Raw genomic sequence first — 57,671 nt, 5'->3', positions numbered from 1 at the left:
ACTGAGCGCCAGTTGCACCGTCAATTGTTCTGTGGTCACAAGCTAATGATAACATCATTGTATTTCCAACTACGATTTGACCGTTTTTAACTACTGGTTTCTCAACAATTGCACCTACAGAAAGGATAGCAGAGTTTGGCTGGTTGATAATTGAATTGAATTCAGTAATACCAAACATTCCAAGGTTAGATACTGTAAAAGTACTTCCTTCCATTTCTTGTGGTCCAAGTTTTTTGTTTTTAGCTCTTCCTGCAAGATCTCTTACTGAAGCACCAATTTGAGATAAACTCATAGCGTCAGTAAATCGTAATACAGGAACTACTAATCCGTCTTCAACAGCTACAGCTACACCAATATTTACGTGGTGGTTGATGATGATTGCATCTTCTTTCCACTGAGAGTTGATTTTTGGGTGTTTTTTCAATGCTAAAGCACAAGCTTTAATTACCATATCGTTGAAAGATACTTTTGTATCAGGAACAGTATTGATTGTAGCTCTTGCGCCCATTGCTTCGTCCATGCTTACTTCGATCACTAAGTTATAGTGAGGAGCTGTAAATAAAGATTCTGCAAGACGTTTTGCAATAATTTTACGCATTTGAGAGTTTTTAATCTCTTCTGTGTAAACTTCACCAGCAGGTACAAATACTTTTGGTGCGGCAGGAGCAGATGCTTCTTGTTTAGCAGCTGGTGCTGAAGCAGCAGGTTGTGCTTGTGTAGATGGAGTGAAGTTTTCGATATCGCTTTTTACGATACGTCCATTTTCTCCAGATCCTTTAACTTGGCTTAATTGAATTCCTTTGTCAGAAGCAATTTTCTTAGCTAAAGGTGAAGCTAAAATTCTTCCTCCGTTTGAAGTTTCAGCAACAGTTTCAGTTGCTTGAGCAGCAGCAGGAGCAGCTTTTGTTTCTTCTGCAGCAGGAGCACTTGCAGTTGTAGCGCCTCCAGCAGTATAATTGTCGGCAATTCCAGAAATATCAGTTCCAGCAGGTCCAATGATCGCTAGTAAGCTGTCAACAGGAGCAGTGTTTCCTTCTTGAATTCCGATGTATAATAATGTTCCAGCATTGAAAGACTCAAACTCCATAGTAGCTTTGTCTGTTTCAATTTCTGCTAAAATATCACCTTCAGCTACAGTGTCGCCAACTTTTTTCAACCAAGTTGCTACTGTACCTTCGGTCATAGTGTCGCTCAAACGAGGCATAGTTACAACAATAACACCTTTTGGTAATTCAGTTGCAGCTTTTGCAGGAGCAGTTTCAGTTTTTGCTTCAGCAGCAGGAGCATCCGCTTTAGGAGCTTCGGCAGCAGGAGCGTCACCACCAGCTAAAAGAGCAGAAATATCTTCTCCTTCGTTACCAATGATTGCTAATAATGAATCAACAGGAGCAGTTTCTCCAGCTTGAATTCCAATATGTAAAAGAGTTCCTTCGTTAAAAGATTCGAACTCCATTGTTGCTTTGTCTGTTTCAATTTCAGCAAGAATATCTCCTTCGCTGATTTTGTCGCCTACTTTTTTAAGCCAAGTTGCTACCGTTCCTTCCGTCATAGTATCGCTCAAACGAGGCATAGTTACTTTAATCGCCATGATGTTATAGTTTATGAGGTGTAAATGGATAGTCTTCTTGTGCGTATACTACGTCGTATAATTGTTGTAAATCTGGATATGGAGATTCTTCAGCAAATTTCTGACATTCTTCAACCAAGTCTTTAACTCTTTGGTCAATTACTTCAATTTCTTCTTCGGTAGCATATTTTTGATCCAAGATTACATCAAGAACTTGTGTAATTGGGTCGATTTTTTTGTACTCTTCAACCTCTTCTTTAGAACGGTATAATTGTGCATCAGACATAGAGTGTCCTCTGTAACGGTACGTTTTCATTTCAAGGAAAGTTGGTCCGTCTCCACGACGAGCTCTGTCAATTGCTTCAGTCATTGCTTCAGCAACTTTTACAGGATTCATTCCGTCAACAGGTCCGCATGGCATTTCGTAACCTAAACCAAGTTTCCAGATGTCAGTATGGTTTGCAGTTCTTTCAACAGAAGTTCCCATTGCATAACCGTTGTTTTCAACGATAAATACAACTGGTAATTTCCATAGCATAGCCATGTTGAAAGCTTCGTGTAATGAACCTTGTCTAGCAGCTCCGTCACCAAAATAAGTCATGGTAACACCGCCAGTGTTGAAATATTTATCAGCGAAAGCTAAACCAGCTCCCACAGGAATTTGTCCACCTACGATTCCGTGCCCTCCGTAAAAACGGTGCTCTTTAGAGAAAATGTGCATAGAACCTCCCATGCCTTTAGAGGTACCTGTTGCTTTTCCTAAAAGTTCTGCCATTACGTTTCTAGGATCAACTCCCATACCAATTGGCTGAACGTGGTTTCTGTATGCAGTAATCATTTTGTCTTTAGTCAAGTCCATAGCGTGCAATGCACCTGCTAATACAGCTTCTTGACCATTATATAGGTGTAAAAAACCTCTAACTTTTTGTTGAATGTATAATGCTGCAAGTTTGTCTTCAAACTTTCTCCAAAGCAGCATGTCTTCGTACCACTTTAAATATACTTCTTTTGTAACTTCTTTCATCTGAATTCTTTCTTTTGCTAAAGTTTGTTTGTGTTATCAATTGTTGCCTATAACGCAAAATAGTTTCCTCCCACAAATTTGCGCCCGAAAGGTCGGGATGCAAAAATAAGACATTCCTATTAAGAAGTAAAATTTAAAAGGCACTTTTTGGCTTTTTTTTACAAGAACTTTTTATCAAACATAAAAGGGAGTAAATTTTTTAGGGATGCTGATTTATAAACTTCGCCAATTTCGCCCATAAAATAGATTTCAATAGGGGTATCTTGTTTGATTTCGTATTCTGCAATTGACTGACGGCATGATCCACAAGGCGGAATCGGTGCTTTGGTTTGATTGGTGTCTGAAGCTGCTGTAATAGCTATTTTTAAAATTTTGGCTTCTGGATATATACTTCCTGCGTGAAAAATAGCAACTCTTTCGGCACATAATCCTGATGGATAGGCAGCATTTTCTTGATTTGAGCCTAAAACTATTTTTCCATTGTCTAAAAGTAAAGCGGCTCCAACTCTAAATTGAGAATAGGGAGCATATGCTTTTTTACGAATTTCTACGGCCTGTGTCATTAAATCCTGAATTTCTTCTGAAACTTCTTTTATAGATTCATAAACTGTAAATGATGATGTAATGCTTATTTCTTTCATTTCTTTTTATGGGAAAAAAAATCCAAATTTCTAAGTTTTTAGAAATTTGGATTTGTGATTGTTTTTTATTTGATCTTTTTAATATACTTCGTATTTGTCTCCAAAGTTAAAGGTTAAAGAAAAGCGAAGTGTATTTTCTAAAGGATTTTTAACATTTGATGATGAGAATAAATAAGACACGTCAACTTTCATGATGTTGTATTTAAATCCGGCTCCTAAAGAAAAGAACTGTTTTGCTCCTTTCATTGGGCTTTCGTGGTAATAACCTAAACGCATAGCAAAGGCATCTTGATACATATATTCTGCAGCAACGCTGTAGGTTATTTCTTTTATCTCTTCACTGAAGCCTCCCGGTGCATCTCCAAATGATTTGAATATTCCTGATACCCAGCCTGTATCTTTGTAGTTTTTATAGTTTATAGAATTTGCTTCTTCTTGTGAGATATCTTCAGGATCTGTAAAATCGCCGTCGCCATTTGTGTCCACAGGTGTTCCTAGTCCAGGAGGTGTAGGGACTAAAAGTTTTGTCAACTCTACAGAAACTGCTAATTTGTTATAATCATCAAAAATAAAATCAAATCCACCACCGACTCTTAAATTTGCAGGTAAAAAGTTTGAGCTTAAATCGTCGTTGTCATAGCTTATTTTTTGACCTAAATTTTGAACATTGAAACCTGCTCTCCATCTTCCGTTAAAATCACGGTATGCAATTTCTTCTGATTGATAAAAACCAGCTACGTCTACAGCAAATGATCTAGCGGCAGAAGCATCGACTTCTCCAGACGGAATTTTTAGGTTTGAGCTAATAAAACGTGCCGCAACAGCCATCGAGAATTTTTCGCTTAATTTTAATGAGTAAGAACCGTCAAATGCAAGTTCATTTGGGCTTACTTCTCTGGTAGGTTCACTTGGATCTCCAGTTTCTCTTAGTTCAATTCCTCCAAAACCAAAATATCTAAGGCTTCCTGCAAAAGCACTTCGTTCGTTTATTTTGTTGTAATAAGTTAATTGTCCAAGTGAAATGTCATTGGCTAGATCTGTTAAATAAGGTGTGTAGCTGATTGATAAACCTTGTGCATCTTCTGAAAAAGCATATTTAGCGGGATTCCATTGTTGAGAAAAAACATCTGAAGAAGTAGCAACACCTTGATCGGCAAGACCGGCAGCTCTCGCGTCTGCAGCGACTAATAAAAAGGGTACTCCTGTTGTAATGGGACGTTCAATATTTTGGGCTTTTGCGAATGAAATAATTAATAAAGAAATTAATAAAAACGATATTTTTTTCATTTGTGGGGATAAAGGTATTTATGTTACAAATATATATATTATTATAGAATTACAAGTTTTTCGTATTTTTCTGCTTTTTTATTTGTTAAATTAGATCGAACAGTAAGTTTATAAATGTAAACTCCTTTTCCAATTCGATCGCCAAAATCATCTTTGCCATCCCATGATATTTCCCTAGATAAAAAGCCTTCTGTAGTAATAATTTGGTTTTTTGTCCAAACTACTTTTCCTGTTATTGTCATTACCTGAACCTGAACATCCAACGGCTCATAAGGTCTGTTGTGAGAAAACCAGAATTGAGTATAAGTTGAAAATGGATTAGGATAATTAAGAACGTGTGTTAATGTTAATGCATCGTCGCCAACAACTATAAACTGTATTTCGCTTGTTACAGGATTGTTGTAAACATCCCAGGCGGTGAAACTAATTGTGTGCAGACCTGGAGCTAAATTTCGCAAAGGAAAACGTAGATTTCCGTTTGTATAGTCGTCTAATTTTGTTTGGTAGTAGTCATTCAAAATATATTGATTGCTTACATCTCCATCCAAAATGGCAATTATATCGTGACCAATTCCGCCGGCAGTGTTGATGCCGTTTTCGTCTTCTAGGAACGCTAAAAGAAAGGGTGAATCGTTTGTAATTCCGCCAGATACAAAAGTCTCATCGTTCATATATAACTTAACTTTTGGACTTATATTGTCTTGTGGTGCATTTTCGTTTATACCGCCAATTTTAATGATAGATGTACTGCCGGTTTGGTTTTCGAGTGCTTGATTTTTCTTTGAATAAAAACTAATTCGACCATAGTCAACAGGTATTCTAATGTCTCTTGGTACAACAAAACTAAATTCAAATTGACCGTTAGTTACAGATGCATTTCCTCTAAAAATGGTTTCTCCTAGAGTTTTGAATGAAATTGCAGGGCTGTATCCGTCATTGTTTAATGTTGAAGCTGTAATCATTTTGTCAAAAATGGCAGTTGAAAGTTCTCCATTGTAATTGCTTAAAATAATATTGTTTTCGTCTGTTACTTCACCTGTGATTTTGATTTTTGATAATGATTTAAAATCAGGAATTGGCTGTGAAATCGCAATATCATTTACTTTGGTTAAATTAATTTTAGGTTTTGGGATAGCGAGCATTAATGCAGGATCGCCTATGTATACGATAACATTGCTAGAGGCGCTTGGGTTTTCGTTTTTCGAAATTCGCAGTGATTCAGCAATGCTGTTGTACTGATTGGAGTCATAGGAAAGAAGGTTTTTGCTTAAATTGTCGTTGAAATTTTCGGCATTAAACTGACCTATCGCTCGAGTGGTTGTGAGCATTGAGATGGCTCCGCCTTTTGGGTTCCAAAAAGTATACTCGCCAGCGGTTGGTCTTGTTGGGTCGTCAAATCTTGAAAACTCACAGGTTATTGTAATAAAAAGCGGGTATTTGTATTGATTGTTTAGGTTTTGTCCGTCGGACTTTTCCCAGATTCGTTCACTTGCTAAGCCGTCTTCTCCTCCGTGCCCTAAATAATTAAAAACTAAAGCTCCTTTTTCGAAAGCATTAAAAAAATCAGTTCTAGCTTTTGGATAGCGCGATCCGCCGGCAGAAGCTTCTTGTGTATAAGAATCTAAAATGATTTTGTCGATATTGAAAAAAGGTTTTTCTGCAGCAATTACATCTGCTAAATTGTTTTGGCGAGTTTGTAAAGAAGCATCAGAACTTTGGTCGGAATCATCGCTTATTAAAACGAAGTTGTTTCTCCAGTTTCCGTAAGATTTTGTGTTGTGATATTCAAGTACCTTGTTGACCATTTCTTGTGCTTGAACATTGTCTGAGACTAACATTCGACCAATGGCAATGTCAATTCCTCCAAAAGGATAGCCAACAATTCCTTCGTTGGAATCCATTAAGCCATAAAAATCATCAGAGGCAAATGATGCTTCGCCAGTTGTATTACTTATTGGAGATTGATAAATAGGTACAATATTGGTGTTGTTTGGAATTCTGTTTTTGTAATCATAAGAAGCATCACCAAATAGGTTTACGTATTTTATTCTTTTTTCGGGAGATGATGCGTTGTCGTAGATGTATTTAATGCAGTTTCTAATCGCTGCAATGTCTTGTTTGCCTGATGAAAATTCCTGATAGATATTTTCAAGCGCAATAACTTTTACATTTAGGTTTGAATTAGTGCGATGAAAAACGGCTAATTTTTCTGCTTGTGAGGTTAATGATTTTGGGGTTATAATTACGTAATCAATATCTTGGAAGCCATTTTGATTGTTTTTAAAAAGTGTTCCTTTTAAGTTTTGATTTGCAATTTTAGACTGATTTTCTTTTAAAGGAGTGTAGTAATCTGCAGCATCAAGTGCAATATATTTTCTAACTTCTCCAAGGTTTGCTTTGAAGCTGAAAACAGCTTGATTTGGGTTTTCAAATTTCGATATATTATATAGGTCTGTAATATCCCAAATTTGAGAAATTGTCGAAGCGTTTCCAATAGTATAATTTACAATTCCGGTTGTTGATCCGGCAGCGTTATATTGAAACTTGAATTGTTTGTTTGTGCCAAGAAGTTTTCTTTTTGCAGTTAAATTGATGTAGTCAAGAAAGCCTTTTGAGCCCGGTACACCATTGTTATTATAGGTGAGTTTTATTTTTATGTTTTCTGTACCAGGAAATGTTGTGTTTGCAGGTAGCTTTTGTGTTAGATACTTGATTTCGGAACTTGTAGAAAGGCTGTTGAAGTTTATAGTTCCAATGTTTTGACCATTTGAAGAAATAGTAAAGGAAGTAGGGGTAAAGGCTGCCGAGGCTGCATTTAGTTCAATTTTTACTGGCGATGATGTGTCAATGTTTGGAAAGTTAAAAGAAAACTCTTGTTCCTGATTGATGTCAAATGCTTCTCCTAGCCATTGCCTTCCTAAATGAACAAGATTAGTTTGGTCTGCTTCATGAAACTGATAGTCATCAAACGTGTTGAGTTCTAAAGTGCTGATTCCTGATGGTTGACTTGCATTTGGAATTCTTTTGCCTTCTCCTCCGGAACTGGTGATATAATAGTATGATTTTGTATCGTATAAATTTAAATTTGTTTGGCTTTCAGTACTCCAGTTCTCAGTGCCTTCTGCATAGAAAAGAATGTAATCTTCATTGTTGAAAATACCGTCATTTTCTCCAATAACTTGGATTGCATTTTCGGTTAGATCTTCGGGGTAATAAATGTTGTTTGATAAAGGGAGCATTTGTCCGCCATTACCATAAATTTTTATTCTTTTTGGATCTTCTTTTCCGACATCAAAACCTAAGCTTTGCAAAAAAGATTTTGAAATTTTGTAGACTCCTGATTTTTCAACATAAAAATGATACCAATCGCCCGAAGCTAATACGGAATTTGTGATGGAATTTGATTTTTGAAAAGCTGTTGAATTGCTGTTTTTTGAAGCAGTATTTGTGATGAAATAAGAAAATGATCGCAGACGTTTGAAATTATTTCCTTCCTTTATAATAGGGTATAGAAACAGAAAGTTTTGTTTTGTGTCTCTAGCACTTGTGCTTTTTAACGATTCGTTAAGTTTATCTGGGATGTTTTCAGGGTTTAAGTCGCCTAAATCGGTTCTTGAAATTGGTTGGTAAATGGTATTTGTAATTTGTACAGAAGAATTATTTGAAATGTTTGACTGATTTAGGTTGAGCAGGAGTGTTAAGTTTTTTTAGTAATGTCGTAACGAAAAGTATTTCCTGAAAAGTAAGGAATTATGGTTTTAAAGTCGCCGTAATTCATCTCCTTTTTGGTTTGCCAATCAAGTGTCAAGCTCCCGTTTAACTGAGAGAATGAGAGAATTGGAAGCAACAGGAAGTATACTATTAGAAACTGTTTCATTATCTGAAAAAGCAAAATTTAATTAAAATAAAATTAGTAGGTAAAAATATAGTATTTCATGTTACAGTAAATAATAAAAAGTATATTTTTGCGTTCGTAACTATAGGTTATTTTCTGGTAAAAAACAGCTAAATAAAATTATTAGAACGGATGTTGCTAATTAAATGTTAATTATTATATTGCAGCACCTAAATTTATCACCTAAGAATGAGTATGAAAGTAAACAAAATTGTAGTCTTGCAATTAATGATGTCAATGGTATTGATGTTGGGCACGGCTAGTTGTAGCAAAAAATCGAGTTCCACTCACGCTTCGAGAGCAACTGGCTGGGATGTAGATAGTCAGAATGGAACTGCTGCTAGAAATGCAGGAAAAAAACAACAGGCAGGACCTGGTTTAGTTTTTGTTGAAGGAGGTACATTTACTATGGGTAAAGTACAAGATGATGTTATGCACGATTGGAATAACACACCTACTCAGCAACACGTTCAGTCTTTCTATATGGATGAAACTGAAGTTACAAATGGTATGTACTTAGAGTACCTTGAGTGGTTGAAAAAAGTTTTCCCTCCAACAGAAGAAAATTACAAGAATATTTACGAAGGAGCTTCACCTGATACTTTAGTATGGAGAAATCGTTTGGGGTATAACGAAACGATGACAAATAACTATTTAAGACACCCATCTTATGCAAACTACCCAGTAGTTGGTGTAAACTGGATTCAAGCTGTTGAATTTAGTAAATGGAGAACTGACCGTGTAAACGAAGCTGTTTTAGAGAAAAATGGTTACCTTCAAAAAGGAGCTAAAACTAGTGATGTTACTGCTGAAAATGCATTTAATACAGAAGGATATTTAATGTCTCCTAGTACTTCACGTGGTGGAAGCGAAGAAATTGTTATCAAGAAAAATCCAAACGGAAAGCGACCAAAAGCTGGAAAAGACGGCGTAGTTCCTGAAGAGAAAAATGTATACGCACAACGTTCTTCTGGAATCATTTTACCAGAGTACAGACTTCCTACTGAAGCTGAGTGGGAATATGCTGCAGCTGCAGATGTTGGACAAAGAGAATATAACATTTACAAAGGACAAAAGAAATATCCTTGGTCTGGTGATTACACTCGTTCAGCGAAACGTAAAAATAGAGGTGATCAGTTAGCTAACTTTAAACAAGGAAACGGTGATTACGGTGGAATTGCAGGTTGGTCTGATGACGGTGCAGATATTACAAACTCTGTAAAAAGTTATGCTCCAAACGATTTCGGTTTATATGATATGGCAGGAAACGTTGCAGAATGGGTTGCCGATGTTTACAGACCAATTATCGATAATGAAGCAAATGATTTTAACTACTATAGAGGAAATCAATATGCTAAAAATAAAATTGGAAAAGATGGTAAAGTTGAAATCGTTACAACTGCTACTATTAAATATGATACATTAAGTAATGGAAAAGTAATTGCAAGAAATCTTCCAGGAGAAATCGCTCAGGTTCCAGTTGACGAGCAAGAAACATATTTAAGACAAAACTTCAGTACAAGTAATAATATCAATTACAGAGATGGTGATAAACAATCTTCAAGATATTTTGACTTTGGAGATTCTGAATCAGGATCAAAAGCTGATCAAGCAATGTATAATTCTCCTAAACATAACGTAACAACGGACAGTTTAGGTAAAATGATTAGAAAATATGATAACTCTAGTAAACGTACGACTTTAATTGATGATAAAGTTAGAGTTTACAAAGGAGGTTCTTGGAGAGATAGAGCATATTGGTTAGATCCAGCTCAAAGAAGATATTTCCCTCAAGATATGGCAACAGATTACATCGGATTTAGATGTGCTATGTCAAGAGTAGGTGCAAAATCAGAAAGAAAAAAATCACCTAGAAACTAAGTTTTAGAAATTTCAACATAAAAAATTCCAAATTCCAAAAGCTGAATATTTCAGTATGGAATTTGGATTTTTTTTATTGTTTTTTTTCTATTTTTATGGTCTATTAAATAAAAAATTAAATGAATATTCAGGACATTCATAATTTGTTTTTACAATGTAAATCAGTTTCAATTGATACAAGGAAAATTGAAAAAGAATCAATGTTTTTTGCCATTAAAGGAGAGAATTTTGATGCCAATACTTTTACTCAAAAAGCACTCGATTTAGGAGCGTTATTTGTTATTATTGACAACGAATCTTATTTGATAGATGAGCGGACTATCCTTGTAAAAAACAGCTTAGAAACATTGCAGGAACTTGCAAAATATCATAGAACCTATTTAAAATTGCCAATTATAGCTCTTACTGGAAGTAATGGAAAAACCACTACAAAAGAGCTGATAAATGTTGTATTGTCTAAAAAGTTCAAAACAAAAGCAACAATTGGTAATTTAAATAATCATATTGGAGTTCCGCTGACACTTTTGTCTTTTACAAGAGAAACTGAAATTGGAATTATTGAAATGGGAGCCAATCATAAAAAAGAAATTGAGTTTTTATGTGAGATCGCGCAGCCAGATTATGGTTATATTACAAATTTTGGTAAAGCGCATTTAGAAGGTTTTGGCGGCGTCGAAGGAGTTATACAAGGAAAAAGCGAGATGTATCAATATTTGGCAAAAAATGACAAACTTGTTTTTGTAAATCTTGAAGATCCTATTCAAATCGAAAAATCACAAGGAATAAAAGCATTCACTTTTGGAGTGAATAAAGAGAATGCAGATTTGAAGATTAAAAATATTACGGCGAATCCTTTTGTGATTGTTACTTATGAACATTTTGTTGTTGAGTCTCATTTAATAGGTCTTTACAATGCAAATAATATAAATGCAGCTGTAACTATTGGTAAATATTTTGAGGTTGATGACAAGGCAGTGAAAGAAGCTATTGAGAATTATATTCCTGAGAACAACAGATCGCAGTTGTTGAAAAAAGGTTCAAATGAGATTATTTTAGATGCCTACAATGCAAATCCAAGCAGTATGGCAGTGGCGATTGCAAACTTTGTACAATTAGAAAACAAAGGTAAAATAATGATTCTTGGCGATATGTTTGAGCTTGGCGATGAAAGTCAAAAAGAACATAAAATAATAGTAGATTCTTTGACAGGAGAAAACGAATGTTTAAGTTATTTGATTGGAAAATCATTTTACGAACATAAAATTTTGAGTGACACAATCAAATTTTTCGAATCATTTGATTCGTTTGCAGATTATCTAAAAACAATTCAATTCAATAATAATACGATTCTAATAAAAGGCTCAAGAGGAATGGCTCTTGAACGCACATTAGAATATATCTCATAATAAAAAGCCATTCGTTATTTCGAATGGCTTTTTCAATTTAAATACTCATTAAAAAACCTATTAGGTTTTCTTTTTTATTCAGTCCCAGTTTTTTTCTTAAACGGTATCGGGCTAATTCTACACCTCCAGTCGAAATATTCATAATTTCTGCTATTTCTTTTGTAGACATATTCATTAATAAATAGGTTGATAAATCCAGCTCTCGAGGCGAAATTGTGGGGTATTTTTCCTTTAGACGCTTTAAAAACTCAAAATGAACATTCTTAATGTGTTTTTCTAAATCCTTCCAGCTTTTATCCGTGTTTACTTCTTTTACAATGCTCTTATTAAGTTTGCTGACTTGAAATTTAGTAGAATCATCCAAAGCTTCCACATCTATTTCTTTTAATTTATGAATGATTCCGTTAAGAATTTTGTTTTTCTTTACCACCTGCAAAGAGTTGTTAACTAGTTCTTTATCTTTTGCCAGAATTTTAATTTGCAGTTTGTCATTTTTTAACTTCTCGATTTCTTTTTCCAAGTCATATTGCTCTTGTCTGATCCTTGATTCTTTTTCAAGATAAAGACGTCGCTGTTCGATAGTTTCATAATACTTGTTTTTTCTTATTTTCATTTTAATTCTATCCGAAATAAAATAAATCGCTATAATTAGGACTATAAAATACAGCATAAAAGCTAGAAAATGCCTGTACCAAGGAGGAGAAATGGTAAAAGTAACAGCCGATGGATCAGATTGAATTCCGTAACTGTTTCGAACCTTAACCCTCATTGTGTAATCTCCTTCTCGTAAGTTTGTATACTCTTTAAATGATATCACAGACCAATTGCTCCATTTGTCATCAAAAGGTTCTAATTGATACGAAAATTGAACGTTTTCGAGATTCTCGTAAGTAGGCGATGAAAAGGTAAAACGCACATTATTTGAAACGTAAGGTATACGAATATTTTCGATTCTAGTTTGATTGTTTCCAATTACAATAGTATCACCCGGAAATGAAAAACTTCGGATGAAAGCTTTAGGTTTAGTATTGTGAGCACTTTGCAGGCTGAAGTCATAATGAGCCAATCCATCTGTTAATCCAATAAAAATATTTTTAGAGTCGATCGTATTTACTGATAAATGGTTGCTCACTAAATTGCCAGTTAAGTTTGAAAAAGGAACAATACTGTTTTTGTAATGATTACGGTCTTTCATTAAAACCCCAAGCGACTCATCAAATGTATACCATAAATTTGACTGAGAATCTTCGCTTAAAGCATTTATCACAGGAATATTTTTAAAGAGTGCTGTTATGTTTTTATCTTCATAAAATAAGTCTTGTTCGCTTGAGTATTTATAAAAATGATTATTAGTTTGAAAATAAATTTTTCCTCCAATTTTTTGAAGACTTCCAATGTTTTTAAACCTAGGAGTTAATTGATCAATTTTTTTAATGCTGGCGAATTTTGTTAAGTCTTCACTTAAAGCCATTCTATAAATAGATTCGTCTTTTTTAAGCCAGAAATACAATTGATCAAGTTCAAAACTATTTGATGATTTGTCAAATCCAGAAACTTGATTTTTGAATATTAATCCGCTCGCTGTTTTTTGAAAAATGGCAAAACCATCATAATTGGAGCCAATAAAGAATCCAGGGTGACTAGGTATTTTTTTAAAACCAAAATAACCTCTAGAATCAATTATACGAGTTACTTTATCACCTTTAATAACAAGTGCGCCCCTATTGTTTGCACATATTAATTCATTGTCAATTACCTGAACATTCCAAGATTGAGCAGTGGTTCCTTCAACCAATTTAAAAACATCTTCCTTAAAGCTGTTGTTCCAAGCGTGATAAAAAACACCTTGATTGGTCGCTACATATAAATTCCCCTGAAAAATAACAGAAGCATATACCGTACTAATGTCATAACTAAATCCGAAATAGGTAAAAGGAGAAGTCTCATTAACAAAAGCAATTCCGTTATCCAGTCCCAGCCAAAGATTGCTTTTATTGTCTATAAATGAAGTTAAAACCGTATTGTTTTGTAATCCCTTTTTTCTATTAATATGTTGGATTATTTTGCCATTAAAATCGCAGATAATAATTCCGTCTAATACCGTATTCAGTACAATAAATTTGTTGTTGATAAGTACAGCACCTAATGAATTGTTTTTTTTAACAAAGCTGTTTGCTTCAGTGTTCCAAGGGAGAATATTGTTGTTTTCGTAAAGGAATAATCCTTTCTCGAGTGTAACAATCAGTATTTTATCTTTTGAAATAGAATGCATAGCCCAAATCTCAGTATCATTTAAGCTTGTAGTATTTGGCAAAACATAAAGACCTCCGTTTCGATATTCTAGAATTCCTTTTTCGACATCTTGAAAATAAAGTTTTCCGTTAACAACAAATGAGAACTGAAATCTTTTTGGAGCATTTAATATAGTTAACTTATTGTCTTTGAAAATATAGGCTCTTGCAAAAGATTGAAAAATAGTTTGATTGCCAATAGAATGAATTTTCCAGACAAAATCAATGATTTTAATTTTGTTCTTATCCACTTTTTTAGCCAATGAAGTGTATTTAAGCCGCCCATTATGATCTGGTTTAAAATAACCAAACTCATTATAGCCTCCCACAAAGATTTTTCCTGATTTGTCAATTTTTAAACATCTAACGGAAGTTAAATTAGGTAAAGGATATTTTCGCCATGTCGCTCCGTCAAATTGCAGCAAGCCATTATTATTAGCAAAATATAAATTTCCGTTTTTGTCTTGATCAATATTCCAGTTTTGGGTGCCTCCTTTGTATTCGTTTCGTTTGTAATTTCTGACATCTGGAAGGCCAATATTTTTCACCTGCGAAAAAATGGAGATTGTGAATAATGTAAAAAAAATGATATAAATGTATGGTTTCGTCAATTTGGTTGTTTTTTGGGTTTGTAAAGGAAGGGATGTGTTAAAGTGTTTATTTGTAGTGTTTTATATTTGTTTTTTGGGTACTATCACGATGTAGGGTAGTGTTTTTTTAATAAAAATAAGCAATCTTATAATAGTGTAGTGTTTATTTTTATAATTAACATTTTGATAACATCATTTATTTTGAATTTAATTTATTGAAAATGAATTTATTATATAAAATTTGATGTGTTTTTGTAATGTGCTTTTTTTTAATTTGATGTGTTTTTGTAAGGAATATTAGTTATCGATAGTAAAATATTAACATTATTATTGCATCAAATTACTAATTAATTAACCAAAATTTTTAGAAAAATGAAATTAACAAAATTACTTATTTTTTGTGTTTCGTCTTTGTTATTCTCGGTTATAGCAGTGGCTCAGGATGTCACAGTTAGTGGAATAATAAATGACGAAAGTGGAATGCCAGTTCCGGGTGCAACAATTGTACTAAAAGGTACAACTAAGTCAACCGCATCTGATTTTGATGGAAAATTTCAATTACAAGTACCTTCAAATGGAGTTTTGACAGTTACATTTATTGGATACACTACAGTTACTGAAGCTGTAAACGGCAGAACAAAAATTACAATTAAGTTATCACCCGAATCTCAAGCCCTGAATGAAGTAGTGGTTGTAGGATATGGAACTCAAAAAAAATCAGTTGTTACTGGAGCAATCTCCAGTGTAAAAGCAGCAGATCTTGAAAAAGTTCCAAACGGAAGAGTCGAACAAACTCTGCAAGGTCGTGCAGCAGGAGTTTCTGTAGCAGCTACTTCAGGACAACCAGGTGCCGCTTCCAAGGTTCGTATTAGAGGTATAACTACTTTTAGAGAAGGAGGTAATGATCCATTATGGGTTGTTGATGGTATTGCGGTAGATGCAAATGCGATTGGTTTTATTAACCAAAGTGATATTGAATCTATTGAAGTTCTAAAAGATGCAGCTTCTGCGGCGATTTATGGTACTCGTGCTGCTACGGGAGTTATCTTAGTTACGACTAAAAAAGGAAAATCAGGAAAAATATCTGTAAACTATAATGGCTTTGCTGGAATTTCAACTCCTGCTAAACGATTAGATCTTCTTAACGCATCGCAATATGGTGCTCTTATGAATGAAAAATCAATGGCTGATGGAGGTCCAATTAAATATACAAATCCAGCAGCTTTAGGAAAAGGTACAGATTGGCAGGATGCAATTTTTAATGATTCAGCTTTTAGATATACACATGAATTAAGCATCAGCGGTGGAGGTGAAAGATCTACTTTTTATGCTTCTTTCGGAATACAAGATCAAGAGGGAATTGTGGCAACAGAAATTTCAAACTATACAAAGAAAAATTTCCGTTTAAATTCGACACACAAAATTTCTGATTACTTTACGTTTGGACAAACTTTTGGTTATACACACCAAAAAACTAAAGGTCTTGATAATCCAAATACTGAATTTGGAGGGCCTTTAAGTTCTGCAATTAACTTAGACCCAATTACTCCACTTGTTGTTACTGATCCAGCAGTAGATGGTACAGGTTTTTATGCAAATCCAAATGTAGTTAGAGATGCAAACGGACGTCCTTACGGAATTTCGTCTTTAGTACAACAAGAAATGACCAATCCACTAGGTTTCATGCAAACTAGATTAGGAGCATTTAACTGGTCAGATGATTTTGTTGGAAATGCTTATTTAGAAGCTAATATTACCACCCATTTAAAATTTAGAACTACACTTGGCGGTAAATTGGCTTATTGGGGAAAAGAAGGTTTTACACCGGTTTTTTTCCTAAATCCAAATATGAAAGCAGATAGAAACAACTACATGCAGGAAAACAGAAAATCATTTTCTTGGACTCTTGAAAATATCCTGACCTATTCTAACAAATTCGGTGATCATAATGTAAACATTCTTGCTGGACAAGGAGCTTATGTTGAAAACATTGGCGGTATGATTGGTGTAACTATGTTTGGTTTACCAATTACAAGCTACAAAGATGCTTCTTTCAATTTTGATATTCCACAAACAGACAGAGTTAATGCAGCTGAGGATTTTGTAGAGCACAAATTGGCATCGCTGTTTTTACGTGCTAACTATGATTTTAAAGAAAAATACCTTTTTACAGGAATCGTTCGTCGTGATGGATCGACTCGTTTTGGTGAAAACAAAAAATTCGGAGTTTTCCCTTCATTCTCTTTAGGATGGGTAATTTCTAAAGAAGGATTTTGGAAAGAAAACAATGTTGTTAATTCTTTAAAACTACGTGGAGGTTATGGAGTTGTTGGTAATGATAATATTAATGATTTCAAATATAGAGGTTTAGTTGTTGGAGGGTACAATTACTCTGTTGGAAATGAAGGTGCAATTACAACGGGATATGGGAACTCTACACTGCCAAATGCTGATTTAGGATGGGAAGAAACATCGCAAACTACAATTGGTCTTGATGCAAAACTTTTTAATGATTTTAATCTTTCTGTAGACTACTATAAAAAGAGAACAACGGGAATTTTAAGAGATGTTGTTATTCCTGGATATGTTGGAGTTGTTGATCCGCCTTCTGCAAATATTGCTGATATGAACAACAGTGGTTTTGAAATTGAATTAGGATACAAGAAAAGACTTGGAGAATTTAATTTAGGTGTAAACGGAAACTTTGCCTATTTAAAAAATGAAATCACTTACGTAGGATCATCTACAAACTATATTGTTGGAGACGCTAGTTTTCAGTCTATGGGACCAGTAACCAGAACACAAGTTGGGCATTCATTCAATGAATTCTATGGTTTTAAAACTGCAGGGATTTTTCAAAATGAAGCAGAAGTTGCAGCTTATAAAAATGCAAAAGGTGAGCTAATGCAGCCAAAAGCCAGACCGGGAGATTTCCGCTGGGTAGATTCAAACGGAGATGGTTCAATTACAGATGATGACAAACAGTTTTTAGGAACAAATATTCCTAAATATACATTTGGACTTACTTTAAATTTAGATTACAAAAACTTTGATTTTATGGCATTTGCGCAAGGAGCTGCTGGCAGCAAAATTTTTCAGGGGCTTAGAAGACTTGATGTTTTGAATGCAAACTATCAAACAAAAGCTTTAGATCGCTGGGTTGGAGAAGGAACTTCAAACGACTATCCTAGATTAACAAACGATGATCCAAATAAAAACTACAGTAATATGTCTAATTTTTATCTTGAAAATGGAAATTACGTGCGTTTGAAAATTGTTCAAGTTGGATACACAATGCCAACTAACTTATCATCTAAAATTGGTGCAGATAAAGTTCGTTTTTACTTAACAGGCGAAAACTTAATCACATTTACAAAATACAGCGGATACGATCCAGAAATTGGAGGTCAAGTATTTGGTGTAGATAAAGGAGTTTATCCACAAGCAAGATCTATTTTGTTTGGAGCGAATGTTCAATTTTAAAAAATTAAAGAATTATGAAAACTATAAAATTTAAATACATATATATTGCTATAGCAATGGCAGCTCTAGGAGGATCTTGCTCTGAAGATTTTGTCACCATTAATCCAGAGGGAAAATTTGATACAAGCACTTATTTTTCAAATGAGCAGCAATGTTACGCAGCATTATTGGGAGTATACGATCCGTTAAGAAAAAACACAGGTGGTTTTGAAAATTTAGTAGCAATGCTTAACGCAGGATCTGATGATTTTTATGCTGGAGGAGGTAGTGCAACAGATGGAAATGGAATTCAGAATTTCTCTACACACTCACTTACTTCAATAAGTATTCCAAGCAGTTACTGGAATGACCATTATCAAGGTGTGTCTCGAGCTAATTTATTGATCGAAAAACTTCCTGCAGCTACAATGGATAATGGTGTAAGAGCTAGATTTGCTGCAGAAGCAAAAGCATTGCGTGCACTTTACTATTTTAACCTAGTGAGATTGTTTAAAAACATTCCATTGGTTTTAGTACCTCTAAATACGCAGACTATTTACGACCCAGAACAAGTTACACCAGATGTAATTTATGCACAAATAGAAAAAGATTTAAAAGAAGCGATTACAGCTTTACCAAATAAAGTTACACCAGAGACTGAAGCGGGAAGACTTAATAAAGGTGCAGCTCAAGCAATATTAGGAAAAGTGCTTTTATTTGAAGGTAAAAAAGCCGAAGCAGCCACTGTTCTTGCAGAAGTAAATGGAACGCCAGGTATTGAAAATCAATATGGAAATAAGTTACTGGATAAGTTTAGTGATTTATGGGACACTTCAAAGAAATTTAATGCAGAGTCACTTTTAGAAGTATCTCATACAAGTGCTGGAAACTCTGACTGGACATTTTGGGGAACTGGTAAAGATGAAGGAAACTCTCTAAACGTTATGGTTGGACCAAGAGGATATGTGCTGACAGAAGGTTCTACAGCACCAGATCTTCCTTCAGGATGGGCTTTTAATGTGGCTACTCAAAAATTGTATAATGCAATGAAAGATGATCCTAGATTTGGAGCAACTATTTTAGATTTGAAAGCACTTAAAGCTGCTGGTCAAATCGATTATATTCCAGCTTATCAAGACACAGGCTATTTCTTGAATAAATACTTGCCAAGACAATCTGATGTTCGTACCGGAGGTGGTAATGCAGAGTTGAACTACAAACAAAACTCTTATATCATTAGACTTGCAGACACTTACTTAATGGAAGCAGAAGCTTTAGGATCTGGAGACAGAGCACAAAAATTACTTGATGCCGTTAGAAAAAGAGTTGGTTTAGGTTCTATACCTGTAACATTAGCGGCTATTAAAAATGAAAGAAGAATGGAATTAGCTGGTGAAGGTCATAGATTTTTTGATTTAGTTAGATGGGGAGATGCTCCAGCAGCATTAGCTGATAGAGGCTTTGATGCAGGTACAGATGAGATATTTCCAATTCCGTACACAGAACTTAACGGTACTAAATTGAAACAAAATCCTAATTATCAATAGTCGAAACTAATTAACCAAAAACAAAGAATATGAACCTAAATATAAATTTGAAAAAAAGTACTTTCCTAATGCTGACTTTGGCATTAGGGTTAGGAACATTAATAAGTTGTGATGATGAAACGGGTAATGTCAACGTTTTAATAGGAAGTAATATTGATGCAGCATTTACGGTAACTCCAGTTCAAGGAGCATCAAACACCTATCTTTTAGTTGCACAAACAAAAAACGTTATCTCTTCAAGATGGAATACCGGAGACGGTGAGTATCCAGGAAAAATGAATGAGATCATCACATTGCCAGATGCAGGAACCTATACAATTACGCATACAGCAGTTGGCGCAGGTGGAGCTACAGGAACCGCAAGTTCTCAACTTGTAGTTGCAACCACTGATTTAGCAAAAGGAAATCTTGTAAAAGGCGGTTCTTTTAAAACAGCTGCAGATCAGGCTAACTGGAAAAAAGTTATTTATGAAGCAACAGGCGACTGGGTTTATAGTGATAAAGGAGCAACTGTAAGCGGAGGTCACGCCGGAATTTATCAAGCTATAGATGTAGTAAAAGACAAAGAATACACTATTGATATGGTAGTTTCTGGTGGTGGATCTACAGATATGTGGTTTGAAGTTTATGCAGGCGAAAAAGATCCAGCAACAGTTTCTGGGGATTATAGTGACGGCGGAAAAGTAATGGGCTTAAATACTTGGGATGGCTGCGGTAAAAATCCAGTTTCGGGTAAATTATCATCCATCGGATGTACTAAAAATGCAAAACTAGATGCAGTAAGCAATGTTGTTAAATTTAGCACTACAGGAAAAATATATCTAATGATTAGATGCGGCGGTGGAATCGCTCCAGGCGGAATTACCATTAAAAGTGTCGAATTAAGAGGAAAGTAAGTTTAAGTTAAGTTTAAGTTTGGTTGCAAATAGCCCATAATCATTTATGAGTATGGGCTATTTTTTAAATCCTTAAACGGTCAGAAAAAGAGCTTCTGAAATAAAACTTCTATTTAGAATTTAATAATTTAAGGAAAGAATGAAAAAAAATAGTTTAAAGATTCTATGTTTTTTGTTCTCGCTGTCGACACTTGCCCAGCAGACAAAAGCAAAGAAAGAATTTACAACCAACGGAAAGAAAGTTACGGTTTATACAACTGCTGAGAATACTAATTTAAGATTAACATCAACAGATAATTTATCCTTTTCGGCAGCAAAACAGCCTCTGGAAACTGAAGTATCCGTTTTTGTTGAACCGTCAAAAAAATTCCAAACTTTTATGGGAATCGGCGGCGCAATAACAGACGCAAGTGCTGAAGTTTTTGCTAAACTTTCAAAAGAAAAACAAACAGAATTTTTAAATGCCTACTATGATAAACAAAAAGGAATAGGCTATTCTTTGCTAAGAACCACAATACAAAGTTCTGATTTTAGCAGTGAAAGCTATTCTTATATAAAAGAGGGTGACAAAGATTTAAAAACTTTTTCGATTGAACATGACAAACAATATCGAATTCCGTTAATCAAACAAGCCATTCAAACAGCGGGCGGTAAATTACTGACTTACGTTGCGCCATGGTCGCCAAATGCTTTTATGAAAAGCAACAAAAATATCTTGAAAGGCGGAACTTTATTACCAGAATACTACCAAACATGGGCAGATTTTTATGTAAAGTTTATAAAAGCATACGAGAAAGAAGGAATTCCAATTTGGGGAACCTCTACACAAAATGAACCTATGGCAACCCAAACTTGGGAATCATGTATTTATTCTGCTGAAGCTGAGAGGGATTTTATTAAAAATTTTCTAGGACCAACATTAAAAAAAGAAAAACTGGGTGACGTAAAAATCATTGCATGGGATCACAATCGTGATTTAATGAATTACAGAGCAAACGTAATTTATTCCGATCCAGAAGCATCAAAATATGTTTGGGGAATGGGTTTTCATTGGTACGAAAACTGGTCTGGCGGTTCGTCAATGTTTGATAATGTAGCCAAAGTAAACGAGGCATATCCTGATAAAAAACTATTGTTTACAGAAGGCTGTGTGGAGAAATTTGATGCTAAAAAATATCAATTTTGGGCAAACGGAGAAAGATATGGAATTTCTATGATGAATGATTTTAACAACGGAACTGCGGGATGGACGGATTGGAATATTCTTTTAGATGAAAAAGGAGGGCCAAATCACGTTGGTAATTTTTGTTTTGCTCCAATTCATGCTGACACAAAAACAGGCGAGTTAATCTACACACCATCTTATTATTACATTGGGCATTTTTCAAAATTCATCCATTTAAACGCCGTAAGAGTAAGTACAGCAGTAAGCAGAAGCGGATTGTTTAGTACCTCGTTTTTAAATACCAACGGAACAATGGCAACAATTGTAATGAATCAAACAGATAAAGAAATGAATTACAATTTAATTATTGGAGCTGAAAAAACGATCGTTAAAATTCCTGCTCACGCCATACAAACACTAGTTTACTAGAGCGTTTTAAATAAGAGGGTTGATTTGAATCATCCATTTCGACCCTCATTTATTTTGTATTTGAAACTATTTTTTTTGAGGTAATGCAAAAGCGATTGTAAGTTATTTTATTACAAGTTGATTTGGTTGTAATAGGTTGTTTATCAAGTTAAAAAATGTAAAAATGAAACTAAACTTTAAAAACACAATAAAAGCACTGTTTTTCATATTGGCAGTATTTTCGCAAATAAAGTGCTCTTCGTCAAACGATGCTGCTGATCCCGCTCTGGTTTTACCGCCTGTTGTACCTCCAATTGTTGTTACAAACGATGTCGATTTTTGGCTGACTAAAGGAGACCAAAGTGTTTTACTCGCAAAACAATCTGGGACATTAGGATTTGGAACCACATACAATATCTATCCAAATATCGAAGTAAGTGCTTCGCAAAAATATCAAACAATAGATGGTTTTGGTTATACGCTGACAGGCGGAAGCGCTGAAGTAATTAACCAATTAACAGCGTCAAAAAAGAGTGCTCTCTTGCAGGAACTTTTTGGTTCAGGCGAAAATTCGGTAGGAGTAAGCTACTTAAGAATTAGTATAGGAGCTTCAGACTTAAATGCATCTCCTTTTACTTATAATGATCTTGCGACTGGAGAAACCGATTTGGATTTGGTAAAATTTAGTTTGGATAAAGATAAAGCAGGCGTAATTTCACTTTTAAAAGAAATTTTAGCAATCAATCCTAAAATTTTAATACTCGCAACTCCTTGGTCTGCACCTTTGTGGATGAAAGACAAAGACAGCTTTATAGGCGGAAAACTGCAAACCAAATATTATGATGTTTATGCTAAATATTTTGTAAAATACATTCAGCAAATGAAAGCTGAAGGAATTACAATTGATGCCATAACACCACAAAATGAACCCTTACACGACGGGAATAATCCTAGTATGTATATGTCGGCAGCAGAGCAGGCTAATTTTATAAAAACAAGTTTAGGTCCAGCCTTTAAAGCGGCTAATTTAAATGTCAAAATTATTATTTACGATCATAACTGCGATAACATAAGTTATCCAAAAGCAATTTTAGCAGACGCCGATGCTTTTCCTTTTATAGACGGATCAGCTTTTCATTTATACGCAGGAGATATCAGCGCATTATCCAATGTTTACAATGCTTATCCAACAAAAAATGTGTATTTCACAGAGCAATATACCGCCTCAACAGGAAATTTCGGAGGAGATCTAAAATGGCATATGCGAAATGTAGTTATTGGTTCAATGAGAAACTACAGTAAGAATGCACTAGAATGGAATTTAGCCAATAACAGCAATTACGAACCTCATACTCCTGGTGGATGCAACACTTGCAAAGGCGCTTTAACAGTAACATCAACCGAAAATTTTCAGAGAAACGTTGCTTATTATATTATTGCACACGCTTCAAAATTTGTCCCGGCAGGTTCTGTTAGAATTGCTAGTAATACAAGCGGAAATCTTCAAAATGTGGCATTCTTAACCCCATCAGGTTCAAAAGTTTTAATTGTTGAAAATGATGGAACTGCAGTAGAAGTTTTCAATATCAAGTTCAATGATAAATGGATAACAACCTCTTTAGAAGCAGGTTCAGTGGCAACCTATACTTGGAAATAAAAATCGAGTAAAAAACAAAATAGTTTTCAAATGAAAAAAATAATAATAGCAGTACAGCTTTTGTTTACAGTTGCCGTTGCAGGACAAGGTTTTTTACATAGAGACGGGCAAAAAATTGTTGATGGCAATGGAAAGAATATTCTATTAAGAGGTCTTGGGATAGGCGGGTGGATGGTGCAGGAAGGATACATGATGCAGACACAGCCCTTTGCCAGTCCGCAATATATAATAAAACAGAAAATTCAAGATGTTATTGGCGAGCAAGGAACAAAAGAGTTTTATGCAGCGTACAAAGCAAATGGATTAACAAAACGAGATGTAGATTCGTTAGCAGCATGGGGGTTCAATTCAATCCGTCTGCCAATGCATTATAATCTATATACACCGCCAATTGAAGAAGAAAAAAATGGTGAAATCACCTGGATAGAAGAAGGTTTTATAATGACAGATAATTTACTGAAATGGTGTACCGAAAACAAAATTTATCTTATTCTAGATTTGCATGCAGCTCCGGGCGGACAAGGAAATGATGCGGCAATTTCTGATTACGATACGACAAAACCATCATTATGGGAAAGTGAAGCCAATCAGAAAAAAATGATTGCTTTATGGAAAAAACTAGCTTCTCGTTATAGAGACAATCCATGGATTGGAGCGTATGATATTATTAATGAACCCAACTGGAATTTTACAGGAACAAATAAAAATGGCTGTGATGAAAACTCAAATGGACCTTTAAGAGATCTAATGGTTGCTGTTACAAAAGCAATTCGTGAAGTCGATACCAATCATTTGATTTTTATTGAAGGAAACTGCTGGGGAAATAATTACAACGGGATTTTTCCTCTATGGGATGATAATATGGCATTGAGTTTTCATAAATATTGGAACTATAATACTAAAGAATCAATCCAGAAAATGCTGGACTATAGAACGCAGTACAATGTGCCAATTTGGTTAGGAGAAAGCGGAGAAAATTCTAATGTTTGGTTTAAAGATGCACTTACATTGATGGAAACCAACAATATTGGATGGGCATTTTGGCCAATGAAAAAAATCGAAAACATTGCAGGAGTAACCTCAGTCACTAAAATTCCAGAATATGATGTTTTACTGAAATATTGGAAAGATGGTGGAGAAAAACCAACAGCAGATTTTTCTAAAAAAACATTAATGAAAATGGCAGATAATTACAAAATGGAAAACGTAACCGTTAAACCAGATGTAATCGACGCCATGTTTAGACAAGTACACACAAATGATACAAAGGCGTACAAGAAAAATACAATTCCCGGAAAAATTGTAGCAACACATTATGATTTAGGAACAAACGGTTACGCATACTTCGATAAAGATTTTGTGAATTACAGAGTTGAAACTAACAAATTTGAAGATTGGAATAAAGGAAACACAATGCGAAATGACGGTGTAGATATTCTGCCATGCAAAGACTCAGGATCAAACGGTTATCAAGTTTCATTTATTGAAGACGGCGAATGGCTGCAGTTTACTGCCGAAGTTAAAAAGCAGAATAAATACAATGTTGCTATACGATATTCAAGTGAAAAAGCAGAAGGCAAAATTCATTTAGAAACCGAAAAAGGAAAGTCAAAATCGATAACACTGCCAGCAACTGGCGGAAGTGGAAAATGGAAAACTATAATCTTAACTGATGTCGAACTGAATGCAGGACAAAACAAGATTAAAGCCGTTTTTGAAAAAGGAGGTTTTAATTTAAACTATTTAGATTTTTCAGAGAATAAAAAAGGAAATTCAAAAAAGTAAAAAGAAATATCAATTTTCTTGTTTAAGAAACAAAATAAAACGTGATGATATATTTAATATTGATTATCCTAACGTATATAATTAACATAACTTTTAAATAAGTTTTTTTCTTTAAGGCTAAGGAAACATTAGCTTTACGGATCAAAATTTTTTAAATATGAAAAAGAAAAATACAATTGTTTTAGTGGTAATGATGCTTTTAGTAAGCGGAGCATTTTATGGTCAAAATTTAAAAATTATGACCTACAACATTCGTTTAAATGTTGCTTCAGATGGAGAAAATGCCTGGCCAAATCGTAAGGATTATTTCATGTCTCAAGTACAATTTTACAGCCCCGATATTTTTGGAGTTCAGGAAGCAACACCAAGTCAAGTAATTGATATTGCATCAGGTATGTCTAAGTACAGCAAATTTGGAATAGGAAGAGAAGAAGGAGGAACTGGAGAAGCCTGCACGATTTATTACAAAAAAGATCGTTTTAAGCTTCAAGATTCTGATACCTTCTGGCTTTCAGAAACACCAAATGTAGTTTCAAGAGGCTGGGATGCCGCTTGTAACAGAGTTTGTACTTACGGACTTTTTACAGATTTAAAAACTAAAAAAACATTTTACGTATTTAATCTTCACCTTGATCACATGGGAGAAGTTGCAAGAGTTAAAGGCGTGCAGGTAGTTTTAGAAAAAATAAAAACAATAAACACAAAAAAATATCCGGTGTTTTTAATGGGAGATTTTAATTCAGAACCCAACACACCTCAAATTACTGAAATCAAAAAAGTAATGGACGACACCAGAGATGTTTCAAAAGAAAAACCATTTGGGCCATCAGGAACTTTTAATAATTTCAAACACAATGAGCCTGTGACCTTATTAATAGATTACATTTTTATCTCAAAAAACAGCGGGCTTACAGTTCAAAAACACGCAGTTTTAAGTGATTCTAAAGATTTAAAATATCCTTCAGATCATTTACCTGTTCTAATAGAAATAGATTAAATATGAAAAACATCAACAAAAAACTCCAAATTTTACTGTTACTGCCTCTTATTGCAGTACAGATAAAATGTGGATCTTCAAAAAATGTTGCAAGCAATTCAGGAAAAGCACAATCTTGGATTACAACAACAGATGAAACATCAAAACTTAAAAAACAGGACGATTTAGTTTTTAGTTCAGAAACTAATGAAAATCAAACCATTGAAGTAAATCCTGCTCAGAAATTTCAAACCATAGAAGGTTTTGGATTTTCGTTAACAGGAGGAAGTGCTCAAACAATTTTAAAACTAGATAAAGCAAAAAAAGAAGCCCTGCTTCAAGAGTTGTTTTCTAGAAAAAATGATGCCATTGGTTTAAGTTACCTGCGTATAAGTATTGGAGCTTCAGATTTGAATGAAAAAGTTTTTTCGTATGATGATATGCCAGAAGGGCAAACAAATTTAAAGCTGGAACATTTTAATCTTGGTCCAGATTTAAATGATGTGGTACCCTTGTTAAAAGAGATTTTAGCTATAAATCCACAAATAAAAATTATGGGTTCTCCGTGGTCGCCGCCAGTTTGGATGAAAGACAACGGAAGCTCAAAAGGCGGAAGCTTACAGCCTAAATATTATCAGGTTTATGCCGAGTATTTTGTAAAATATATTCAAGCCATGAAAGAGCACGGAATTGTAATTGATGCCATTACGCCGCAGAATGAACCATTACATCCAGGAAATAATCCAAGTTTATTGATGCTTGCAGAACAACAGGCAGAATTTATAAAAAATCATTTAGGTCCCGCTTTCGCGAAAGCAAAAATTAAAACCAAGATTGTAGTTTACGATCACAACTGCAATAAGCCAGAATATCCTTTGACTATCTTAAATGATCCAAAAGCACTGCCTTTTGTAGCAGGTTCAGCATTTCATTTATACGAAGGAGATATCAGTGCTATGTCTAAAGTTCATGATGCGTATCCAAATAAAGATTTGTATTTTACAGAACAATACACAGGATCAGGAAGCAGTTTTGAATCTGATTTGAAATGGAGTGTAAAAAATGTCGTGATTGGCTCGATGCGCAACTGGAGTGTAAATGCACTTTCGTGGGGATTAGCAAATGACGAATTCTACAAACCATTTACACCAGGCGGATGTTCGACTTGTAAAGGCGCTTTAATGATTGATCAAAATCAAAATATAAAAAGAGAAGTAGGCTATTACATTATTGGCCACGCTTCTAAATTTGTACCAGAAGGATCAATTAGAATTGGAAGCAATATAAGCGGGAATCTTTATAACGTCGCTTTTAAAACACCATCAGGACAAATTGTTTTAATTGTTGAAAATGACGGAAATACAGCTGAAACAGTCAATGTAAAATACAATCAAAAACAGATCTCAACTACTTTAAACGCAGGAGCAGTATCAACTTACGTTTGGTAATTAAAATAAAACACATGAAAACAACAACAACATTCCTCTTGCTGATGGTCACATTTTTTGCGGCTGCACAGCAAGAAACAATCGATCAGAAAGTAAATGCTTTATTGAAAAAAATGACTATTGAAGAAAAAATAGGTCAGTTAAATCAATATAGTAACGACAACTCAATAACAGGACCAATAACCATTAACCCAAATAAGCAGACCGAGATTAAGAACGGTTTAGTAGGTTCAATGTTGAATGTAACGGGAGTAGAATCTACTCGAAACTATCAAAAGTTAGCCATGCAATCCCGTTTAAAAATACCAATGTTGTTTGGGCAGGACGTTATTCATGGTTATAAAACAACATTTCCATTACCATTAGCAGAAGCTGCTAGTTGGGATTTAGAAGCCATAGAGCTGGCAGCAAGAGTAGCGGCTACAGAAGCAGCCGCAAGCGGAATTCATTGGACATTTGCACCAATGGTTGATATTGGGCGTGACCCGCGTTGGGGACGTGTTATGGAAGGTGCTGGAGAAGATACTTATCTAGCTTCTAAAATCGCTTATGCAAGAGTAAAAGGTTTTCAAGGAAATAAATTAGGAGATTTAAACTCTGTTATGGCGTGCGTAAAACATTTTGCCGCTTATGGAGCCGCAGTTGGTGGAAGAGATTATAACTCCGTTGATATGAGCGAAAGAATGTTGTGGGAAACTTATCTGCCTCCTTTCAAAGCCGCTTTAGATGCTGGTGCAGCAACATTTATGAATTCATTTAATGATTTAAACGGAATTCCCGCTACAGGAAATGTTCATTTACAACGTGACATTTTAAAAGAAAAATGGAACTTTCAAGGTTTTGTAGTTTCAGATTGGGGTTCTATTGGAGAAATGGTAGCTCACGGCTACTCAAAAGATCTTAAAGCAGCAGCACTTTCAGCAATTACTGCCGGAAGTGATATGGATATGGAAAGCGTTGCCTACAAAAATAATTTAGCACAATTGGTCAAAGAAGGCAAAGTTTCAATAGACTTGGTTGATGATGCTGTAAAACGTATTCTTCGCAAGAAATTTGAATTAGGTTTGTTTGACGATCCTTATAGATATTCTGATGAAAAAAGAGCAGAGAAAGCTTTAAATAATCCAGAAAATAGAAAAGCGGCGCTTGAAGTTGCTCAAAAAAGTATAGTTTTATTAAAGAACGAAAATCAAACATTACCACTTTCTAAAAACCTAAAAACAATCGCTTTTATTGGGCCGATGGTAAAAGAGTATAAAGAAAATATGGGTTTTTGGTCTGTAGAATTACCTAATGTTGATTACAATAAATGGATTGTTTCGCAATGGGATGGTTTACAGAATAAAGTAGGCAAGAATACTAAATTACTTTATGCAAAAGGCTGCGAAGTTGAAGGCGACAACAAAGATGGTTTTGCAGAAGCTGTTGCAACTGCAAAACAAGCTGATGTTGTTATTTTAAGTATTGGCGAAAAACGCGACATGAGCGGTGAAGCAAAAAGCCGAAGCGATATTCATTTGCCAGGCGTTCAGGAAGATTTAGTAAAAGCGATTCAGGCAACAGGAAAACCAGTTGTAGTTTTAATAAATGCAGGAAGACCTCTTGTTTTTAATTGGACAGCAGACAACGTTCCAGCAATTGTTTATACTTGGTGGTTAGGCACAGAAGCAGGAAATGCAATTGCAAATGTGTTATTTGGAGATTACAATCCGTCAGGAAAATTACCAATGACATTTCCTAGAGAAGTAGGGCAGATTCCTATTTATTACAACCATTTCAGTACAGGAAGACCAGCCAAAGACGAAAATCAAAACAATTATGTTTCAGCATATATCGATTTAAAGAATTCACCTAAATTCGCTTTTGGGCATGGATTGAGTTATACTAAATTTGAATATTCTGGATTGAAACTTTCTTCATCAAAAATGAAAAACAATGAAACAATTAAAGTTTCATTTCAATTATCAAATGTTGGAAAAGTGACTGGAGATGAAGTAGTACAATTGTATTTAAAAGATAAATTTGGATCAGTTGTTCGCCCAGTTTTAGAATTAAGAGATTTCCAAAAAGTAAAATTAAATGCGGGAGAATCAAAAACAATCGAATTTACAATCGACAAAGAAAAGCTTTCTTTCTACAATGATAAATTAGAATGGACTGCTGAACCTGGAGATTTTGAAGTAATGATTGGAGCTTCATCAGCAGATATTAAACTAAAATCAGATTTTGAATTAGTGCAGTAATATAGAATGTCAATTAGAATTGGCGTTATGGATTTTATAAAGAGGCTAAATTATTTTAAAACCGTATTTATAAAATCCATAGCGCCAATTCCTTTATATGAAGCATACAATGCTTTGTCAAAAGCTTCACGTTTTGCTTTTTTATCTTTAGCCTCAGTTTCAACGATCATTTCATTAAAAATTCTTTCCTGCTCTTCGCTGTATTTTAAAGAAGCTTCCAAAAGATAAGTTTTAGAAACAAAACCAAAAGAACTCCAGATTTTATCTCTAATTTTTGAATTGATTTTTTTTAACGGATTAGTGGTCATATTCTCCATCATTTTCTTCTAAATTTTGTTTTCTTCGATAAGAACTATAAGTGGTATAAAAGCAGTTCTTTCTCTTTCTTTTTTAATTGTTTTTCACAATTAATCATTAAATGTGTTATTATGACGCAATGTACTTGTTTTTTTGATTTCATTTTTAATTTTAACAAAAATTGTGATTTATACACTTTTGTTTTTTTTCTGATTTTAAAAATGGATAAATGCGATTTGTAAAAAATGAAGTAAATTGCGTACACAATTGAAACTAAATGTCGTATTAATTATAAAATCAATGCTGAAATCAATTTTAGAAAATAATAAAAATTACCAGCCGGGATTGTCAATTGATAGTGTGATTTTTGGTTTTCACGATAACCAATTGAAAGTACTGCTGATTAAAATTCCACACAACGAAAAATGGTCTTTACCAGGCGGATTTATTCCAATTGATCAGGATATTGATACGGCAGCGGTTACCATTTTAAATGAAAGAACAGGAGTTGAAGGTGTTTTTTTAAGGCAGTTTGCCACATTTGGAAAAACGAAGCGAAATGATAATCATTTTGGGAATGAAATTTTAAAACATTTAGATATTGATCCCGAACAAGGAAAATGGCTTACGCAGCGTTTTGTAACAATTGGTTATTATGCCTTAGTAGATTTTCTAAAAATACTTCCTAATCCTATTAACAGAAACGAAGTTGTAGAATGGATCGATCATAAAGAAGTTCCAGATCTTATTTTAGATCATCGGGAAATTTTAGACAAAGCTCTCGATACCTTAAGAATAGAGTTGAATTTAATGCCCATAGGATATAATTTATTACCAGAGAAATTCACGATTCCAGAATTGCAAAAATTATACGAAACGATTTTAGATAAAAAACTAGATCGCAGAAATTTTCTTAGAAAGATAACTAATATTGGAATTCTGGTTAAACTTGACGAAAAGAAAAGTAATGTTGCCCACAAAGCACCAAACTTATATTCTTTTGATAAAGAAAAATACGATGAGGTCTTGAAAAATGGATTGAATCAAGGTTGGTAAAATTTGTTAAGTCTGATAAATAATTTGCGATTATGGTGTCAATTGAAACATTCCGAAAATTAGCTTTATCATTTGAAAATGCGGCAGAGGAACCACATTTTGAAAAAACATCTTTTCGTGTCAAGAAAAAAATTTTCGCCACTTATGATAAAAAGAAAAACCACGCCGTTTTAAAATTCAATGAAATCGATCAATCTGTATTTTGCGCTTCAAGTGAAATGATTTTTTATCCAATACCTAATAAATGGGGAAAACAAGGCTGGACAATTGTTGAGCTTTCAAAAGTAAGACCTGAAATGTTTGCGGATGCTTTATTACTTTCCTACCAAAGTGTCGCTTCTAAAAAGAAATAGAGTTTTATACCTTACCCGACAATAGTTCTAAAAGTTAAATTTACCCTTGGCTTCTGAGTAGTTTTTGTTGGCGGAAGCCGATGAAGCCAATGCGTTTGTGTTTCGTCTTTCATAACCAATAAACTCCCGTGTTCTAAAATCATAGCAACAACTTCTTTAGTCTCCTTATGTTTGAAAGCAAATTTACGTTCAGCACCAAAACTTACAGAACCAATTGCTCCGTTTTTTTTCAAATCCTTTTCAGCATCGCTGTGCCACGCCATTCCTTCATCGCCGGAATGATATAAATTGAGTAAACAGGAATTGAAAGTTTCTCCTGTTTTTTCTTCAATAAAAGTTTTTAGTTCCAGTAATTCCTTTGTCCAAGGAAGCGCTTTTTTTGTCGTATTCGAATATGTGTATTCAAATTCCTTATCACCATACCAAGCCACCTTTCTTTTGGTTAAAATTAATTTTCCAAAAATGATCGCTTCATCATTTTTCCATTCGATCGTATTCAATAGAATATCACGATAAAAATCGGCTTTTTCTCTCGAAAACAATTTTCCGTAATAATTGACCGTACCATCCTTAGGAAGCAGATTTGTTGTTTCGTCTATTTGAGGATTAAATAAGTCCATTTTTCCATTTTTGATATTCAAGTTTCATGCAATGTCCGCAAGGTCTGAAACCATTTTGTTTAGCTTCATTTTCTGAAGAAAAGAAAACCCGATTTTCGCGTTTCATTCTTTTTCCTGAAGAGCATTTCATCGTTCCGTAGATCTTTAATTTTTGGTTGCCGCCGAAACAAATTTCGCCTTTTTTAATTTTATTTCGAAGGTCTGAATTTGAAATTTTATTGTGTTCAATCATAATTTTATTATATTTTATTTTGTAGAGTCATACGGGAAAATCTCTCGCAAAGTTGCAATGTCGTAAAGTTTTGTTCACAAAGTTCCCATGCAGTTTGCCATTTCGACGAAGGAGAAATCTCCACGAGAAGTTCGACAAAGATTGGATTCTCTTTACGGAGTTACTTACGAAGATTTCTCCTTCGTCGAAATGACATAAAATGAGAAAAACTTTGCGACTTCAAGAGATTAAAACTACGATAGCGCATCATGAAAAATAATTCCCAGCGTATATCTTTCACCAGATTGAACCTCGCTTACTCCATGTTTCATATTAACCCGATAATACCCTTTTGACCCTTTTACAGGTCTGAAATTGGTTGTAAAAACCAAAATGTCTCCCTTTTTGGGTTTCAAAACAATAGCTTTAGATTGCGCCCTTGGCGTTTGCTGTGTAAGAACAAATTCACCGCCAGTAAAATCTTCATCAGGTTCAGACAAGAAGAGTACAATTTGAATTGGAAAATAAACATCTCCGTATAAATCCTGATGGAGCGTATTAAAACCGCTTTTGCCATATTTTAAAATCAGAACCGTTGCTTTTAATTGATTATTGTCGTGACACTGTTTTAGTAAGTCTCCATGTTTATCTGGGAAGATCGTATTAATATTTAGAACTTTCATCCAAGCGTTTGCGATTGGTGCCAATTTGGGATAGATTGCAGATCGAATATTCTGAATTAAATCAGGAAGAGGATAATTGAAATATTTGTATTCGCCTAAACCAAATCGGTAACGTTCCATTACAACTGTTTTTCGGTATAAATTTGGATTATCATAATCAAATTTTAAATCTTCGCATTGTTCGTTATTAAGTATTTTCGGAATGATTGCGAATCCATTTTCGTGCATAGATTCGGTGATGCTTTCCCAGTTTTGAGAAGCAATTATTGATTGTATATTTTGCATAATGATTTTAGAGTGGAATTTTTTTTGCCACGAATTACACGAATGTTCACGAATTATTTTTTTTATTAATTAGAATAAAAATTAGTGCAATTCGTGGCAAAAAAACTATAGATTTATCTGCGCGCCTTCCCAGCCAATTATGGCCGTTTTTCTAGTATTTCCCCACATATAACCGCCAAAGATCCCAGAAGATTGAATCACACGATGGCATGGAATTAAAAAAGCAACTGGATTACTGCCAATTGCAGTTCCAACAGCTCTTGAAGCATTTGGCTTCTCAATTTGATGTGCAATAGTACCATAAGTTGAAAGCTGTCCCATTGGGATTTTTAGCAGCGTTTCCCAAACTTTCAATTGAAAATCGGTTCCTTTTAGATGCAGTTTTATTTCGGATAATTTGCTCCAGTCATTTTGAAATATAAACAATGCATTTTGCTGCACTAAATCTAGTCTTCTAGAGAAAGAAGCATTGGGGAATTTGTCTTTTAAAGCATTTAAGCCGTTTGTTTCATCTTCGGCGAAAGCCATAAAACAAATTCCTTTTGAAGTAGAGGCTACAATAATATTACCAAATGGACTTTCGGCAAAGCTGTAATTTATTTCAAGATTCCTTCCGCCGTTTTTATATTCGGCAGGAGTCATTCCTTCGATGTTTACAAATAAATCATGAAGACGGCTTGTTCCAGAAAGTCCTGTTTCGTAAGCTGTTTCAGAAACGGTTGCTTGATTTTCTTTAAGCAGTTTTTTGGCATGTTCCAAACTGGTATACTGCAAGAATTTCTTCGGACTTGTTCCTGCCCAATCGCTGAAAAGTTTCTGAAAGTGAAACGGACTTAAATGCACTTTTTCGGCAACTTCATCGAGATTAGGCTGCTCTTTAAAATTGGCTTTGATATAATCGATGGCTTCTGCAATACGATTATAATTAATGGTTTCCTGTGTGTTCATTTTCATTCAATTTTATAAGGCAAATATCGATTGGTTTCTGCAGGTATAAAATCCGAATCTTGCGGAAATAGTTTTTGTTTCAGGTTTCATGTTCTAACATAACCTGAAACTTGAAACAAAAAACTATAATTCTTTTTCCATTTTGTAATTGATAAGTATTTCATTGTGACGAATGTTTTTTTGTTCGGCTTTTGCAATAAATCCTTTTTTTTCAAAAAATGGTTTTGCTGTAATACTGATATCTGAAGTTATATTTTTGGAATATTGTTTTTTGGCTTCGAGCTCTAATTCTGTTAAAAGCTTATAAGCAATTCCTTGTCGTTGAAAATCTTTATGAATGTAAAAGAAGTCAATATAGTTTCCATCCTTTAAAGTTCCAAAACCAGCGATTTGATTTTCAATAATTACCAAAAGAACAAATTGCGTTTCAATAACTTCAAGCCAGCGTTCTTTGTTTTCTATGCCAGAAATCCAAGCTTCGATTTGTGCGGGATTATAATCATTCTTGCAGACAGATTGTATGGTTTCTATATACAATTGCTGCATTTCGTCTAAGTCTGAAAGTGTGCCTTTTTTGAAAATCATTAATTTGTTGATTTATTGTGATGTTTCATTTATCATAGTGTTGTAATGATGAAAAAGGATTTAATGCGCTGTAGTTTTAGAAAAAACATTAATTACAACAACTCCAATTATAATTAAGCTCAATCCAATTATGGCAGGTAAATCAGGGATTTCTTTAAAGAAAATAGCGCCAATAGTTGTAATTAAAACAATGCCGACTCCTGACCAAATAGCGTAAGCAAAACCAACCGGAATAGTTCTTATGGCAAAACTTAAAAAGTAAAATGCAGCAAAGTATCCTACGATTGTAATAATGCTGGGAATAAGTTGAGTAAACTGCTCCGATTTTTTTAATGCAGTCGTGGCAATAATTTCGAAGACAATAGCGATAAATAAAAATAAAAAATTCTTCATAATTAAGTTTTTTTACAAAGTTACGGTTTGTACAAAGCAGGAAGCAATTATTTAAGTTTATGTTTTTTTGCAGAAACACTTATTAATTTATAACCATTTTCAGTTCTTAAAAACTCAAAATGATCCTGTCCAAAATCTGTTTTGTTTTTTGAATTGATTACAATATCCATAATAGGGTAAATCCAGTCTTTAGATTCATTACAATTATTGAAATACATTTCGTATTCGGCAGATTCAAAAATAAATTGATTCAAACCGTCAGCCGAAATGAAGTAATCTGCTTTTGCAGTATTTAACTCTTGAAGTTTAAGCTTTAAAAAATTGTAATTATTATTTATGAACTTGTTTTTGGGGTTACTAATCCAGCCCATTGGTTCTTTCCAATAAGTAATTTTGTCAAAAGATTGTTTTAATATATTAGCTTTAGATAAATCTTTGAGCAAACTGTTTGTCAGCCATTCTTTAAACTCTTTTTCAAAGTTTATAAACGAATAATAATGACCGTCAACTCCAAGAAAACATTCTCTTATTGGATCTTTACTAAGTACTGTCGATTTTTCTAGAGAATAAAAATTAAGGTTATCATTGTATGCAAAATCTTCAATTAAAACATTGTTATCGATGTCGATTAGAAACTCTTTTCCTCCAGTCCAGAAAAAGTGTTCTCCATCTCTTACTTTTTCAGCATCTTTTAATCCTATAAAAGTTCCATTTCTAACTTTAGTTAAATTGCTGTATACTGCAGGAATTACGATTTTACCTTCACCATTAAACATTCCCATTTTATCCGTTTTACGATCTCTAAATCTTATAAAACCTTCATTTTCACAATCTGGACCATTGTCAAAAATATATAAACTGTCTCGGCCAACAATTTTGCCAGTCTTGGTTAAATAATAGCTTTCCCATTTTTGATTATTTCCTTCTGTAACGGCTATAATATTCTCGAATTTATGAGCGATTGTAAATCCCATAAATTTTGGCTCAATTTTGATGATGCCGTTTTTGTCTTTAAATCCAATGTGAGTTGAATCTTTATCTGGAAATGAGATCCAGATATCATTGCTTTGAGCAAATACTGTTACGTTTAAAAAGAAGAAAGCAGAAAAAAGAATACTCTTTTTCATAAGATTTATTTATCGTAAATGAATTTCTGATTCCTTGTTTTTTGCTTCATCAAAGCAATCGCTGCATAACATTTTAAAATCAGCTTTAGCTTGAAAAACATCAGTCCATTCTTCACCATTATCCAGAAGATATTGTTCACATTCTCCGCACCAAGCAATCTGTGGAAGATCTTCTTCGGCTTCTGAGTAGAAAAAGCCTGTTTTTTCGTCTGAATCTATTGCCATTGCAATATGAATACAGCCAAAAGACATTTCTTTTGAGCCATGTAGTTCACATAAAACATTTTCGATCATTATTTTATAAAATTTTACTTTTTTGCAAGTTATTAGATTTCAAATTTAAGCATAAAAAAGAAAATTCTATTTTTAGTTATAGAGTTCTATTAAGGGTTGAATGAGAATCCAACACTAAAAAATAATCTTACCTTGTCTATATTATTTATCCAAGAAGTATCAAAATGAATAGGGCCTAAAATAGATTGATAAGAAATAGAAGCTCCTCCAGATAATACAAGACTTGGGTCAAAGCCATCATCCCATTTTCCTTTTGGACTAAATGCCTTATTTATGTATTTATCAAAAGATTCAAAACCAACAGTTGCGATATTAAAATGTGGAGTCAGGTAGACTTTTCCCATAAGATTTATTTGAGAAGCAATTTTTAAGCCCATATATTGAGAAACATTGAGTTCGTCTTCATGCAGGCCTGGAAATGAAAAACGATTACTGCCAGAACTTGGGATAATTCCTCCTATGAAATATTTTGCCGCATAACCAAAATCCGAAAACGAGATTTGATCGTCGCTAAGTTTATCCTCAAAAATAAAATAAGAATCAAACCCAATGATTCCCGTTATTTTTTTTCTTAAAAGAGCTCTTTTTTCAAAACTGAAACCAAATTTTGTATAACCATTGGTAGAACCAGATATGTGCGTTTGATCTGGATCGTTAAGAGAGGTGTAGACATCTGTAAACAATGATCGGGTTACATTTGCTTTTAAAATTGTTCCGTTTTCAGCAAAGAAAACTTTATCCATGTCATTGTAGGAATAATGCATGTTTAGTTCTATGTTGTTTAATGAGTAATTCCTGATGTCGATCGAGTTAGGATTGTATTCTCTGTCGTATTTTGGTTTTAAATTAGCGTATTGATAGTGTAAACCATAGCCAAAATAACTTTTTAATGAATTTATATTTCTATTGATTTCATTATTAAATTCAACAGAATTATAAAGTACATTATCTGAAGCTTTGCCGTTAAAATAAATCTCTTGCCTCAATAAGGCTCCGTAAAGTTCAGATGACCACCACCAATCTCGGTTTTTTCCAAAATTTTTCTGATAATTAATTCTAACTTTTGGCTGTTCGGCTATATCTGCAGTTATAAGAAGGCGAGATGCTCTGGCGAGAACATTTCTGGCGGTGTAATTAAAAATGATTCCAACGCCACGGTAAGTGTCATAATGTAGAGATGTGTTTAGTTGATTTTTGGCACGTTCATGACCGAAGATTGTAACCCCTAGTTTGTTTTCATCTTTGATGAAATAGTTATATGTAATCTCGTCAAAAAGATTAGTGCCCATTGCTCTGTTAATACCTGCTATTAAATCTTTTGTGGTATATTTTACATGTGTTTTGAGATTCATTCTTCCTAATACCAGAGCGAGATTTTCCTTGCTTATTTTTTTGTAAATAATGGTATCAAGAATAATTTCTGAGGGCATTTGTGGTAATTCGTGAATGCGTTGTTGATACCCTTTTAATTTTTCGGATAAGGCGATTAAAGCAGGAAGATTTTCATTTGTTGCAATTTTACCATCTTTATAGATTTCTGCACTATCAGCAAAATCTGCAGTCGAAAAACGAAGGTTGGGCATGTGATCTACTAAAATATCGCAGAGTTTTCTATTTGCCGGATTCTTAATGTTACTGGGGAACATACTGGTTTGCGTCAATATGGTTAAAACATTGTTCAGTTTTTCTATTGGTTCCAATCCGCCTCCAACATCACTGCCAATAATAATGTCAGCGCCCATTTGTTGGGCAACATCTGTAGGGAAATTATTTAAAACACCACCATCAACTAATACTGTTTTTTCGTACGACATAGGTTTGAAAATAGCAGGCAGCGACATACTGGCTCTCATTGCATAAGCTAAACTGCCTTTGCTTAATATAACCTCTTTTCCCTCAGACAAATCAGTAGCCATGGCTCTAAACGGGATAGAAAGGCTGTCAAAGTTTCTAATGTTGTATACTGGGTAAGTTAATTCAGAAAGATATTCTCTTAAGTTTTGATCATTTAATAAAGAGCCAATGCTGTTTAGTTTTTTGTTTTTAATCCCAATTCCAACTAAATACCTTTGAAATTCTCTTTTTTCCTCTACGCTGACAGATTTTAATGACTGACCGCCGCCAAGTAATTTGTCCCAATTAATGTTTTTGGTTAACTTTTCTATACTGTCACCAGAGTATCCCATTGCGTATAAACCGCCAATGATACTTCCCATACTATTTCCAACAATTAGGTCTGGAACAATGTGTAGAGAATCTAGTTTTTGTAAAAGCGGAATATGGGCAATTCCTTTTGCACCGCCGCCGCTCAATACTAAAACTACCTTTGGTTTCTTTTCCTGCGACAAAATAATTTGCGGGAGAGCGAGTAAAAACAAGAAAGCGAATAAATAAGATGTTTTTTTCAAGATTACAATGTTTATGTATTTGAGAAATAAGGGCTTATTTTTATTTTTAAAATTAAGGACTTATTTCTAAAAAGTAGAATTTTTTGATTAAAATGTTTAAACAGGCAATTTACTTATTCTGAAAAGCATTAAAAATAAAAAACCCTTACATTTCTGCAAGGGTTTTAATATTCAATTTATTTTAAGAAATCTAAAATTGATTTAGTATCTGTAGTATTCTGGTTTGAATGGACCTTCAACTGGAACACCAATATAAGCAGCTTGATCATCACGTAAAACTTCTAGTTCAACGCCTAATTTAGCTAAGTGTAAAGCAGCAACTTTTTCATCTAAATGTTTTGGTAACATGTAAACTTCATTTTTGTAAGCTGCACTGTTATTCCATAATTCGATTTGTGCCAAAGTTTGGTTTGTAAATGAGTTACTCATTACAAAACTTGGGTGACCTGTAGCACAACCAAGGTTTACTAAACGACCTTCAGCAAGAATGATGATGTCTTTTCCAGCGATGTTGTATTTGTCAACCTGTGGTTTGATTTCGATTTTAGATGCACCGTGGTTTTTGTTTAACCAAGCCATATCAATTTCGTTATCAAAGTGTCCGATGTTACAAACAACAGTTTTGTCTTTCATTTGCTCGAAGTGCTCTCCAAGAACGATATCTTTGTTTCCTGTAGTTGTAATGATGATATGAGCATTAGCAATTACAGTGTTTAATTTTTTAACTTCATAACCGTCCATTGCAGCTTGTAAAGCACAAATTGGATCGATTTCAGTAACAGTTACAATAGATCCAGCACCTCTAAAAGAAGCAGCAGTTCCTTTTCCAACATCACCGTATCCACAAACGATAACTCTTTTTCCAGCTAACATTAAGTCAGTTGCACGACGTACAGCATCTACAGCAGATTCTTTACAACCGTATTTGTTATCAAATTTAGATTTAGTAACAGAGTCGTTAATGTTAATTGCAGGCATTGGCAACGTTCCAGCTTTTACTCTTTCGTAAAGTCTGTGAACACCAGTTGTAGTTTCTTCAGAAAGACCTTTAATTCCAGGAACCAATTCTGGGAAACGATCAATAACCATGTTAGTTAAATCTCCACCGTCATCAAGAATCATGTTCAATGGTTTTCTGTCTTCACCAAAGAATAAAGTTTGCTCAATACACCAGTCAAATGATTCTTCGTCAAGACCTTTCCAAGCATAAACTTGAATTCCAGCAGCAGCAATAGCAGCAGCAGCTTGATCTTGAGTAGAGAAAATGTTACAAGAAGACCAAGTAACCTCTGCACCAAGAGCAATTAAAGTTTCAATTAAAACTGCAGTTTGAATCGTCATGTGTAAACATCCAGCGATACGAGCACCTTTAAGAGGTTGTTCGTCTTTATATTCAGCGCGAAGAGCCATTAAACCTGGCATTTCAGCTTCAGCTAGTTCAATTTCTTTTCTTCCCCAAGCAGCCAGAGAAATGTCTTTTACTTTGAAAGCCACATAAGGCGTAGTCGTTGTACTCATTTATAGTATATTTGTAATTGTAAAATTTTTGCAAATTTACATAATAGCTTTTTATTTTTACTACTTTCTGTCAGATTTGTGAAATCTTTAATTTCTTAATCTTTAGAATGTTAGTTAATAAAGGTTTTTAGAAGCTAATCCTGCTGTCCACTATATCTTTTATGGCGAACCCCGCCACAAAAGGATGACGTTCCCATCAGGGCTAAAAGATCTGACATTAAATTACAATTCAGTTTTTAAATCAGGAAAATAATTCATAATCCATAATTAAAAAGTAATGCCTTTATTTCAAACCATACAATTCAACGAAACCACAAAAATTTTAATTTGGGAAATAACCGAATCGTTCGATGAATTATATAGTAAGGTTACCTTAAAAGAAAAGACACAGCGCAGGCTTGATGGAATGAAATCACAATTGCATCAGCGAGCTTTTTTAAGCGTTCGAATGCTGATTCAGGAAATGGGTTTTACAGACCATGATTTGCATTATGACGAATTTGGAAAACCTTATTTTGATTGTCATAATCATATTTCAATTACGCACTCGTACCATTTTGCGGCAATAATTGTCAGCCATGAAACCGTAGGAATCGATATGGAATTACAGCGCGAAAAAATACTTCGCATTGCAGATAAATTTGTTGATACTGAATTTGACTATCTAAATCCAAATGTTTTAGAAGATTACGTAAAGAAACTTACTGTTATCTGGGGTGCAAAAGAAGCCATTTTTAAAATCAGAAATGAAAAAGGCATTAGTTTTAAAGATCATATTAGGGTTGATGATTTTTCTTTGAATAAAGCTAAAACCAACGCCAGTCTTCATTTTGATGATTTAGTGAAAGATTTTGATGTGCATTATGAAGAAATAAAATCAGATAATTTTGAGGGTAATTTTACATTAGTTTATGCTTTTGAAAAAAATAATTAAGCATTATCATCTTTTTTTCGATGTTCAAACATGTTCATGTACAAAAAAGTACTCATTTTTCTAGCACGTCTTTTTAGTATTTCGACATTTTCACCTTCAAAATATTCATCTAAAGTTTGAAACCAATGATTAAGCCAAATTCCAAATTCATTTGAAGTAATCTGCCCCTTAAAATGAGCATCAACTTCATTATGAACAGCGATAGGATTGCCATTGTATTTCTTCACGCCAAACAAATTCATTTCCCAAAAATCAGTCAGTTTTTCTAGGTGTGAATCCCAATCTTTAATCATTTCATTAAAATAAAAGCCAATTTCTTCATCGGCTCTTATTTTTTCATAGAATCGATGGACTAGAAAAGAAACATCGTCTCTATTTTCTATTTGTTTTTTACTCATGTAAGACTATTCAAAATAATAAATAAAACACTAAAAAAGGCACTTGCAAGAAGTAAGTTAAAAACCACTTTATGCTTCATTTGAGCCAAAATTGAAGTATTTACAAAGATACAAACTAAAACAATAACAGCCAGTTGTATCATTTGCGGAATAGAAGTTCCATTGGCAAGAATAAACATTGCAGCAGCGGCTCCTAAACAGCTTTGACCAATTACAGCCATTGTTGCAGAACCAATATAATTTTTGTCAAAATTTTCGAATGTTGTTTGATAAAGTGTCATGATATTAAGTTTTAGAATAACAAAGGTACAGGTACCTTGACGCTGTTATTTATGACTTAAATCATAAAACATAATCTTTTTTATCGATATACTTTTCGGTTTATTATTTTTAGTTGTCCCTTTTTTTCAAGTGCTTTTATAGCTCTAATAACAGTTTCAACACGCAGTCCGGTTAAGTCTCCAATTTGCTGTCTTGTAAAATTAATAAGATGTCCGTTTGCATCTTTTTTAAAATTAAAATAAGCAATTCCGTGATCTATTAATTTTAAAACCCTATGCTCAGGTTCATGAGTCGATATTTCTGCCGCCATTATAGATTTGTAATACAAGCGCTGCGCAAGATTTTCAATTATATTAATGCTTACAGAAGGGTTTTCCTGCAGCAGTTTCATAAAAATAACTTTAGGCAGAAGAAAAATTTCAGTGTTCTCTACAGCAATAGCATTTGCTGGATATTTTTGATTTAAAAATAATGGAGGTTCTCCAAAAGACTGATCTTTATAAAATATACCCTGAATAAATTCTCTTCCATCATCATTATAATTACTCATTTTAATTTCGCCTGAAATAATTTGGTAATAATGTGTTGGCAAATTTCCTTCTTCAAAAAGAATTTCATTTTTATCGATAGTCTTTCTTATTGCGTCATATTTTTCTAATAATTCGGAAGCAATCATAAAAATTGATTTAAAGCTGTTTTTACAAAGATAATTCATTCAAAATAGTTCTTTGGCATTAAAAACTTTTTACTTTTACAGCCATTATGGAGCAAAAATTACTCAGTATTCATCGGCAGATTTTAGAGGCTAAGAAAAATGGACAAAAGTTATTGGCCATACTTCTAGATCCCGATAAAATTGTATGGGAAAATTTACATCATTTATTGTTTAAAATAAATGAATCTCCAGCAACTCATATTTTTGTTGGCGGAAGTATTGTTCAAAGTAATGTTCTAGAAGATCTAATACAAGAGTTAAAATTAAAGACAAACCTGCCTGTTGTTTTGTTTCCAGGAGATCCATCACAGATTTCCCCGCAAGCCGATGCTGTTTTGTTTTTGTCTTTACTTTCCGGACGTAATCCTGATTATTTAATAGAGTATCAGGTTCAGGCGGCTCCAATTCTTAAAAAAACAAATCTTGAAGTTATTTCTACAGGATATATTTTGATTGAAAGTGGTAACGAAACTGCCGTTGCGCGTGTTAGCAAAACGGAACCTCTTAGTCGTGAGAATTTTGATTTGGCACTCGCAACAGCTCAAGCAGGCGAAATGTTAGGGAATAAATTGATTTATTTAGAAGCGGGAAGTGGAGCAAAAAATCCAGTGCCACTAGAAATGATACAGTTAATTGCTCAAAATATTGAAATTCCTGTTATTGTTGGAGGAGGAATTGTAGATTTGCATTCCATTAAAAAAGCTTACAATGCTGGCGCTGATTTGGTAGTTGTAGGAACTGCTTTTGAAAATGACAGCCATTTTTTTGAATCCTAAATAAAACTTTTACAGTTTATAAAATACCGCACAAATGATAGATTTTTTTCTTGATAGTTATAAAAATGCACCGCTTTGGCATATTGCCTTAGAGTTTTTGGTTTTTGTGTTTGGAATTTTAAGCGTTTGGTTTGCAAAAAAAGAAAACATCTTGGTTTATCCAACAGGTTTAATCGCCACAGTTATTTCAGTGTATCTTTTATATGTTGCCGGCTATATTGGCGATATGATTATAAACGGATATTTTTCGATTATGAGCATCTATGGCTGGTATGTTTGGGGAAGAGGAGGAGCAGTCGAGGATAATCTGCCAATTACCAGAACAAATTTTAATGAAAAAATAATTGGAGCAGTATTGTTTTTAGTAACTGTTTTTGTAGTTTTCGGGATTTATAAATATTTCGATTACGAAATACATAATGACAATTATGTTGATATGATATCTTCTGGAATATTTTTTGCAGGGATGTGGTATATGGCCAGAAAAAAAATCGAAAACTGGACACTTTGGATTATTGGTGACATTATTGTAGTACCTCTGTACGCTTATCGCGGACTTGGAATGCTGTCACTTCAATATTTAATTTTTACAATTTTAGCTATTTCAGCTTATTTAGAATGGAGAAAAATCTTAGACAGCAAAAAACAGCTATCATAAAAATTGCTTTATTTGGCCCTGAAAGTACAGGTAAAACCACATTGGCAACACAACTTGCAGATTATTACGAAACAGAATGGGTTCCGGAATTTGCACGTGATTATCTGCAAGAAAAATGGGAAGAAAATCAGCATATTTGTGTTGAGGCAGATATGATGCCCATTGCTTATGGGCAGACCGCTCTAGAAAATCAAAAACTTTCAAAGGCAAAAAAATACTTGTTTTGCGATACCAATTTAATGGTTACCAAAGTTTTCTCTGAAATGTATTATAATGTTTGTGATCCGCTTTTAAATGAGGCGGCGCTTGAACATGAATACGATTTGTTTTTTCTTACGGACATTGATGTGCCTTGGGAAAAGGATGATATTAGAGATACACCCGAAGGAAGAGAAACAGTATTCTCTGTTTTTAAAGAAACCCTGATAAATACTAAAAAGCCCTTTATCACGCTTTCAGGTAACAAAGAAAGCCGCTTGGCAAAGGCTGTAGAAATTGTAGATAACTTAGCAATAGCTAAAAAGCATGGTTTTAGTTCTGCTGATTTTGTTCAGATATACGAGCATGGTATTCCTTTTGAAAATGTACTAAAACAGTTGGAAATTTTTAAAAACGGAATTACAAAAAGCAGCTTAATAAATCCAGCAACGATCAATAACGGAATTTTAAGTTTATCTGATATAGAGTTTAAAGAAAAGGCCGTTTTTTTTGATGCTCAGAGAAGAAATTTAAAAATTAAAAAGTTTGTTCCAGCTTCTGGTGCAGCAACTAGAATGTTTAAGTTTTTAATTGCTTTCTTGAATGATTTTGATATTGAAAAAGAAACTATAAATGCCTATATCAATAGAAAAAATGATAAAGAGCTTGCTATTTTTATAGTAGGAATGGAGAAATTTCCTTTTTTTGAAATAGTCTATAAAAAGCTAAAAGAAGTTTATCCAGATTTTGATGCTTTAGAAAGAGACTATAAAAATTATTATTTCATAAAATTACTATTGTCTCCAGAGTATTTTAATTCGGCAAATAAACCAAAAGCGGTTTTACCTTTTCATCTATACAAAACCCATCTGGCAAATCCAATTGAAGAGCATTTAAATGAATGCGTTCATTATGCGACAACAAATAACAGCTCGAATTTGCATTTTACCGTTTCAGAAATTCATCAAAATTTATTTGAACAGGCCGTTGATGAGGTTAGAGGGAAAATAGAAAAATCTTCAGGAACCCAAATAAATATTGGGTATTCCTATCAAAATAAAAGCACAGATTCTATTACAGTTGATGTAAAGAACAAAATTGTAAGAAATCAAAATGAAAAGCTGATTTTTAGACCCGGAGGACATGGTGCATTAATTGAAAATCTAAATAATCTTGATGCAGATATTATCTTTATTAAGAATATAGATAATGTCATTCAAAATCATATTGATGAAACTACACTGTATAAAAAAGCCCTAGGTGGTATTTTGATCGAAATTCAAGAAAGAGTATTCAGCTATTTAAGAGCAATTGAAAATAACGAATTAAATGAAAGTGATTTTGCTGCAATTATTGAATTTCTAGCCGAGAAGTTAAATATTCAGGTAAGTAAAGATTTTTACAAATTTACTTTTGAACATAAAATTACCAAAATTAGAGAAATCTTAGATCGGCCAATTCGAGTTTGCGGAATGGTTCGAAACGAAGGTGAACCGGGCGGAGGCCCATTTTGGGTAATGAATGACAAAGGAGAAGTTTCTCTTCAAATTGTAGAAGCCTCTCAAATTGATCTTCAAAATAAAAAACAACTTGAAATTTTAGAAGCGGCAACCCATTTTAATCCAGTTGATTTGGTTTGCGGAATTAAGAATTTTAAAGGGCAAAAGTTTAATCTTGGCCAATATATAGATCAAAATGCTGGTTTTATTGTAGAGAAAAGTGTAGAAGGCAAAGCGGTAAAAAATTATGAATTGCCAGGGTTATGGAATGGTTCAATGGCGCATTGGCTCACTATTTTTGTTGCAGTTCCATTAATAACCTTTAATCCGGTAAAAACGGTAAACGATTTATTAAAAGCGACACATCAGCCACAATAATGGATAACGAAAAAATCATATCAGAATTAAGTTTTAAAGCGGTTAGAAGCAGTGGTGCAGGCGGACAAAACGTAAATAAAGTTTCATCAAAAGTAGTTTTAACTTTTGATTTAGAAGCTTCTCAGGTTTTGTCAGATGAAGAAAAAGCGCTTTTGAAAGATAATTTATCATTTCGTTTAACATCTGAGAACATATTGATTTTAAATTGTGACGAAGATCGAAGTCAGATTAAAAACAAAGAGATTGTTATAAGACGTTTTTTAGAAATTATAAAAAAAGGTTTGTTTGTTCCTAAAATTCGAAAAGCGACCAAAATTCCAAAATCCGTAATTAAAAAAAGAATCAAAGACAAAAAAAGTGTTTCTGAAATAAAGAAAAACAGGAAGAGACCAGAGTTTTAAAAAATATAAATAAATGAAGATACTAGTTGTGTTACTTATTGCTTTGAGTGTAAAAACATATTCACAATCAACTAATTTTGAATACGATTTTGCTCTTAAGGGGAATGTAAAAGAAATGACTGCAACTCTTTTTAAGGCTGTAAAAGTTGGTAAAGAATTTAAAACGAGAGAAAAAATAGCCGATTTTTTATTTATAAAAAACCGTTCTGGAAAACTTTTTCAACCTGATTATATGGGGCCGGATCTATGGTCACAGCCTCAGGATGTTTACAATGAAAAGAATCAGATTGTTGAAAATGTCATCTATTCTGAAGAGAGTAAAGTGCTTCATAGAACAAAATTTATTTATGATGAAAAAGGGCAGCTTGTAGAAGAAAAATTCTATAATGAACCTGATACCTTGTCGCAAATAACACATTATGAATACAAAAACAATTTACTGCAAAAACAAGTTTCTAAAAAACTGAAAGATATACAGGAGTATGAATATGTAAAAGATTCGCTAAAAAATTACATATATGACGATCATAGTAATCTGACAAAAATTATTACGGAAGGCTCTTGGAATGTAATTTATAAATATAATTCAAAAGGTTTTTTAGCTGAGGAATATATAGAAGGTCAATTTGGTAATTCAGAAAAAATACTTGTTAGAAGGTTTCATTATTTAAAATCAGATGATAAAAATTGGATAAGTGCTTATTTTGAGGTGTTTGCATACGAGGAAAAACCAGTTTACTATTACCTTGAAAGACAAATTAAATATGAAGATTAGAAACGTATAGTTTTATAAATGATTTATTTTTAAAATACCTGGAGACATACTGCTTTTTTCTTAATTCTTTTTTACCTTTGCCTCGTCTCAAAGGGGTGCTCCAAATAACGAGCTGAGATCATACCCAAAGAACCTGAGCGAGTAATGTTGCTAAGGGAAAAAACGACATAATCAAGCGTACACACTTTATTTTGTCGTGAAACATTTATTAATTTAACAAAAGAATAATTCCCCCTTTTATTCGTAATTTTTTACGAATGAAAACACTTTTTTTAGGTACTGAGGTACTAAGTTGCAAAGGTTCTAAGGTTCAAAAACTGAGCAGAACCAAATCCATTTTCTTTCTTCTTTCTTCTTTCTTCTTTACACTGGTTTCTACTGCGCAAGAACAGGATTCAACAAAAGTTACTAAACTTGATGATGTATTAGTTTCTGCAGTTCGTGTTACTTCAAAAACTCCGGTTACGTTCAGTAACATGGATAAAAAAGAAATTAAATATAGAAATCTAGGACAGGATATACCTGTTCTTATGAACTATCTGCCTTCTGTTGTTACGACTTCTGACGCTGGAAACGGAATGGGGTATACAGGAATTAGAGTTAGAGGAAGTGATGCTACGAGAGTAAACGTTACTATAAACGGAATTCCTTATAATGATGCTGAAAGTCAAGGAACTTTTTGGGTAAATATGCCTGATTTTGCTTCTTCTCTAGAGAGTTTACAATTACAACGAGGTGTTGGAACTTCTACAAACGGATCTTCGGCGTTTGGAGCCAGCTTAAATATGCTTACCGATAACTATGCTTCTAAAGCAAATGGTGAAATTTCGAGTTCTTACGGAAGTTTCAATTCAAACAAAAACACTGTAAAATTCAGCACAGGTTTGTTAAACGATCATTTTGAATTAGCAGGTCGTTTGTCTACATTGAAATCTGATGGTTATGTAGATCGCGCCAAATCAGATCTAAAATCATATTTCTTGCAAGGAACTTACGTTGGAAAAACAACTTTGATTAAAGCTCTTGTTTTTGGAGGAACTGAAAAAACGTACCAATCATGGAATGGAATCGATGCTGAAACTTTAAATTCAAACCGCACTTATAATTCCGCAGGAAAATATAAAGACGAACAAGGAAATGTTCGTTTTTACGATAATGAAACAGATAATTATAATCAAGATCATTACCAACTGCATTGGAGCGAATCATGGTCTGATAAGTGGAGTACTAATCTGGCATTTCATTACACAAAAGGATTAGGGTATTATGAAAATTATAAATATGATGAACCAATTGAAGGATATGGGCCGATTCAGCCTACAAAACAAGTTGAGAATGATTTAGGAGAATTAGTTCCGGGAACCGATTTGATTCGTCAGAAATGGTTAGATAATGACTTTTACGGAACAACTTTTTCAGTAAAATATAAAGAAGAAAAACTAGATGTTATTATTGGTGGAGGCTGGAATAAATACGAAGGCGATCATTACGGAAAAGTAATTTGGGCAAGAAATTCAGCTCAGTCTGAACTAGGGGATCATTATTATGATGATTTCTCGACAAAAACAGACGGGAATATTTTTGCAAAAGCAAACTATCAGTTTACTGAAAAATTAAGCTTTTATGGAGATTTACAATACCGAAATGTACATTATAAAGCCAATAGCGCTCAAACTGGTTTGGTAAATGATAAGTTTAACTTTTTTAATCCAAAAGCAGGTTTAAATTTTGAGATCAATTCAAAAAACAATCTTTACTTTTCATATGCACGTGCAAACCGTGAGCCTAATAGAACAGACTATGAAGGCGGAAATGTGAAGCCTGAAAAACTAAATGATTTTGAATTGGGATGGAGATTTAATTCAGAAAAAATCCAATTGAATTCTAATTTCTACTACATGGGATATAGAGATCAATTAATATTAACGGGAAGATTGGATGATGTTGGTGCGCCAATTCGTGCTAATACTGAAAAAAGTTACCGTTTAGGATTTGAATTTGATGCGACAATCGCGCTTTCAGAAAAATTTATTTTGAGACCTAATTTCACTTTAAGCAGTAATAAAAATGTTGATTTAGCTGTTGATGGACAGTATTACGGAACAACGGATATTGCTTATTCGCCAGAAGTTATTGCAGGAAATATTATAATTTATAAACCAATTGAGAATTTATACGTTTCGTTGCTGCAAAAGTATGTTGGTAAACAATACATGAACAACATCGAATTACCATCTGCAAAACTGGCTGATTATTTTGTAAACGATCTGAATGTGTCTTACGAGATTAAACCAAAATCTGTTTTTAAATCGATTATGATTACGGGTTTAGTAAATAATATTCTAGATAAAAAGTATGTTTCAAACGGAGCTATGTGGGATATTTATCCATACTATTATCCGCAGGCAGGAATTAATTTCTTAGCGGGATTAACGTTGAAATTCTAAAATATTCTTGAGTAAAAAAAAGCCTGAAAGTTTAAATTTTCAGGCTTTTTTTATTTTAGTTATAAACGCGAATTACAGTTCCGCTTACTTCAACACGATATTGTTTTAATGGATAATCTTTACCGCCAAGTCCAGTAAATAGACTGTACTCCGTTTTATCGCAAGAACAAACGGCATTAATACCGTTAATTGTCATGGCAACGCATGAGTTTAAATCCTGATTAGGACAAGCGGCATCAAAAGCATTATAGGTGCCTCCAGCATTAAAAATAATAATTCCTTTTGCTCCATAATTAGGAATTATTACACCGTTGCTCACAAATTTCAGATTGGAATAAGCCGGCAGGTTCATATCTACAGATAGATTTACAGAGTAATTTGGAATATATGGATTTTTATTGCTGCGCTCGCTGTCACTGCAAGAGAAAAGGATAGAAACGAAGGCGATTAGTAGAAAGATTTTTTTCATTATTTTAATAAGAATTAGTGAAACAAAAATAAATTATTTAGATTTGATTTTTATATGATTAACATATAATTATGTACTACAAAAAATAATAGTATATTTGTAATACAAAATCCCGTCCCGATGGGATTTTTTCTATTTATATAAACGATGAAGTTATGAGTAAAGTATCTTATTATACCGCAGAAGGATTAAAAAAGTTAAAAGATGAATTGGAGCATTTAAAGAGTGTAATGCGTCCAAAAGCATCTCAAGATATAGCAGAAGCAAGAGATAAAGGTGACTTATCTGAAAATGCTGAGTATGATGCTGCAAAAGAAGCACAAGGTTTATTAGAAATGAGAATTGCTAAACTTGAAGAAGTATATGCAAATGCAAGATTAATTGATGAATCTCAACTTGATGTTTCGAAAGCTTTGGTACTTTCTAATGTGAAAATTAAAAACCAAAGCAACGGAATGGAGATGAAGTATACACTTGTTGCTGAAAGTGAAGCCGATTTAAAAACAGGAAAAATCTCTGTAACTTCTCCTATTGGAAAAGGCTTATTAGGAAAATCTGTTGGCGAAGTAGCTGAGATTACGGTACCAAATGGTGTTTTAAAATTTGAAATTCTTGAAATTTCAAGAGACTAAATTTTCTTTAGTTTAATCGGTTACTTGTTTAATCGGTTAAACGGATAAACGATTAAACAAATAAACGATGTCAATATTCACTAAAATAGTAAACGGAGAAATTCCAGCTTATAAAATCGCTGAAGACGATAACTATTTGGCTTTTTTAGATGTAAATCCGAATGCAAAAGGACATACACTTTGTATTCCAAAACAAGAAATCGATAAGATTTTTGATATGGATGACGAATTGTATTTAGGATTAATGAAGTTTTCGAAAAGAATTGCAGCGGCGCTGGAAAAAACAGTTCCATGTAAAAGAATTGGAATGGCAGTTGTAGGTTTAGAAGTTCCTCATGCACACGTACATCTAATTCCGCTTAATGAAATGGATGAAATGCGTTTTCATAATAAAGTAAAACTTTCAAAAGAAGAATTTGAAGCTTTAGCAAAAGACATTCAATCTAATCTTTAAAAAGTACAAAAATTTTAAAAACACCAATTCGATTTTGAATTGGTGTTTTTTTTATGTCTATTTTTTTAAACTGGAGTGTTTATTTTATAACTGATTTGAAAAGTAGTTCCTTTTCCAATTTCAGAATGCAGCACTTTGATTTTTCCATTGTGATATTCTTCAACAATTCTTTTCGTCAAAGAAAGTCCCAAGCCCCAGCCTCTTTTTTTAGTAGTAAAACCAGGTTCAAAAATAGTTTTGAATTGATTTTTAGAAATGCCGCTTCCAGAATCTTTTACATTTATTTTTACATGATGAGAATCTAATTCTATCTGAAGATCAAGATTTCCCTTTCCTTTCATTGCATCAATTGCATTTTTAATTAAATTTTCAATAGTCCAGCTGTGCAGCGTGGGATTAATCAGAACAAAAATTTGTTTTTCGGGAGCTTGATACGAAAACGACACCTGCTTAGAAAATCTCGATTGCAAATATTCATAGGTATTCAAAGTTTCTGCCACAATATCATTTGGTTCTAAAACAGGAACAGAGCCAATTTTAGAAAAACGATCTGTTATGGTTTGCAAACGCTCAACATCTTTTTCGATTTCACCTGTAATAGATTGATCGATTTCTTCCGTTTTTAAAATTTCAACCCAGCCTATTAATGATGATAATGGAGTGCCAATTTGGTGTGCTGTTTCCTTTGCCATTCCTGCCCATAATTTATTCTGAGTTGCCATTTTTGTGCTTTTGTAAAAATTGTAGATCAAAGCACCGCACAAAAAAATAATCAATAATAAAGCTACAGGATAATATTTTAATTTATTGATCAAAGCCGAATTGCCATAATAGATCTGTTGAAATTTACCAGGAGCATATTCAATTATAACAGGATCATTTTCGTTTTTAAGATTGTTTAAAAATTTAACAGACTCTTTTCTATCATTAATTATGTGTTCAGGAACATTTACTGAGCTTATAACTTTGTCATACATTACTAACATTACTGGTACAGAAGTATTGTTGTTTATGATTTCAAGGGGTAAATCAAGATCAGTATTTTCATCTGCATTAATTAATGTTTTTTGAGCATTAGCCCAAAGATTCATTTTTAACCTTTCCTCATTTTTAAAGATTTGGAAAAAAGTATAAGTATTCCAAAGAATCAAAGAAATGATTAAGAAGGAAATAAAAATAATGATCCAACGGGTTGTATTTCTACTTTCAGAAAAACGCATAAACTAATTTTTGAGGTATAAATATAACGAAATAAACGCATTTTATATTTCGCAGAACTTTAAAGATTTTTTGTTTTTATCTTGCAAAACTATTTCTCGAAGTTAAACGATTTATATACTTTTGTAAGCCCGAAGTTGAGGTTCGGTTAAATGGAGAAATTATGATCAGCATAGACCCAAAAGAGATAACGACAGTAAAACTGCAAGGATATTTGCAAAGTGCCGTAGGCCCAAGGCCAATTGCTTTTGCAAGCACCATAAGTGTAAATGGAGTTCCAAATTTATCTCCCTTTAGTTTCTTTAATGTGTTTAGTGCTAATCCGCCAATTTTAGTTTTTTCTCCATCAAGACGTGTTCGTGATAATACCATAAAACACACCTTGATAAATGCTGAAGCAACTCGTGAAGTTGTAATTAATGTCGTTAATTACGATTTGGTACAGCAAACATCATTGGCAAGTACAGAATATGGAGATTGTGTAAACGAGTTTATAAAAGCAGGTTTAACCCAAATTCCTTCAGATTTTGTAAAACCATATAGAGTAAAAGAATCTCCGGTTCAGTTTGAATGTAAGGTAACTCAGATTATTCCTCTAGGAACCGAAGGCGGAGCAGGGAATTTGATTCTTTGCGAAGTAGTTAAAATTCATATTCATGAAGCAATTCTTGATGAAAATGGAGCAATCGATCAACATAAAATCGATTTGGTTTCACGACTTGGCGGAAATTGGTATTCTAGATCGAATCAAGGGTTATTTGAAGTACAAAAACCGCTTACAACTTTAGGAGTTGGTGTTGATGCAATTCCAGATTATATCAGGCAAAGCCCTGTGTTTAATGGAAATGACCTTGGAAAATTAGGCAATATAGAAACCTTGCCTACAAAAGAAGAAGTTAGTATATTTGTGAAAGAAAATTTTGCTGTAAAAGGAGTTTTAAGTTCAGACGATGAGAAAAAAATCCATTTAGAAGCAAAAAAATATCTCGATAAAGAAGATATTACCTCGGCTTGGAAAGTGCTTTTAGCTAAAAAATAAGAATAGAAACAATAATTAATATAGACGAAGATGGAAGTTATAGGAAAAGTAAAAGTGGTTAATCCTGAGCAGCAAGTTAGTGCTTCATTCAAAAAAAGAGAACTAGTAGTTACTACAGATGAGCAGTATCCACAGCACATTTTAATCGAATTTACACAAGATAAATGCGATTTATTAAGCAGCTATAAGCAAGGAGAGGCAGTAAAAGTTTCTATCAACTTAAGAGGAAGAGAATGGGTTAATCCACAAGGAGAAACTAGATATTTTAATAGTATTCAAGGTTGGAGAATCGAAAGACTTGCACCAGAAGGTCCTGCACAAACTCCAGCAATGCCGGCAGCAGAAGCTTTTGCTCCAGCAACAAATTTAAACGAAGACGAACCAGACGATTTGCCGTTCTAAGAGTTTAAAAATCAATTTATTAAATTCCAAATTCCAATTCATTTTCGTGAATTTGGAATTTGGAATTTTATTTTTGAGTTTGTTTTGTCATTTCGACTGAAAGGAGAAATCACACAAGTAATTCCGCAAAGTAAATCGACAATCTCTGGCGAGTTTTGCGTGTGATTTTTCCTTTCAGTCAGAATGACAAGATTGCGGAATTTTGGAATTTAGAATTTAATTTTTGGAATTTTTTCAATAGTGATTATTTTAAAATATGTATTATTTATTTGAAGATCTATTTTTTCCGCCAGTTTCAGAAGCTGATGAAGAGGGAATTCTTGCAATTGGAGGGGACTTAAATCCAGAGCGATTAAAGCTCGCATACAGGAATGGAATTTTTCCGTGGTTTAATGAGGGTGAACCAATCCTTTGGTGGTCGCCAGATCCAAGAATGGTTTTGTTTTTAGATGAATTAATAGTGTCTAAAAGCATGCGTAACATTTTAAATAGAAATCAATTTAAAGTCACTTTTAATCAAAATTTTGAAGACGTGATTTCAAATTGTCAGAAGATAAAAAGAGACGGACAAAACGGAACCTGGATTTCGAACCAAATGATTGAAGCTTATTGTAAACTTCATGCTCAGGGAATTGCAAAATCTGTAGAGGTCTGGCAAGACGAAGAACTGGTTGGTGGTTTGTACGGAATAGATTTGGGACATATTTTTTGCGGTGAAAGTATGTTTTCTAAAGTCTCAAATGCTTCAAAAATTGCTTTCATAGCTTTAGTGAATTATCTAGAAAAAGAGAATTACAAACTATTAGATTGCCAAGTCTACAATCCACATTTAGAGAGTTTAGGTTGTCGCGAAATTGACCGTGATGAATTTATGACAATTTTAAAAAGTAAATAGAATGAGTGCAGTTCATATTGTAAAGGAAATCTATATTTATCCAATAAAAAGCTTGGCAGGAATCAGCCTTCAATCTGCTTTGGCTGAAGAAATGGGATTTAAAAATGACCGAAGATGGATGCTTATTGATGCAGATAATCAAATGATTACCCAAAGAGAACATCGCATAATGAGCCAATTTTATCCGCAGATTTTAGATGGAAAAATCAGTATTACTTTTAAAGATCAAAAACATGAATTTTCTATTAATGAACATTTAGGCAATTCGCTGGAAGTGAATGTTTGGGATGATAAAAGCGAAGTGGTTGAAGTGAATCAAGCAACTTCGAAATGGTTCAGCCAGCATTTGGGCTTCGAATGTAAATTAGTAAAAATTCTAAAAAATGGAGATCGTAAACATGAAAGTTCCAGAGTAAAAGAAACTTTCAATGTAAGTTTAGCAGATGGTTATCCTTATTTATTAATTGGTACAAAAAGCTTGGACTTTTTGAACGATAAACTCGATGAAAAAATCACCATAAAAAGGTTTCGCCCCAACATTGTTGTAAGCAGTGAAAATCCTCATGAAGAAGATGATTTTAAAAGTTTTTCCATTGGAGAAGTTCAATTTAAAAACATAAAACCCTGTGGAAGATGTATTATGGTGAATAATGATCCAGAAAACGGGCGATTAAAAAAAGAACCTTTAAAAACGTTAAGTAAATACAGAAATGTAGATAATTCGGTTTTATTCGGGACAAATATTGTGGGTTTGAATTCTGGAACAATCAAGATTGGAGATGCAATTGTTTTCTAAAAGTTCAGTTTTGTAAAACTCCAGTTCAATGTATTAAAAATGATCAATTCATTTTTTAAAGTTGGCAGCTCCAAGATTAATTTTAATGTTTCATGTGCCATCATATTTCCTATAATTCCTGGTAATGTTCCTAAAACTCCATTCAAATTACAATTTGGAACATCTTTTGGATCTGGCATTTCGGGAAATAAATCACGTAAATTTTTACTTCCGTTATGATTAAAAACTGCAATTTGCCCTTCAAATCTTAAAATGCTGCCATAAACCAATGGTTTATTGAGTTGAACGCAAGTATCATTTACCAGATAACGAGTAGTAAAATTATCAGAACCATCTACAATTATATCATATTGCTTAATGACTTCTGACGCATTTTCTAAAGTTAATTTCTCGGTAGTAGCAGCAACTTCAATAAGCGGATTTAATCTTGAAACGACTTCTTTTGCCACAATTGCTTTTTGCTGACCAATTTCATTTTCGGTATACAAAATCTGTCTGTGAAGATTGTGAATTTCAATGGTATCAAAATCTATAATTCCAATATAACCAACTCCAGCCGTTGCAATATATTGCAAAATAGGGCAGCCTAAACCACCGGCACCAATTACTAAAACACGTGCTTTTTTTAATTTTTCCTGACCTTCATCACCAATTTCAGGCAACATGGTTTGTCTGTTGTAACGTAAAAATTCTTGTATAATGCTCATTTTAATTTAGTCTTAAAGTTTTTAAAGTCGAAAGTTGAAAGTCAAAAGTTTTGGGCTTTATGACTTTAGGCTTTCAAACTTTTGACTATATACTTTGTCCCAATCTTTCCATACTGGTTCGTAACCTTTACTTTTTATAATCTGTGCAATTTCATCTGCAGAGCGTTCATCGCTGATTTCGAATTGCTCTAATGATTGCGGGTCAACAACATATCCGCCTGGATTTGTTTTCGAGCCTGCACTCATGCTGGTAACGCCAATAGGAATAATATTGTTTCTGAATTTTTCGTTTTCTCTCGTTGAAATCGAAATTTCCAAATCTTCATTCCATAAACGATAAGCACAAATTAATTGTGTCAAATCTTTATCGTCCATTATAAAATTTGGTTCGATAATTCCTTCAGCAGGACGAAGGCGAGGGAAGGAAACAGAATATTTAGTCTGCCAGTATTTTTTTTGAAGATAATCTAAATGCAAAGCGTTAAAAAAACTATCCGTTCGCCAGTCTTCTAAACCCAATAAAACACCTAACCCAATTTTATGAATTCCAGCAGTTCCAATTCGATCTGGAGTCTCCAGTCTATAGTCAAAATTTGATTTCTTGCCTTTTGTATGGTATTTTTTGTAAACTTCTTGATGGTAAGTTTCCTG

The 57,671-nt window shown here is 33.6% G+C and carries 49 protein-coding genes and 1 pseudogene (2 of these 50 cut by a window edge); 26 read left to right on the top strand and 24 right to left on the bottom strand.

The features are described 5' to 3' along the window. The 5 genes and pseudogenes from BOW57_RS04280 to porU all read right to left on the bottom strand — a co-directional run. A protein-coding gene (locus BOW57_RS04280; RefSeq protein ID WP_129053153.1) for a pyruvate dehydrogenase complex dihydrolipoamide acetyltransferase crosses the window boundary here: on the bottom strand, positions 1-1,588 show its 5' portion. Its footprint begins 53 nt before the window's first position; 1,588 of the gene's 1,641 nt are visible here — the first part of the coding sequence; its start codon is at positions 1,586-1,588; its stop codon lies off the left edge, out of view. A 4-nt stretch (positions 1,589-1,592) separates the two neighbouring features. Beyond that, a complete protein-coding gene (pdhA, locus tag BOW57_RS04275; protein WP_089052629.1) occupies positions 1,593-2,591 on the bottom strand; it encodes a pyruvate dehydrogenase (acetyl-transferring) E1 component subunit alpha in 999 nt (332 codons plus the stop codon). A 158-nt stretch (positions 2,592-2,749) separates the two neighbouring features. Continuing rightward, on the bottom strand, positions 2,750-3,232 hold the full coding sequence (gene cdd / locus BOW57_RS04270; RefSeq protein ID WP_089052630.1) for a cytidine deaminase: 483 nt from the start codon (positions 3,230-3,232) through the stop codon (positions 2,750-2,752). Between the two features lie 78 nt (positions 3,233-3,310). Beyond that, positions 3,311-4,519 (bottom strand): type IX secretion system outer membrane channel protein PorV, encoded by a 1,209-nt coding sequence (porV, locus tag BOW57_RS04265; RefSeq protein WP_129053152.1) that lies wholly within the window; start codon positions 4,517-4,519, stop codon positions 3,311-3,313. Positions 4,520-4,560: 41 nt separating this feature from the next. Then, positions 4,561-8,396: pseudogene (gene porU / locus BOW57_RS04260) on the bottom strand (type IX secretion system sortase PorU). A gap of 213 nt (positions 8,397-8,609) precedes the next feature. Here porU and gldJ point away from each other — a divergent pair. Continuing rightward, entirely contained in the window at positions 8,610-10,295 is a 1,686-nt protein-coding gene (gldJ, locus tag BOW57_RS04255) for a gliding motility lipoprotein GldJ (RefSeq protein WP_089052633.1), read from the top strand. Positions 10,296-10,414: 119 nt separating this feature from the next. Then, complete coding sequence (murF, locus tag BOW57_RS04250) at positions 10,415-11,701, top strand: UDP-N-acetylmuramoyl-tripeptide--D-alanyl-D-alanine ligase (protein WP_129053151.1); 1,287 nt, start codon at positions 10,415-10,417, stop codon at positions 11,699-11,701. Between the two features lie 37 nt (positions 11,702-11,738). On the opposite strand, the gene BOW57_RS04245 is transcribed toward murF, so the two are convergent. After that, entirely contained in the window at positions 11,739-14,603 is a 2,865-nt protein-coding gene (locus BOW57_RS04245) for a triple tyrosine motif-containing protein (RefSeq protein ID WP_129053150.1), read from the bottom strand. A 351-nt stretch (positions 14,604-14,954) separates the two neighbouring features. On the opposite strand from BOW57_RS04245, the gene BOW57_RS04240 reads away from it, so the two are divergent. The 9 genes from BOW57_RS04240 (at position 14,955) to BOW57_RS04200 (ending at position 30,169) form a co-directional block, all read left to right on the top strand. After that, complete coding sequence (locus BOW57_RS04240) at positions 14,955-18,065, top strand: TonB-dependent receptor (RefSeq protein ID WP_129053149.1); 3,111 nt, start codon at positions 14,955-14,957, stop codon at positions 18,063-18,065. Positions 18,066-18,079: 14 nt separating this feature from the next. Beyond that, entirely contained in the window at positions 18,080-19,591 is a 1,512-nt protein-coding gene (locus BOW57_RS04235; protein ID WP_129053148.1) for a RagB/SusD family nutrient uptake outer membrane protein, read from the top strand. 29 nt (positions 19,592-19,620) lie between these two features. After that, positions 19,621-20,487, top strand: a complete 867-nt coding sequence (locus tag BOW57_RS04230; RefSeq protein WP_129053147.1) for a hypothetical protein — start codon at positions 19,621-19,623, stop codon at positions 20,485-20,487. Between the two features lie 139 nt (positions 20,488-20,626). After that, positions 20,627-22,081 (top strand): glycoside hydrolase family 30 beta sandwich domain-containing protein, encoded by a 1,455-nt coding sequence (locus BOW57_RS04225; RefSeq protein ID WP_129053146.1) that lies wholly within the window; start codon positions 20,627-20,629, stop codon positions 22,079-22,081. 163 nt (positions 22,082-22,244) lie between these two features. Further along, a complete protein-coding gene (locus BOW57_RS04220) occupies positions 22,245-23,717 on the top strand; it encodes a glycoside hydrolase family 30 beta sandwich domain-containing protein (protein WP_129053145.1) in 1,473 nt (490 codons plus the stop codon). Positions 23,718-23,747: 30 nt separating this feature from the next. Then, a complete protein-coding gene (locus BOW57_RS04215; RefSeq protein ID WP_129053144.1) occupies positions 23,748-25,502 on the top strand; it encodes a cellulase family glycosylhydrolase in 1,755 nt (584 codons plus the stop codon). A 157-nt stretch (positions 25,503-25,659) separates the two neighbouring features. Beyond that, on the top strand, positions 25,660-26,499 hold the full coding sequence (locus BOW57_RS04210) for an endonuclease/exonuclease/phosphatase family protein (protein ID WP_129053143.1): 840 nt from the start codon (positions 25,660-25,662) through the stop codon (positions 26,497-26,499). Positions 26,500-26,501: 2 nt separating this feature from the next. Continuing rightward, positions 26,502-27,926: a glycoside hydrolase family 30 beta sandwich domain-containing protein gene (locus BOW57_RS04205; protein WP_129053142.1), complete on the top strand. Its 1,425-nt coding sequence runs from the start codon at positions 26,502-26,504 to the stop codon at positions 27,924-27,926. A 14-nt stretch (positions 27,927-27,940) separates the two neighbouring features. Then, positions 27,941-30,169, top strand: a complete 2,229-nt coding sequence (locus tag BOW57_RS04200; protein ID WP_129053141.1) for a glycoside hydrolase family 3 N-terminal domain-containing protein — start codon at positions 27,941-27,943, stop codon at positions 30,167-30,169. A gap of 50 nt (positions 30,170-30,219) precedes the next feature. Here the strand turns inward: BOW57_RS04200 and BOW57_RS04195 are convergent, their stop codons facing one another. Next, complete coding sequence (locus BOW57_RS04195; protein WP_241687377.1) at positions 30,220-30,489, bottom strand: hypothetical protein; 270 nt, start codon at positions 30,487-30,489, stop codon at positions 30,220-30,222. A 277-nt stretch (positions 30,490-30,766) separates the two neighbouring features. Between BOW57_RS04195 and BOW57_RS04190 the strand changes: the two genes are divergently transcribed. Then, on the top strand, positions 30,767-31,522 hold the full coding sequence (locus tag BOW57_RS04190) for an NUDIX domain-containing protein (RefSeq protein ID WP_089052727.1): 756 nt from the start codon (positions 30,767-30,769) through the stop codon (positions 31,520-31,522). A gap of 32 nt (positions 31,523-31,554) precedes the next feature. After that, complete coding sequence (locus BOW57_RS04185) at positions 31,555-31,875, top strand: MmcQ/YjbR family DNA-binding protein (protein ID WP_129053140.1); 321 nt, start codon at positions 31,555-31,557, stop codon at positions 31,873-31,875. An 11-nt stretch (positions 31,876-31,886) separates the two neighbouring features. Here the strand turns inward: BOW57_RS04185 and BOW57_RS04180 are convergent, their stop codons facing one another. From BOW57_RS04180 to ahcY, 10 genes are all read right to left on the bottom strand, one after another. Then, positions 31,887-32,495, bottom strand: a complete 609-nt coding sequence (locus BOW57_RS04180; RefSeq protein ID WP_129053139.1) for an alpha-ketoglutarate-dependent dioxygenase AlkB — start codon at positions 32,493-32,495, stop codon at positions 31,887-31,889. Further along, the gene (locus BOW57_RS04175) at positions 32,482-32,727 is read right to left on the bottom strand and encodes an Ada metal-binding domain-containing protein (RefSeq protein WP_129053138.1); all 246 of its coding nucleotides are present in this window, start codon (positions 32,725-32,727) and stop codon (positions 32,482-32,484) included. The genes BOW57_RS04180 and BOW57_RS04175 overlap by 14 nt, the downstream gene beginning before the upstream one ends. Before the next feature lie 233 nt (positions 32,728-32,960). After that, the gene (locus BOW57_RS04170) at positions 32,961-33,674 is read right to left on the bottom strand and encodes a 2OG-Fe(II) oxygenase (RefSeq protein ID WP_129053137.1); all 714 of its coding nucleotides are present in this window, start codon (positions 33,672-33,674) and stop codon (positions 32,961-32,963) included. A gap of 105 nt (positions 33,675-33,779) precedes the next feature. Then, a complete protein-coding gene (locus BOW57_RS04165) occupies positions 33,780-34,622 on the bottom strand; it encodes a methylated-DNA--[protein]-cysteine S-methyltransferase (RefSeq protein ID WP_129053216.1) in 843 nt (280 codons plus the stop codon). Positions 34,623-34,745: 123 nt separating this feature from the next. Next, the gene (locus BOW57_RS04160; RefSeq protein ID WP_129053136.1) at positions 34,746-35,207 is read right to left on the bottom strand and encodes a GNAT family N-acetyltransferase; all 462 of its coding nucleotides are present in this window, start codon (positions 35,205-35,207) and stop codon (positions 34,746-34,748) included. A 60-nt stretch (positions 35,208-35,267) separates the two neighbouring features. After that, a complete protein-coding gene (locus tag BOW57_RS04155; RefSeq protein WP_129024010.1) occupies positions 35,268-35,600 on the bottom strand; it encodes a multidrug efflux SMR transporter in 333 nt (110 codons plus the stop codon). A gap of 47 nt (positions 35,601-35,647) precedes the next feature. Next, positions 35,648-36,727, bottom strand: a complete 1,080-nt coding sequence (locus BOW57_RS04150; RefSeq protein ID WP_129053135.1) for a hypothetical protein — start codon at positions 36,725-36,727, stop codon at positions 35,648-35,650. 9 nt (positions 36,728-36,736) lie between these two features. Continuing rightward, positions 36,737-37,021 carry a hypothetical protein gene (locus tag BOW57_RS04145; protein ID WP_089052653.1) on the bottom strand — a complete coding sequence of 95 codons (285 nt, stop codon included), beginning with the start codon at positions 37,019-37,021 and terminating at the stop codon, positions 36,737-36,739. 89 nt (positions 37,022-37,110) lie between these two features. After that, positions 37,111-39,429 (bottom strand): patatin-like phospholipase family protein, encoded by a 2,319-nt coding sequence (locus BOW57_RS04140; protein ID WP_129053134.1) that lies wholly within the window; start codon positions 39,427-39,429, stop codon positions 37,111-37,113. Positions 39,430-39,630: 201 nt separating this feature from the next. After that, positions 39,631-40,947, bottom strand: coding sequence for an adenosylhomocysteinase (gene ahcY, locus BOW57_RS04135; RefSeq protein ID WP_129053133.1), 1,317 nt, complete (start codon positions 40,945-40,947; stop codon positions 39,631-39,633). 277 nt (positions 40,948-41,224) lie between these two features. On the opposite strand from ahcY, the gene BOW57_RS04130 reads away from it, so the two are divergent. Next, positions 41,225-41,881, top strand: a complete 657-nt coding sequence (locus BOW57_RS04130) for a 4'-phosphopantetheinyl transferase superfamily protein (protein WP_129053132.1) — start codon at positions 41,225-41,227, stop codon at positions 41,879-41,881. On the opposite strand, the gene BOW57_RS04125 is transcribed toward BOW57_RS04130, so the two are convergent. The 3 genes from BOW57_RS04125 to BOW57_RS04115 form a co-directional block, all read right to left on the bottom strand. Further along, complete coding sequence (locus tag BOW57_RS04125; protein WP_129053131.1) at positions 41,878-42,279, bottom strand: group III truncated hemoglobin; 402 nt, start codon at positions 42,277-42,279, stop codon at positions 41,878-41,880. The genes BOW57_RS04130 and BOW57_RS04125 overlap by 4 nt on opposite strands. Continuing rightward, positions 42,276-42,560: a hypothetical protein gene (locus tag BOW57_RS04120; protein ID WP_089052658.1), complete on the bottom strand. Its 285-nt coding sequence runs from the start codon at positions 42,558-42,560 to the stop codon at positions 42,276-42,278. The genes BOW57_RS04125 and BOW57_RS04120 overlap by 4 nt, the downstream gene beginning before the upstream one ends. Before the next feature lie 80 nt (positions 42,561-42,640). Then, positions 42,641-43,237: a Crp/Fnr family transcriptional regulator gene (locus tag BOW57_RS04115; RefSeq protein WP_129053130.1), complete on the bottom strand. Its 597-nt coding sequence runs from the start codon at positions 43,235-43,237 to the stop codon at positions 42,641-42,643. An 86-nt stretch (positions 43,238-43,323) separates the two neighbouring features. Between BOW57_RS04115 and BOW57_RS04110 the strand changes: the two genes are divergently transcribed. The 6 genes from BOW57_RS04110 to BOW57_RS04085 all read left to right on the top strand — a co-directional run bounded on the left by BOW57_RS04110 (position 43,324) and on the right by BOW57_RS04085 (position 50,408). Beyond that, complete coding sequence (locus BOW57_RS04110) at positions 43,324-44,052, top strand: geranylgeranylglyceryl/heptaprenylglyceryl phosphate synthase (RefSeq protein WP_129053129.1); 729 nt, start codon at positions 43,324-43,326, stop codon at positions 44,050-44,052. A 34-nt stretch (positions 44,053-44,086) separates the two neighbouring features. Further along, positions 44,087-44,710, top strand: a complete 624-nt coding sequence (gene pnuC / locus BOW57_RS04105; protein WP_129053128.1) for a nicotinamide riboside transporter PnuC — start codon at positions 44,087-44,089, stop codon at positions 44,708-44,710. Continuing rightward, positions 44,671-46,785 carry a DUF4301 family protein gene (locus BOW57_RS04100; protein ID WP_129053127.1) on the top strand — a complete coding sequence of 705 codons (2,115 nt, stop codon included), beginning with the start codon at positions 44,671-44,673 and terminating at the stop codon, positions 46,783-46,785. The genes pnuC and BOW57_RS04100 overlap by 40 nt, the downstream gene beginning before the upstream one ends. Further along, positions 46,785-47,186 carry an alternative ribosome rescue aminoacyl-tRNA hydrolase ArfB gene (arfB, locus tag BOW57_RS04095; protein ID WP_129053126.1) on the top strand — a complete coding sequence of 134 codons (402 nt, stop codon included), beginning with the start codon at positions 46,785-46,787 and terminating at the stop codon, positions 47,184-47,186. The genes BOW57_RS04100 and arfB overlap by 1 nt, the downstream gene beginning before the upstream one ends. 13 nt (positions 47,187-47,199) lie before the next feature. After that, entirely contained in the window at positions 47,200-47,961 is a 762-nt protein-coding gene (locus BOW57_RS04090; RefSeq protein WP_129053125.1) for a hypothetical protein, read from the top strand. A 257-nt stretch (positions 47,962-48,218) separates the two neighbouring features. Next, a complete protein-coding gene (locus BOW57_RS04085) occupies positions 48,219-50,408 on the top strand; it encodes a TonB-dependent receptor (RefSeq protein ID WP_089052665.1) in 2,190 nt (729 codons plus the stop codon). A gap of 55 nt (positions 50,409-50,463) precedes the next feature. Here BOW57_RS04085 and BOW57_RS04080 read toward each other — a convergent pair whose 3' ends face one another. Beyond that, positions 50,464-50,877, bottom strand: a complete 414-nt coding sequence (locus BOW57_RS04080) for a hypothetical protein (protein ID WP_129053124.1) — start codon at positions 50,875-50,877, stop codon at positions 50,464-50,466. A 155-nt stretch (positions 50,878-51,032) separates the two neighbouring features. Between BOW57_RS04080 and greA the strand changes: the two genes are divergently transcribed. Further along, complete coding sequence (gene greA, locus BOW57_RS04075; RefSeq protein WP_089052667.1) at positions 51,033-51,509, top strand: transcription elongation factor GreA; 477 nt, start codon at positions 51,033-51,035, stop codon at positions 51,507-51,509. Positions 51,510-51,576: 67 nt separating this feature from the next. After that, positions 51,577-51,963: an HIT family protein gene (locus tag BOW57_RS04070; RefSeq protein ID WP_089052668.1), complete on the top strand. Its 387-nt coding sequence runs from the start codon at positions 51,577-51,579 to the stop codon at positions 51,961-51,963. 65 nt (positions 51,964-52,028) lie between these two features. Here the strand turns inward: BOW57_RS04070 and BOW57_RS04065 are convergent, their stop codons facing one another. Continuing rightward, positions 52,029-53,183, bottom strand: coding sequence for a PAS domain-containing sensor histidine kinase (locus BOW57_RS04065; RefSeq protein ID WP_129053123.1), 1,155 nt, complete (start codon positions 53,181-53,183; stop codon positions 52,029-52,031). A 161-nt stretch (positions 53,184-53,344) separates the two neighbouring features. Here BOW57_RS04065 and BOW57_RS04060 point away from each other — a divergent pair, with 161 nt between their 5' ends. The 4 genes from BOW57_RS04060 (at position 53,345) to BOW57_RS04045 (ending at position 56,313) form a co-directional block, all read left to right on the top strand. Continuing rightward, positions 53,345-54,220 carry a flavin reductase family protein gene (locus BOW57_RS04060; RefSeq protein ID WP_129053122.1) on the top strand — a complete coding sequence of 292 codons (876 nt, stop codon included), beginning with the start codon at positions 53,345-53,347 and terminating at the stop codon, positions 54,218-54,220. 30 nt (positions 54,221-54,250) lie between these two features. Then, positions 54,251-54,622 carry a DUF3127 domain-containing protein gene (locus BOW57_RS04055; RefSeq protein ID WP_089052671.1) on the top strand — a complete coding sequence of 124 codons (372 nt, stop codon included), beginning with the start codon at positions 54,251-54,253 and terminating at the stop codon, positions 54,620-54,622. A 256-nt stretch (positions 54,623-54,878) separates the two neighbouring features. Further along, positions 54,879-55,517, top strand: coding sequence for a leucyl/phenylalanyl-tRNA--protein transferase (gene aat, locus BOW57_RS04050; protein WP_129053121.1), 639 nt, complete (start codon positions 54,879-54,881; stop codon positions 55,515-55,517). 1 nt (position 55,518) lies between these two features. Then, positions 55,519-56,313: an MOSC domain-containing protein gene (locus BOW57_RS04045; protein ID WP_129053120.1), complete on the top strand. Its 795-nt coding sequence runs from the start codon at positions 55,519-55,521 to the stop codon at positions 56,311-56,313. Here the strand turns inward: BOW57_RS04045 and BOW57_RS04040 are convergent. Together BOW57_RS04040 and thiH are read right to left on the bottom strand one after the other, a co-directional pair. After that, positions 56,310-57,020, bottom strand: a complete 711-nt coding sequence (locus BOW57_RS04040) for a HesA/MoeB/ThiF family protein (RefSeq protein WP_129053119.1) — start codon at positions 57,018-57,020, stop codon at positions 56,310-56,312. The two genes, BOW57_RS04045 and BOW57_RS04040, sit on opposite strands and share 4 nt — an antisense overlap. 57 nt (positions 57,021-57,077) lie before the next feature. Beyond that, positions 57,078-57,671 carry the 3' portion of a 2-iminoacetate synthase ThiH gene (gene thiH / locus BOW57_RS04035; protein ID WP_129053118.1) on the bottom strand. The gene runs 543 nt beyond the window's last position, so the window shows 594 of its 1,137 coding nt (coding positions 544-1,137); the start codon falls outside the window, past its right edge — the gene reads right to left on this strand; it ends in the stop codon at positions 57,078-57,080.

This window comes from Flavobacterium sp. YO64, assembly GCF_004119505.1.
GTDB classification, from domain to species: domain Bacteria; phylum Bacteroidota; class Bacteroidia; order Flavobacteriales; family Flavobacteriaceae; genus Flavobacterium; species Flavobacterium oncorhynchi.
Note: the sequence above shows the minus strand (reverse complement) of the source record. Positions and strands in the feature narration are given on the sequence as shown.

Excerpts from the sequence above, each read along its gene's own strand:
- BOW57_RS04185 (WP_129053140.1), top strand. The coding sequence starts at position 31,555 with ATGGTGTCAATTGAAACATTCCGAAAATTAGCTTTATCATTTGAAAAT.
- BOW57_RS04060 (WP_129053122.1), top strand. The coding sequence starts at position 53,345 with ATGATCAGCATAGACCCAAAAGAGATAACGACAGTAAAACTGCAAGGA.
- ahcY (WP_129053133.1), bottom strand. The coding sequence starts at position 40,947 with ATGAGTACAACGACTACGCCTTATGTGGCTTTCAAAGTAAAAGACATT.
- greA (WP_089052667.1), top strand. The coding sequence starts at position 51,033 with ATGAGTAAAGTATCTTATTATACCGCAGAAGGATTAAAAAAGTTAAAA.
- murF (WP_129053151.1), top strand. The coding sequence starts at position 10,415 with ATGAATATTCAGGACATTCATAATTTGTTTTTACAATGTAAATCAGTT.
- BOW57_RS04165 (WP_129053216.1), bottom strand. The coding sequence starts at position 34,622 with ATGAACACACAGGAAACCATTAATTATAATCGTATTGCAGAAGCCATC.
- pnuC (WP_129053128.1), top strand. The coding sequence starts at position 44,087 with ATGATAGATTTTTTTCTTGATAGTTATAAAAATGCACCGCTTTGGCAT.
- BOW57_RS04125 (WP_129053131.1), bottom strand. The coding sequence starts at position 42,279 with ATGAGTAAAAAACAAATAGAAAATAGAGACGATGTTTCTTTTCTAGTC.
- BOW57_RS04170 (WP_129053137.1), bottom strand. The coding sequence starts at position 33,674 with ATGCAAAATATACAATCAATAATTGCTTCTCAAAACTGGGAAAGCATC.
- BOW57_RS04155 (WP_129024010.1), bottom strand. The coding sequence starts at position 35,600 with ATGAAGAATTTTTTATTTTTATTTATCGCTATTGTCTTCGAAATTATT.
- BOW57_RS04150 (WP_129053135.1), bottom strand. The coding sequence starts at position 36,727 with ATGAAAAAGAGTATTCTTTTTTCTGCTTTCTTCTTTTTAAACGTAACA.
- BOW57_RS04090 (WP_129053125.1), top strand. The coding sequence starts at position 47,200 with ATGAAGATACTAGTTGTGTTACTTATTGCTTTGAGTGTAAAAACATAT.
- BOW57_RS04190 (WP_089052727.1), top strand. The coding sequence starts at position 30,767 with ATGCTGAAATCAATTTTAGAAAATAATAAAAATTACCAGCCGGGATTG.
- BOW57_RS04055 (WP_089052671.1), top strand. The coding sequence starts at position 54,251 with ATGGAAGTTATAGGAAAAGTAAAAGTGGTTAATCCTGAGCAGCAAGTT.
- BOW57_RS04045 (WP_129053120.1), top strand. The coding sequence starts at position 55,519 with ATGAGTGCAGTTCATATTGTAAAGGAAATCTATATTTATCCAATAAAA.
- aat (WP_129053121.1), top strand. The coding sequence starts at position 54,879 with ATGTATTATTTATTTGAAGATCTATTTTTTCCGCCAGTTTCAGAAGCT.
- BOW57_RS04200 (WP_129053141.1), top strand. The coding sequence starts at position 27,941 with ATGAAAACAACAACAACATTCCTCTTGCTGATGGTCACATTTTTTGCG.
- arfB (WP_129053126.1), top strand. The coding sequence starts at position 46,785 with ATGGATAACGAAAAAATCATATCAGAATTAAGTTTTAAAGCGGTTAGA.
- BOW57_RS04175 (WP_129053138.1), bottom strand. The coding sequence starts at position 32,727 with ATGATTGAACACAATAAAATTTCAAATTCAGACCTTCGAAATAAAATT.
- BOW57_RS04070 (WP_089052668.1), top strand. The coding sequence starts at position 51,577 with ATGTCAATATTCACTAAAATAGTAAACGGAGAAATTCCAGCTTATAAA.
- BOW57_RS04120 (WP_089052658.1), bottom strand. The coding sequence starts at position 42,560 with ATGACACTTTATCAAACAACATTCGAAAATTTTGACAAAAATTATATT.
- BOW57_RS04115 (WP_129053130.1), bottom strand. The coding sequence starts at position 43,237 with ATGATTGCTTCCGAATTATTAGAAAAATATGACGCAATAAGAAAGACT.
- BOW57_RS04065 (WP_129053123.1), bottom strand. The coding sequence starts at position 53,183 with ATGCGTTTTTCTGAAAGTAGAAATACAACCCGTTGGATCATTATTTTT.
- BOW57_RS04160 (WP_129053136.1), bottom strand. The coding sequence starts at position 35,207 with ATGATTTTCAAAAAAGGCACACTTTCAGACTTAGACGAAATGCAGCAA.
- gldJ (WP_089052633.1), top strand. The coding sequence starts at position 8,610 with ATGAAAGTAAACAAAATTGTAGTCTTGCAATTAATGATGTCAATGGTA.
- BOW57_RS04230 (WP_129053147.1), top strand. The coding sequence starts at position 19,621 with ATGAACCTAAATATAAATTTGAAAAAAAGTACTTTCCTAATGCTGACT.
- BOW57_RS04225 (WP_129053146.1), top strand. The coding sequence starts at position 20,627 with ATGAAAAAAAATAGTTTAAAGATTCTATGTTTTTTGTTCTCGCTGTCG.
- BOW57_RS04205 (WP_129053142.1), top strand. The coding sequence starts at position 26,502 with ATGAAAAACATCAACAAAAAACTCCAAATTTTACTGTTACTGCCTCTT.
- BOW57_RS04215 (WP_129053144.1), top strand. The coding sequence starts at position 23,748 with ATGAAAAAAATAATAATAGCAGTACAGCTTTTGTTTACAGTTGCCGTT.
- porV (WP_129053152.1), bottom strand. The coding sequence starts at position 4,519 with ATGAAAAAAATATCGTTTTTATTAATTTCTTTATTAATTATTTCATTC.
- BOW57_RS04240 (WP_129053149.1), top strand. The coding sequence starts at position 14,955 with ATGAAATTAACAAAATTACTTATTTTTTGTGTTTCGTCTTTGTTATTC.
- BOW57_RS04180 (WP_129053139.1), bottom strand. The coding sequence starts at position 32,495 with ATGGACTTATTTAATCCTCAAATAGACGAAACAACAAATCTGCTTCCT.
- BOW57_RS04195 (WP_241687377.1), bottom strand. The coding sequence starts at position 30,489 with ATGATGGAGAATATGACCACTAATCCGTTAAAAAAAATCAATTCAAAA.
- pdhA (WP_089052629.1), bottom strand. The coding sequence starts at position 2,591 with ATGAAAGAAGTTACAAAAGAAGTATATTTAAAGTGGTACGAAGACATG.
- BOW57_RS04235 (WP_129053148.1), top strand. The coding sequence starts at position 18,080 with ATGAAAACTATAAAATTTAAATACATATATATTGCTATAGCAATGGCA.
- BOW57_RS04040 (WP_129053119.1), bottom strand. The coding sequence starts at position 57,020 with ATGAGCATTATACAAGAATTTTTACGTTACAACAGACAAACCATGTTG.
- BOW57_RS04210 (WP_129053143.1), top strand. The coding sequence starts at position 25,660 with ATGAAAAAGAAAAATACAATTGTTTTAGTGGTAATGATGCTTTTAGTA.
- BOW57_RS04220 (WP_129053145.1), top strand. The coding sequence starts at position 22,245 with ATGAAACTAAACTTTAAAAACACAATAAAAGCACTGTTTTTCATATTG.
- cdd (WP_089052630.1), bottom strand. The coding sequence starts at position 3,232 with ATGAAAGAAATAAGCATTACATCATCATTTACAGTTTATGAATCTATA.
- BOW57_RS04100 (WP_129053127.1), top strand. The coding sequence starts at position 44,671 with ATGGAGAAAAATCTTAGACAGCAAAAAACAGCTATCATAAAAATTGCT.
- BOW57_RS04130 (WP_129053132.1), top strand. The coding sequence starts at position 41,225 with ATGCCTTTATTTCAAACCATACAATTCAACGAAACCACAAAAATTTTA.
- BOW57_RS04110 (WP_129053129.1), top strand. The coding sequence starts at position 43,324 with ATGGAGCAAAAATTACTCAGTATTCATCGGCAGATTTTAGAGGCTAAG.
- BOW57_RS04085 (WP_089052665.1), top strand. The coding sequence starts at position 48,219 with ATGAAAACACTTTTTTTAGGTACTGAGGTACTAAGTTGCAAAGGTTCT.
- BOW57_RS04145 (WP_089052653.1), bottom strand. The coding sequence starts at position 37,021 with ATGATCGAAAATGTTTTATGTGAACTACATGGCTCAAAAGAAATGTCT.
- BOW57_RS04080 (WP_129053124.1), bottom strand. The coding sequence starts at position 50,877 with ATGAAAAAAATCTTTCTACTAATCGCCTTCGTTTCTATCCTTTTCTCT.